The 56,521-nt window shown below is 64.9% G+C and carries 51 protein-coding genes (1 of these 51 cut by a window edge); 15 read left to right on the top strand and 36 right to left on the bottom strand.

Annotation, left to right across the window (positions count from 1 at the left end; genetic code table 11):
• On the top strand, positions 1–1,076 hold the 3' portion of the coding sequence (hpnO, locus tag ABIB80_RS13530) for an aminobacteriohopanetriol synthase HpnO (RefSeq protein WP_026233264.1). The gene continues 316 nt to the left of window position 1, outside the view; the window shows 1,076 of its 1,392 coding nt (coding positions 317–1,392); the start codon falls outside the window, past its left edge; it ends in the stop codon at positions 1,074–1,076.
• A 73-nt stretch (positions 1,077–1,149) separates the two neighbouring features.
• Here hpnO and ABIB80_RS13525 read toward each other — a convergent pair whose 3' ends face one another.
• The 6 genes from ABIB80_RS13525 to ABIB80_RS13500 all read right to left on the bottom strand — a co-directional run bounded on the left by ABIB80_RS13525 (position 1,150) and on the right by ABIB80_RS13500 (position 6,397).
• Positions 1,150–1,668 (bottom strand): hypothetical protein, encoded by a 519-nt coding sequence (locus tag ABIB80_RS13525; protein ID WP_354127648.1) that lies wholly within the window; start codon positions 1,666–1,668, stop codon positions 1,150–1,152.
• 161 nt (positions 1,669–1,829) lie between these two features.
• Entirely contained in the window at positions 1,830–2,597 is a 768-nt protein-coding gene (locus ABIB80_RS13520) for an anti-sigma factor family protein (protein ID WP_007593614.1), read from the bottom strand.
• A complete protein-coding gene (locus ABIB80_RS13515; RefSeq protein ID WP_007608103.1) occupies positions 2,594–3,142 on the bottom strand; it encodes a sigma-70 family RNA polymerase sigma factor in 549 nt (182 codons plus the stop codon). Before ABIB80_RS13515 ends, ABIB80_RS13520 begins: the two co-directional genes overlap by 4 nt.
• Before the next feature lie 157 nt (positions 3,143–3,299).
• Positions 3,300–3,623, bottom strand: coding sequence for a cupredoxin domain-containing protein (locus ABIB80_RS13510; protein WP_354127647.1), 324 nt, complete (start codon positions 3,621–3,623; stop codon positions 3,300–3,302).
• 23 nt (positions 3,624–3,646) lie between these two features.
• Positions 3,647–4,591 (bottom strand): metallophosphoesterase family protein, encoded by a 945-nt coding sequence (locus ABIB80_RS13505; RefSeq protein ID WP_007593611.1) that lies wholly within the window; start codon positions 4,589–4,591, stop codon positions 3,647–3,649.
• Between the two features lie 186 nt (positions 4,592–4,777).
• Entirely contained in the window at positions 4,778–6,397 is a 1,620-nt protein-coding gene (locus ABIB80_RS13500; protein WP_354127646.1) for a GMC family oxidoreductase, read from the bottom strand.
• 201 nt (positions 6,398–6,598) lie between these two features.
• On the opposite strand from ABIB80_RS13500, the gene ABIB80_RS13495 reads away from it, so the two are divergent.
• Together ABIB80_RS13495 and ABIB80_RS13490 are read left to right on the top strand one after the other, a co-directional pair.
• Complete coding sequence (locus ABIB80_RS13495) at positions 6,599–7,768, top strand: M20 aminoacylase family protein (protein ID WP_007593609.1); 1,170 nt, start codon at positions 6,599–6,601, stop codon at positions 7,766–7,768.
• Positions 7,769–7,995: 227 nt separating this feature from the next.
• Entirely contained in the window at positions 7,996–9,168 is a 1,173-nt protein-coding gene (locus ABIB80_RS13490) for a M20 aminoacylase family protein (protein ID WP_007593608.1), read from the top strand.
• 170 nt (positions 9,169–9,338) lie between these two features.
• On the opposite strand, the gene ABIB80_RS13485 is transcribed toward ABIB80_RS13490, so the two are convergent.
• The 3 genes from ABIB80_RS13485 to ABIB80_RS13475 form a co-directional block, all read right to left on the bottom strand.
• A complete protein-coding gene (locus tag ABIB80_RS13485) occupies positions 9,339–10,967 on the bottom strand; it encodes an inorganic phosphate transporter (protein WP_007593607.1) in 1,629 nt (542 codons plus the stop codon).
• Positions 10,968–11,065: 98 nt separating this feature from the next.
• Positions 11,066–12,508, bottom strand: a complete 1,443-nt coding sequence (locus tag ABIB80_RS13480; RefSeq protein ID WP_354127645.1) for a UdgX family uracil-DNA binding protein — start codon at positions 12,506–12,508, stop codon at positions 11,066–11,068.
• Entirely contained in the window at positions 12,508–13,740 is a 1,233-nt protein-coding gene (locus tag ABIB80_RS13475; protein WP_219684817.1) for a putative DNA modification/repair radical SAM protein, read from the bottom strand. The genes ABIB80_RS13480 and ABIB80_RS13475 overlap by 1 nt, the downstream gene beginning before the upstream one ends.
• Positions 13,741–13,902: 162 nt before the next feature.
• Between ABIB80_RS13475 and ABIB80_RS13470 the strand changes: the two genes are divergently transcribed.
• The 3 genes from ABIB80_RS13470 to ABIB80_RS13460 are packed head-to-tail and all read left to right on the top strand — an operon-like array spanning position 13,903 to position 19,545.
• On the top strand, positions 13,903–14,691 hold the full coding sequence (locus ABIB80_RS13470; RefSeq protein WP_354127644.1) for an ImuA family protein: 789 nt from the start codon (positions 13,903–13,905) through the stop codon (positions 14,689–14,691).
• Complete coding sequence (locus ABIB80_RS13465; RefSeq protein ID WP_354127643.1) at positions 14,588–16,180, top strand: Y-family DNA polymerase; 1,593 nt, start codon at positions 14,588–14,590, stop codon at positions 16,178–16,180. The genes ABIB80_RS13470 and ABIB80_RS13465 overlap by 104 nt, the downstream gene beginning before the upstream one ends.
• Positions 16,177–19,545: an error-prone DNA polymerase gene (locus ABIB80_RS13460; protein ID WP_354127642.1), complete on the top strand. Its 3,369-nt coding sequence runs from the start codon at positions 16,177–16,179 to the stop codon at positions 19,543–19,545. Before ABIB80_RS13465 ends, ABIB80_RS13460 begins: the two co-directional genes overlap by 4 nt.
• Before the next feature lie 252 nt (positions 19,546–19,797).
• Here the strand turns inward: ABIB80_RS13460 and ABIB80_RS13455 are convergent, their stop codons facing one another.
• Positions 19,798–20,568 carry an SDR family NAD(P)-dependent oxidoreductase gene (locus ABIB80_RS13455; protein ID WP_007593601.1) on the bottom strand — a complete coding sequence of 257 codons (771 nt, stop codon included), beginning with the start codon at positions 20,566–20,568 and terminating at the stop codon, positions 19,798–19,800.
• A gap of 228 nt (positions 20,569–20,796) precedes the next feature.
• Positions 20,797–21,084 carry a hypothetical protein gene (locus tag ABIB80_RS13450; protein ID WP_007593600.1) on the bottom strand — a complete coding sequence of 96 codons (288 nt, stop codon included), beginning with the start codon at positions 21,082–21,084 and terminating at the stop codon, positions 20,797–20,799.
• Between the two features lie 54 nt (positions 21,085–21,138).
• Between ABIB80_RS13450 and ABIB80_RS13445 the strand changes: the two genes are divergently transcribed.
• From ABIB80_RS13445 to ABIB80_RS13435, 3 genes are all read left to right on the top strand, one after another.
• The gene (locus ABIB80_RS13445; protein WP_354127641.1) at positions 21,139–22,551 is read left to right on the top strand and encodes a CoA transferase; all 1,413 of its coding nucleotides are present in this window, start codon (positions 21,139–21,141) and stop codon (positions 22,549–22,551) included.
• A 145-nt stretch (positions 22,552–22,696) separates the two neighbouring features.
• The gene (locus ABIB80_RS13440; RefSeq protein ID WP_219684889.1) at positions 22,697–23,941 is read left to right on the top strand and encodes an efflux RND transporter periplasmic adaptor subunit; all 1,245 of its coding nucleotides are present in this window, start codon (positions 22,697–22,699) and stop codon (positions 23,939–23,941) included.
• A 35-nt stretch (positions 23,942–23,976) separates the two neighbouring features.
• Positions 23,977–27,093, top strand: a complete 3,117-nt coding sequence (locus ABIB80_RS13435) for an efflux RND transporter permease subunit (RefSeq protein ID WP_007593597.1) — start codon at positions 23,977–23,979, stop codon at positions 27,091–27,093.
• 9 nt (positions 27,094–27,102) lie between these two features.
• Here ABIB80_RS13435 and ABIB80_RS13430 read toward each other — a convergent pair whose 3' ends face one another.
• The 8 genes from ABIB80_RS13430 to ABIB80_RS13395 all read right to left on the bottom strand — a co-directional run bounded on the left by ABIB80_RS13430 (position 27,103) and on the right by ABIB80_RS13395 (position 33,479).
• Complete coding sequence (locus ABIB80_RS13430) at positions 27,103–27,729, bottom strand: LysE family translocator (RefSeq protein WP_354127640.1); 627 nt, start codon at positions 27,727–27,729, stop codon at positions 27,103–27,105.
• A gap of 200 nt (positions 27,730–27,929) precedes the next feature.
• Positions 27,930–28,892, bottom strand: coding sequence for an amidohydrolase family protein (locus ABIB80_RS13425; RefSeq protein ID WP_354127639.1), 963 nt, complete (start codon positions 28,890–28,892; stop codon positions 27,930–27,932).
• Positions 28,893–28,943: 51 nt separating this feature from the next.
• On the bottom strand, positions 28,944–29,501 hold the full coding sequence (locus ABIB80_RS13420) for a P-loop NTPase family protein (RefSeq protein WP_354127638.1): 558 nt from the start codon (positions 29,499–29,501) through the stop codon (positions 28,944–28,946).
• 51 nt (positions 29,502–29,552) lie between these two features.
• On the bottom strand, positions 29,553–29,903 hold the full coding sequence (locus tag ABIB80_RS13415) for an addiction module antidote protein (protein WP_354127637.1): 351 nt from the start codon (positions 29,901–29,903) through the stop codon (positions 29,553–29,555).
• Positions 29,903–30,103: a type II toxin-antitoxin system RelE/ParE family toxin gene (locus ABIB80_RS13410; RefSeq protein ID WP_354127636.1), complete on the bottom strand. Its 201-nt coding sequence runs from the start codon at positions 30,101–30,103 to the stop codon at positions 29,903–29,905. The genes ABIB80_RS13415 and ABIB80_RS13410 overlap by 1 nt, the downstream gene beginning before the upstream one ends.
• Before the next feature lie 153 nt (positions 30,104–30,256).
• A complete protein-coding gene (locus ABIB80_RS13405) occupies positions 30,257–31,687 on the bottom strand; it encodes a TolC family outer membrane protein (protein ID WP_376707533.1) in 1,431 nt (476 codons plus the stop codon).
• A 184-nt stretch (positions 31,688–31,871) separates the two neighbouring features.
• The gene (locus ABIB80_RS13400; RefSeq protein WP_354127635.1) at positions 31,872–32,651 is read right to left on the bottom strand and encodes an enoyl-CoA hydratase; all 780 of its coding nucleotides are present in this window, start codon (positions 32,649–32,651) and stop codon (positions 31,872–31,874) included.
• A 162-nt stretch (positions 32,652–32,813) separates the two neighbouring features.
• Positions 32,814–33,479 (bottom strand): hypothetical protein, encoded by a 666-nt coding sequence (locus ABIB80_RS13395; RefSeq protein WP_219684885.1) that lies wholly within the window; start codon positions 33,477–33,479, stop codon positions 32,814–32,816.
• A gap of 288 nt (positions 33,480–33,767) precedes the next feature.
• Here ABIB80_RS13395 and ABIB80_RS13390 point away from each other — a divergent pair, with 288 nt between their 5' ends.
• Both ABIB80_RS13390 and ABIB80_RS13385 read left to right on the top strand, forming a co-directional pair.
• Positions 33,768–34,313 carry a sigma-70 family RNA polymerase sigma factor gene (locus ABIB80_RS13390; protein ID WP_007593589.1) on the top strand — a complete coding sequence of 182 codons (546 nt, stop codon included), beginning with the start codon at positions 33,768–33,770 and terminating at the stop codon, positions 34,311–34,313.
• Positions 34,314–34,315: 2 nt separating this feature from the next.
• A complete protein-coding gene (locus ABIB80_RS13385) occupies positions 34,316–34,954 on the top strand; it encodes an NrsF family protein (protein ID WP_007593588.1) in 639 nt (212 codons plus the stop codon).
• A gap of 10 nt (positions 34,955–34,964) precedes the next feature.
• On the opposite strand, the gene ABIB80_RS13380 is transcribed toward ABIB80_RS13385, so the two are convergent.
• Positions 34,965–36,068 (bottom strand): DUF2336 domain-containing protein, encoded by a 1,104-nt coding sequence (locus tag ABIB80_RS13380; RefSeq protein WP_354127634.1) that lies wholly within the window; start codon positions 36,066–36,068, stop codon positions 34,965–34,967.
• A 63-nt stretch (positions 36,069–36,131) separates the two neighbouring features.
• Complete coding sequence (locus ABIB80_RS13375; RefSeq protein WP_354127633.1) at positions 36,132–37,289, bottom strand: GGDEF domain-containing protein; 1,158 nt, start codon at positions 37,287–37,289, stop codon at positions 36,132–36,134.
• A gap of 434 nt (positions 37,290–37,723) precedes the next feature.
• Between ABIB80_RS13375 and ABIB80_RS13370 the strand changes: the two genes are divergently transcribed.
• The 4 genes from ABIB80_RS13370 (at position 37,724) to ABIB80_RS13355 (ending at position 41,858) form a co-directional block, all read left to right on the top strand.
• A complete protein-coding gene (locus ABIB80_RS13370; RefSeq protein ID WP_007593582.1) occupies positions 37,724–38,293 on the top strand; it encodes a sigma-70 family RNA polymerase sigma factor in 570 nt (189 codons plus the stop codon).
• Positions 38,290–38,985: a hypothetical protein gene (locus ABIB80_RS13365; RefSeq protein ID WP_007593580.1), complete on the top strand. Its 696-nt coding sequence runs from the start codon at positions 38,290–38,292 to the stop codon at positions 38,983–38,985. The genes ABIB80_RS13370 and ABIB80_RS13365 overlap by 4 nt, the downstream gene beginning before the upstream one ends.
• A 15-nt stretch (positions 38,986–39,000) precedes the next feature.
• The gene (locus tag ABIB80_RS13360) at positions 39,001–40,707 is read left to right on the top strand and encodes a S8 family serine peptidase (RefSeq protein WP_354127632.1); all 1,707 of its coding nucleotides are present in this window, start codon (positions 39,001–39,003) and stop codon (positions 40,705–40,707) included.
• A gap of 509 nt (positions 40,708–41,216) precedes the next feature.
• Positions 41,217–41,858: a TIGR03809 family protein gene (locus tag ABIB80_RS13355; RefSeq protein ID WP_354127784.1), complete on the top strand. Its 642-nt coding sequence runs from the start codon at positions 41,217–41,219 to the stop codon at positions 41,856–41,858.
• A gap of 31 nt (positions 41,859–41,889) precedes the next feature.
• Here the strand turns inward: ABIB80_RS13355 and ABIB80_RS13350 are convergent, their stop codons facing one another.
• From ABIB80_RS13350 to folP, 15 genes are all read right to left on the bottom strand, one after another.
• Positions 41,890–43,260 carry a TIGR03808 family TAT-translocated repetitive protein gene (locus tag ABIB80_RS13350; protein ID WP_354127631.1) on the bottom strand — a complete coding sequence of 457 codons (1,371 nt, stop codon included), beginning with the start codon at positions 43,258–43,260 and terminating at the stop codon, positions 41,890–41,892.
• Between the two features lie 200 nt (positions 43,261–43,460).
• The gene (locus tag ABIB80_RS13345) at positions 43,461–44,117 is read right to left on the bottom strand and encodes a pyroglutamyl-peptidase I (protein ID WP_007593573.1); all 657 of its coding nucleotides are present in this window, start codon (positions 44,115–44,117) and stop codon (positions 43,461–43,463) included.
• Entirely contained in the window at positions 44,114–45,100 is a 987-nt protein-coding gene (meaB, locus tag ABIB80_RS13340; RefSeq protein ID WP_007593571.1) for a methylmalonyl Co-A mutase-associated GTPase MeaB, read from the bottom strand. Before meaB ends, ABIB80_RS13345 begins: the two co-directional genes overlap by 4 nt.
• A gap of 21 nt (positions 45,101–45,121) precedes the next feature.
• The gene (locus ABIB80_RS13335) at positions 45,122–45,466 is read right to left on the bottom strand and encodes a HepT-like ribonuclease domain-containing protein (protein ID WP_007593569.1); all 345 of its coding nucleotides are present in this window, start codon (positions 45,464–45,466) and stop codon (positions 45,122–45,124) included.
• A complete protein-coding gene (locus ABIB80_RS13330) occupies positions 45,467–45,781 on the bottom strand; it encodes a nucleotidyltransferase family protein (protein ID WP_219684879.1) in 315 nt (104 codons plus the stop codon).
• 93 nt (positions 45,782–45,874) lie between these two features.
• Entirely contained in the window at positions 45,875–47,389 is a 1,515-nt protein-coding gene (locus ABIB80_RS13325; protein ID WP_219684878.1) for a tripartite tricarboxylate transporter permease, read from the bottom strand.
• A 4-nt stretch (positions 47,390–47,393) separates the two neighbouring features.
• Positions 47,394–47,888, bottom strand: coding sequence for a tripartite tricarboxylate transporter TctB family protein (locus ABIB80_RS13320; protein ID WP_007593565.1), 495 nt, complete (start codon positions 47,886–47,888; stop codon positions 47,394–47,396).
• 174 nt (positions 47,889–48,062) lie between these two features.
• A complete protein-coding gene (locus ABIB80_RS13315; protein ID WP_354127630.1) occupies positions 48,063–49,055 on the bottom strand; it encodes a tripartite tricarboxylate transporter substrate binding protein in 993 nt (330 codons plus the stop codon).
• A 131-nt stretch (positions 49,056–49,186) separates the two neighbouring features.
• Positions 49,187–49,957, bottom strand: a complete 771-nt coding sequence (locus ABIB80_RS13310) for an RsiV family protein (protein ID WP_354127783.1) — start codon at positions 49,955–49,957, stop codon at positions 49,187–49,189.
• A 53-nt stretch (positions 49,958–50,010) separates the two neighbouring features.
• A complete protein-coding gene (gene scpA, locus ABIB80_RS13305) occupies positions 50,011–52,167 on the bottom strand; it encodes a methylmalonyl-CoA mutase (protein WP_354127629.1) in 2,157 nt (718 codons plus the stop codon).
• A gap of 23 nt (positions 52,168–52,190) precedes the next feature.
• On the bottom strand, positions 52,191–52,655 hold the full coding sequence (locus ABIB80_RS13300; RefSeq protein ID WP_007593552.1) for a GFA family protein: 465 nt from the start codon (positions 52,653–52,655) through the stop codon (positions 52,191–52,193).
• Entirely contained in the window at positions 52,652–54,523 is a 1,872-nt protein-coding gene (locus tag ABIB80_RS13295; protein WP_354127628.1) for a methylmalonyl-CoA mutase family protein, read from the bottom strand. Before ABIB80_RS13295 ends, ABIB80_RS13300 begins: the two co-directional genes overlap by 4 nt.
• Positions 54,524–54,604: 81 nt before the next feature.
• Positions 54,605–55,096, bottom strand: a complete 492-nt coding sequence (gene folK / locus ABIB80_RS13290; RefSeq protein ID WP_007593548.1) for a 2-amino-4-hydroxy-6-hydroxymethyldihydropteridine diphosphokinase — start codon at positions 55,094–55,096, stop codon at positions 54,605–54,607.
• A gap of 1 nt (position 55,097) precedes the next feature.
• The gene (gene folB, locus ABIB80_RS13285; RefSeq protein WP_007593547.1) at positions 55,098–55,466 is read right to left on the bottom strand and encodes a dihydroneopterin aldolase; all 369 of its coding nucleotides are present in this window, start codon (positions 55,464–55,466) and stop codon (positions 55,098–55,100) included.
• Positions 55,463–56,323, bottom strand: a complete 861-nt coding sequence (folP, locus tag ABIB80_RS13280; protein ID WP_007593545.1) for a dihydropteroate synthase — start codon at positions 56,321–56,323, stop codon at positions 55,463–55,465. Before folP ends, folB begins: the two co-directional genes overlap by 4 nt.
• Positions 56,324–56,521 lie beyond the last annotated feature (198 nt).

Below are 56,521 nucleotides of genomic sequence, written 5' to 3'. Positions count from 1 at the left end.
TCGCTGAGCGGCTTTTGAAGTACGTCCCCTATCTCGACAAGGCCTTCTTCGCCAATTCCGGCGCCGAATGCGTCGAAGCCGCGATCAAGTTCGCCCGCGGCGCCACCGGCCGTCCGGGGATCGTCTATTGTGCCCACGGCTATCACGGCCTGACCTATGGCGCGCTGTCGCTGACCGGTGATTCGAACTTCCGCACCGGCTTCGAGCCGTTGCTGCCGGGCTGCACCTCGATCCCGTTCAACGATCTCGCCGCTCTTGAAAAGGCGCTGGCCTCGCGCGAGGTGGCGGCCTTCGTCGTCGAGCCGATCCAGGGCAAGGGCGTCAACATGCCCACCGACGAGTTCCTGCCGGGTGCGGCTGCGCTCTGCAAGAAATACGGGACGCTGTTCGTCGCCGACGAGATCCAGACCGGCATGGGCCGCACCGGCCGCTTCCTCGCGGTCGAGCACTGGAACGTCGAGCCCGACATGGTGCTGCTCTCGAAGTCGCTGTCCGGCGGCCACGTGCCGGTCGGCGCGGTGCTGACGCGCAAGAGCATCTTCGACAAGATCTTCAACCAGATGGACCGTGCAGTCGTGCACGGCTCAACTTTCTCCAAGAACGACCTGGCGATGGCTGCGGGCATCGCCACGCTTGACATCATGGAGTCCGAGAAGCTGATCGAGTCCGCCGCCAAGCGCGGTGCCGAGCTGCGCCTCGCGCTCACGCGCATGGTGCCCGGCTACGAGCTGTTGAAGGAAGTCCGCGGCAAGGGCCTGATGATCGGCGTCGAGTTCGGCCCGCCCAAATCGCTGCGGCTGCGGGCGTCCTGGAACGTGCTGGAGGCGGCCAATAAGGGCCTGTTCTGCCAGCTCATCACCGTGCCGCTGTTCAAGGACCACAAGATCCTCACGCAGGTCGCCGGCCATGGCAGCCACACCATCAAGCTTCTGCCGCCGCTCACCATCACCGAGGAAGATTGCGGCTGGATCGAGCGCGCTTTCGACGACGTCATCGCCGGCAGTCACAAGGTCCCCGGCGCGATCTGGTCGCTCGGCAAGACGCTGGTCGACAACGCGGTGCGGCGGTCGGCGTAAGGCCGAGGCGCTCAGGCGGCTTCAATCTTGTTCGCCACTTCGATGTGATCGAGGGCCGCGGGAGGTGCCCGCCTCAATGGGCAAACACCGTATTGAAGAGCGCCAGGACGTTGCCGTCCTTCTCGACCGCAAGAATGGCGCGGCGTTGCGTCGCGTAGACGATCGGGATGTCCATCCAGGCTCTACTTCGGATCAGAAGCGAATTGTTTGCCGCGTCCTGCGGCACAGCGGACAGGCCGATCAGGAAATGCGTGTCGTCGACCTTCACCGACAGCGCGGCAATGGGCGCTCCCTTGGCCTGCTCGTTGGCCTTCATCAGAAGGCCCATGACCTGTTTGATCCTGCCGGCGGCGAAGTCCGGGGCGAAATCGATCTGCACCGTGTGGGTGGCTGGTAGTGCGGGGTCGAAATTGCGCCGGATGGAGAGCGTCATCTGCAGGTTCCGCGAAGGCACCTCGACATTCCCGCGTATCGTAACATCGCCTGATGGTGCGGAGGCATCGGTCGTCGGTTCTATCCGCCAAGTGATCTTTCCTTCTGCGCGATCACCCTTCGGGTTGCTCACGTCTTCCTCGTAGAGGACGGCCCGCATCGTGGTGGCGAGTCCGTCGCGGGCTGCTGCCGGCCCGGAAGCGGCGATCGTCCAGGCAAGCGCTGCGGCAAGAAGGAGAGGGCGCATCATGGCGCTTGAATTAGCAGCGCTCTCCCGAGCTCGCAATCAAAAGTTGTGAGTCTGACTTGCGGGATGCGCCGCTATCCCTCCACATTGGCCTTCATCGCCGCCTCGAACTTCTCGACGAACTCGGCGAGCTCGTCGGCGCCGAGATCGCTGATGGCCCAGAAGTTCAGGCCGCGATTGCCCCAGCGCCGGCAGTTGAAGCCCTGCATGGTTTCGGTCTTGGGCGCGCGGTATTCCGCGTTCGATGTCTGCGACACGAACAGATTGACCACGTGCTGCCGGCGCTTGTAGACGACCGCGCCGATGGCACGGGCGTCGATATAGTCGAGCCTGCCGCCGACCAGCGTAAAACCTTGCGCGGTGAGGTCGATTACGGGCGGGGCGACGTCGAGCTTGCCGTTGAACCACGGCTTGACCGTGTGCTGGTCGGTGGAGACCACGTCGATGAGGTGGCCGGCCTGGAGCGAGCGCAGATGCGCGGAGACGACCTCCGACAGGATGCGCTGCTGGTCGTCCTGGCGCAGCACCAATGCGACGACGCCGGAGGCGGCGAGCGCGGAGACTGCCGAGCCCATCGCAAAGCCGCGCAGCACGGAGCGGCGGCTCGGCTGTTGACGCTGCGGCTGCGGCAGCGAAGCCTCGATACGCGCACGCAGGCTCGCCGGTGCGGTGTAGCGCAAATCGGCATCCGCAAGCACGCGCTGCATGTCGCGTTGGGCCGAAAACTCCGCAGCGCAGGCCGGGCAGCTGGCGATATGGGCTTCGACCTCGCGCGCGTGGCCGGCATCGAGCTCATTGTCGAGCAGCGCGTGAAGCAGGATTCTTGCTTCGTCGCAGGTCATCTTGCTTGCTCCTCATCCGCCGTCCAGGCCGCGCGCAGCATGGCGCGGGCGCGGGCGAGGCGGGACATCACGGTGCCGACGGGTGCACCGACGGCCTCTGCGATTTCACGATAAGACAGGTTGTTGATCTCCCGCAGCACGAATGTTTCCTTGAACGGTTCGGCGAGCGCGTCGATCAGCTTGCGGATCGCGCCCGCATCGCGGCTGCGCAGCACTTCGGTTTCCGGGCTTGCCTCGGTCTCTTGCCAGATCGGCGTCTGCTCGGCAGCGCCGGGGGTATCCTCGATCGCGCTGTGCCTGTGTGCGCGGCGTGCATATTCGGCATTGCAGACGTTACGCAGGATCGCGAACAGCCAGGGCTTCATCGCCGGCCCGCGATAGCTATCGAAATGCTTCAGAGCGCGCAGATAGCACTCCTGCACCGCGTCCTCGGCATCGGAGGCGTCACGCAAGAGATAGCGCGCGAGCGTGTAGACGTCGTCGAGATAGGGCAGCGCCGCCTCGCGGAAGCGTTGCGCCTTCTGCAAATCGTCGTTAGCGGGCATCGCTCCTCGCTTTGCCTCTTGTTCTGCGCGTTGAGTCGTGTCGTCGCTGTTCGTCTCGTCCCTGTTCGTTTTGTCTCTGTGTGTGACCGAAGGCACACGAGCCCGGCCGGCGTGGGACCACCGGCCGGGCAAGACGTTGATGCCTTGGTTCGAGATGTTACTCAACCTTGATCATCCCCGTCATGTGCGGGTGCAGAGAACAAAAATATTTGTAGTCGCCCGCATTGGTGAAGGTGAACGAGAACTTGTCGTCAGTGTCCAGGGTCTTGGACCTGAATTTGCCGGCCGACACCACGGTGTGCGGGATGTCGTCCCGGTTGGTCCAGGTCACGGTGGTGCCGACCTTGATCTTGAGCTCGGCCGGCTGGAAGACGAAATTGTCGATATGCACCTCCATGTCGTCGGCACGGGCGGTTGTGGCGGGTAACAGCATGGCCGCGGCCAAAGCGACACCGAAGTCGCGGCGATTGAGTGTCTTCATTGTCAGCTTCCGTTAGCCCTGCATCAACCCTGGAGCGGCGTGTCGATGATCGCGAGCCGCTGCTCGTTCTGCTTGAAGTTGATGCTGGCAACGCCGAGCATCGCGCGGAGCTTTGCGTCCTCGACCTTCATCGGTCCGGGCGAGGGGGCAGCCCCGGGTGCCGGCTGCGGGAAGGCGGTGGAGCGGGCGGTGTGAAAGGTGACGTTGCCCTCGACCTTCTGCATCACCTGGTGAATATGCCCGTTCAGCACGGTGACCGAACCGAAGCCTTTCACCTGTTCCAGCGCGCGGGCGCCGTCCTCGGTGCCCCAGCCCCATTCGGGGTAGACCGTCCAGAGCGGGATGTGGGCGAACAGCACGATCGGCGTCGATTTCGACTTGCCGCGCAGATCGTCCTCGAGCCAGGCGAGCTGCTCGGCGCCGAGATTGCCGAGGCCTCCGGCCTTGAGGTCGACGACATTGACGAGGCCGATGAAGTGCACGCCGCCAGCGTCGAACGAATACCAGCCTGCGCCCTTTGTGCCGCGGCCGTAGCGCTCGCGATAGAATTTCACCTCCTCGTCGAGGAAGTCATGCTCGCCGGGCACGTAATGCACGTCGAGCTTGCTCTGCGAGATGATGCGATCGGCATTGTCGAATTCGGCGGCCTTCGACAGATGCGTGATGTCGCCAGTGTGGATCATGAACGACGGCTTGACCGGCATCGCGTTGATCTTGTTGATGGCTTCCTCGAGCGTGCCGAGCGCGTTGGGATTGGCCGGCTTGTCGAAGCCGACATGGCTGTCGCTGATCTGGAGGAAGGTCATTCCGGGCGCGGCCGCGGTCGCAGCTTGCGCGGAATCGATGATGCCGAGCGAGCGCGGCACGCCCCCAGTGATGGTCCAGAGCACTCCGGTGCCGGCCCAGGTCATGCATTCCAACACCTTGCGGCGGCTTAAGCCGTCCTCGCCGTGATCGTGTCCGCTCATCGCGCAGCTCCACTCCGCCCGGAATTGGGCTTCGGGGAGGTGATTGGGGGAGCGGGGGTGTTATTCCCGGACGCGATGACGTTTTCGTGAGGTGGTTGGACGCGTAGCCCGTATGGAGCGCAGCGGAATACGGGACCAATCGAGCGTCCTCTCCCGGATTTCGCTACGCCCCGTCGGGCTACGCATTCACTTCGCATCCTCCAGGATCATCGTCGCGCCTTTCTCGGCGATCATCGCAGTCGGCGTGTTGGTGTTGCCCGACGTGATGGTCGGCATGATCGAGGCATCGACAATGCGAAGGCCGCCGAGACCGTAGAAGCGCACGCGTTCGTCGACCACCGCCATCGGATCGCTCACCGCGCCCATCTTCGCGGTGCCGACGGGATGGAAGATGGTGGTGCCGATGTCGCCGGCGGCCTTCGCGAGCGAGGCATCGTCGTCGCCGACGGAGGGGCCGGGCAGATATTCGCTCGGGCGGTATTTTGCCAGCGCTTTCTGCTGCATCAGGCGGCGGGTGGTGCGGATGGCATCGGCGCCGACCTGACGGTCGTCATCCGTTGAAAGATAATTCGGCGCGATGATCGGCTTCTCGTCCGGCGCCGCCGAACGCAGACGTACGGTGCCGCGCGATGTCGGCTGGAGATTGCAGGCGCTCACCGTGATCGCGGGGAAGCGGTGCAGAGGATCGCCGAACTTGTCGAGCGACAGCGGTTGGACGTGGAATTGGATGTTGGCGCGTGCGCGCGTCGCGTCGGAGCGGGTGAAGATGCCGAGCTGCGACGGCGCCATGGTCAGCGGCCCGCGGCGACGGAAGGCGTAGTCGAGGCCCATCAGGCCGCGTCGAAGCAGGTTGTAATAGGTCTCGTTCAGTGTGCGCACGCCCTCGACCTTGTAGATCGCGCGCTGCTGGAGATGATCCTGTAAATTGCGGCCGACGCCGGGCTTGTCCATCACGATGTCGATGCCGAGCGGCGACAGCCAGTCGGCCGGCCCGAGGCCGGAGCGATGCAGCACCTGCACTGAGCCGATCGCGCCTGCCGAGAGGATCACCTCGCGCCTCGCACGCGCCTCGACGATCTCGCCATTCTGGATGAAGCGCACGCCGACGGCGCGGCCCTGTTCGACGATCAGCCGATCAACCAGCACATGCTTTTCGAGCCGCAGATTGGGCCGGTTCAGGACCGGCTTGAGGAAGCCGCGCGCCGACGACCAGCGCCGGCCGCGCTTCTGATTGACGTGGAAATAGCTGGTGCCTTCGTTGTCGCCGGTATTGAAATCCGGGATGCGCTTGATGCCCATCTCCTCGGCCGCGTCGCCCACGGCATCGAGGATGTCCCAGGACAGCCGCGGCGCCTCGATGCGCCAGCCGCCGCCGGCGCCGTGGTGCTCGCTCGCGCCGAGGAAGTGATCCTCGAGCCGTTTGAACAGCGGCAGCACGTCGTCATAACCCCAGCCGGTCATGCCGAGCTGGCGCCAGTGATCGTAATCAGCGGCCTGCCCGCGCATCGAGATCATGGCGTTGATCGCCGAAGAGCCGCCGATCACCTTGCCACGAGGATAGGCGAGCGAGCGGCCGTTCAGGCCGGGCTCGGCCTCGGTCCTGAACATCCAGTCCGAGCTCGGATTGCCGATGGCGAAGAGATAGCCGACGGGAATGTGGAACCAGATCCAGTTGTCGTCGCCGCCGGCTTCGAGGACGAGGACGCGATTGCTGGAAACGGCCGACAGCCGGTTGGCGACGATGCAGCCCGCCGTGCCGGCCCCAACGACAATGTAGTCAAACTCACCTTCGAGCCGCCTTGGCATTCTTCTTCCACCCAACAGGAATCGTGCCCTGGCTTGTCCCAGGCATCCACGAGCTTTCCGTTCTAATAGTCAGACGTGGATGGCCGGGACAAGTCCGGCCATGCCTGTGAGTCAGGGCTACACCCCGATCCGCGCCAGTTGGGTGGACTGGTGCTTGCATGGTAGACAGGCCTGCATTTTCAACAAAGCTTGAGACCCTCCATGCCCATCGTGAACCGCGTCGCCGACCTTCAACCCGATATTCAGGCCTGGCGCCGGGACATCCACCAGCATCCGGAGCTGCTCTATGACGTCCACCGCACTGCAGCATTCGTCGCGGACCGCCTGCGCGAGTTCGGCTGCGATGAGGTCGTGACGGGCATCGGCCAGACCGGCGTGGTCGGCGTGATCAAGGGCAGCAAGCCGGCCGGCGAGGGCCTCAAGGCCATCGGCCTACGCGCCGATATGGATGCGCTCCCGGTCGAGGAGCAGACCAACCTGCCTTATGCTTCGAAGACTCCCGGCAAGATGCACGCCTGCGGCCATGACGGCCACACCGCGATGCTGCTCGGTGCTGCGCGTTATCTCGCCGAGACCCGCAACTTCGCCGGCGATGCGGTGGTGATCTTCCAGCCGGCCGAGGAGGGCGGCGCGGGTGGAGCGGCCATGGTCAAGGACGGCCTGATGGAGCGCTTCGGCATCGAGCAAGTCTATGGCATGCACAACGGTCCGGGCATTCCGGTGGGCTCGTTCGCGATCCGGCCGGGTCCGATCATGGCGGCGACCGACGAGGTCGATATCATGATCGAGGGTCTCGGCGGCCACGCCGCGCGGCCGCACAAATGTGTCGATTCCGTTCTGGTCGGCGCGCAAGTCATCACGGCGCTGCAGTCGATCGTCGCGCGCAGCGTCGATCCGCTGGAATCGGCCGTGATCTCGATCTGCGAGTTCCACGCGGGCAATGCCCGCAACGTGATTCCACAAACCGCGACACTGAGGGGCACCATCCGCACGCTGTCGCCGGAGGTGCGCAAGCTGGTCGAGAAGCGCGTACGCGAGGTCGTCGCGGGCGTGGCGCAGATCACCGGCGCCAAGATCGACCTGCGCTACCAGCGCAATTATCCGGTAGTGGTCAATCACGCCGCGGAGACCGAGGTGGCGAAGCGCATTGCCAAGCAAGTTGCGGGCGAAGCCAATGTGCTCGAGATGCCGCCGCTGATGGGCGGCGAGGATTTCGCCTATATGCTGGAAGCGCGCCCCGGCGCCTTCATCTTCTGCGGCAACGGCGACAGCGCCGGCCTGCATCACCCCGCCTACAATTTCGACGACGAGGCGATCGTCTTCGGCACGTCGTACTGGGTCAAGCTGGTGGAGGGCCAACTCGCGGCGTGAGGTCATTCCCGTCCATCCCTTCGTTGCCCGGGCTTGCCCCGGGCATTTTTCTTGATCCGTCACATCCATTTCAATTTTGACACTGTCAAGATTTGGCTTGACGATGCCCCTGTCCGACCCTTAGATATCTTTACGTTGTAAAGATATCCTTCTGGTGGGCCTGTCGAAATTGCCAGCCCTCTTGCCTGCTCAACCGAGGGAGGTGTCAGTCAGGATCCAGGAAAGCCATGCCCGTCGTGAACCGCGTCGTCGACTTTCGACCCGACATCCAGACCTGGCGGCGGGACATTCACCAGCATCCGGAGCTGCTGTACGACGTTCACCGGACCGCAGCCTTCGTGGCAGACTGCCTGCGCGACTTCCGCTGCGACGAGGTCGTGACCGGCATCGGCCAGACCGGCGTCGTCGGCGTGATCAAGGGCAAGCGGCCGGCGAGCGCTGATATCAGGGTGATCGGTCTGCGCGCCGACATGGACGCGCTGCCGATCGAGGAGCAGACCAGCCTGCCTTACGCCTCGAAGATTCCGGGCAAGATGCACGCCTGCGGCCACGACGGCCACACCGCGATGCTGCTGGGTGCAGCCCGTTACCTGGCCGAGACCCGCAACTTCGCCGGCGATGCGATCGTGATCTTTCAGCCCGCCGAGGAGGGCGGTGCCGGCGGCGCGGCCATGGTCAAGGATGGACTCATGGAGCGTTTCGCCATCGATCAGGTCTACGGCATGCACAACGCCCCCGGCATTCCGATCGGGGCGTTCGCGATCCGGCAGGGCCCGATCATGGCGGCGACCGATGCGGTCGACATTAGGATCGAGGGCCTCGGCGGCCACGCGGCGCGTCCGCACAAATGCGTCGATCCCGTTCTGGTCGGCGCGCAGGTGATCACGGCCCTGCAGTCGATCGTCGCGCGCAGCGTCGATCCGTTGGACGCGGCCGTCATCTCGATCTGCGAATTTCACGCCGGCAACACCCGCAACGTCATTCCGCAAACGGCGGAGTTGAAAGGCACGATCCGCGTGCTGACCGCGGAGGCGCGCAAGCTCGTGGAGAAGCGCGTGCGCGAAATCGTGGCCGGCGTGGCCCAGATCAGTGGCGCCAAGATCGACCTGCGCTACAACAACAGTTATCCCGTGACCAACAACCACGCGGCACCGACCGAGGTGGCGCGTCGGATCGCCAAACAGGTCGTCGGAGACGCCAAAGTGTACGAGATGCCGCCGCAAATGGCCGGCGAGGACTTCGCCTACATGCTGGAAGCGCGGCCCGGCGCCCTTATCTTCTGCGGCAATGGCGACAGCGCCGGCCTGCATCACCCCGCCTATGATTTCAACGACGAGGCGATCGTTTACGGTACGTCGTACTGGGTCAAGCTGGTCGAGGAAGCGCTCGCGGCATCGTAAGACTCTTACTTCACCTCGCCCGGCTTGCTGGGAGAGGTCGGAATTCAAGCGCAGCTTGAATTCCGGGTGAGGGGACTCTCCGCGAGTCCGTCTCTCACCGTGATCGCGGAAGCGGCCCCTCACCCGAACCCTCTCCCCGTAAGAACGGGGAGAGGGAGTGGAGAGATCTTTCAGAAGATCCGCGAGAAGATCACGTACAGTGTGCCCGACAGCAGGATGGCGACCGGCAGGGTCAGCACCCAGGCCATCACCATGTTCCTGATGGTGGCGACCTGGAGACCCGAACCGTTCGCGGCCATGGTGCCGGCGACGCCGGACGACAGCACGTGGGTGGTCGAGACCGGCAGGCCGAATACGTCGGCGGCGCCGATCGTGGCGGCGGCGACGAGCTCGGCGGAGGCACCCTGCGCGTAGGTCAGATGGGTCTTGCCGATCTTCTCACCGACGGTCACGACGATGCGCTTCCAGCCGATCATGGTGCCGAGGCCGAGCGCGATTGCGACCGCAACCTTCACCCAGGTCGGGATGAACTTGGTCGCGCTGTCGAGCCCGCCCTTGTAGGCGTTCAAGGTCGCGACCTCTTCCTTGCTAAGGTCGTTTTCCTTGTCCTTCATCAGGAAGCGGATCGCTTCCGAGGTCAGGTACATGTCGTTGCGGGTGTTGCCGACGACTTCCGCCGGCACCTTGTTCAGCGAACCGTATTTCGCGACCTGCTCGCCGACATCCTTCACCAGCACTGCCAGCGAAGGATAGGTGCCTTCGCTGATGTGATGGGAGGTGACGTACTGCGTCACCGCAGGACGGGGATCGCCGATGATCGCATGGCCGGCGCCCTTGGCCGCAATCACCTTGGAGGCGGCTTCCGAAATCTTCGCGAACTGGGCGACCTGCGACTCCGGCAATGCGCGATTGAGCGCATAGGCCGTGGGCACAGTGCCGATCAGGATCAGCATGATCAGGCCCATGCCTTTCTGGCCGTCGTTCGAACCGTGGGCGAAGCTGACGCCGGTGCAGGTCAGGATCAGCAGGCCGCGAATCCAGATCGGCGGGGCTTTGTTACCCTCAGGAGCGGCATAGAGCGCCGGGTTCTTGATCATCAGCTTGAGCAGCAGCAGCAGGCCGGCGGCGCAGACGAAGCCGACCAGCGGGGACAGCAGGAGCGCATAGCCGATCTCCGTGGCCTTGCCCCAGTCCACGCCCGAGGTGCCGTCGCGGCCGCGCATCAGCGCGTTCGCAACGCCGACGCCGATGATCGAGCCGATCAGCGTGTGCGAGGAGGAGGCCGGCAGGCCGAAATACCAGGTGCCGAGGTTCCAAAGGATCGCGGCGATCAGCAGCGCGAACACCATCGCGAAACCGGCGCTGGAGCCGACCTGCAGGATCAGCTCGACCGGCAGCAGCGAAACGATGCCGAAGGCGACGGCGCCGGACGAGAGCAGCACGCCGAGGAAGTTGAAGAAGCCCGACCACATCACCGCGACTTCGGCCGGCAGCGAGTGGGTGTAGATGACGGTCGCTACCGCGTTGGCGGTGTCGTGGAAACCGTTGACGAATTCGAAGCCGAGCGCGATCAGGAGCGCAACGATAAGGAGGATATAAGGCAGGTAGCTCGTGACCCTGGTGCCGGTCGCATCGACATCGGAATAGATGCTGTAGGCCACGTAGAGCAGGCCCGCGGCGAGGATGCCGAAGAACAGGATCAGTGTCAGCGGATTGAAGCCCTTGTCGAGATTTGGCCGCGAGGCCGGCTGGATCGGCGCGGGATCGGCTACCGCGCGGTCGAATGCAACATCGGTCATGTCTGGACGCCCCTTAACTTTCTGTAAGGGCTATTGTCCCCGATCGATTTGAAGGCTGGATGACAGGCGGCGCCTGAAAGCCGTTTTCCCGCCAGTATTCAGGCGGCGCGCGCGGCTTTCTTCTGTAAGCCGGCGGCGATCTTCAAATCTTCGACAAAGCGGTGATATTCCAGCAGTTTGGCCTCCGGATCGGGCAACCGCAGCAGATAGGACGGGTGCACCGTCACCAGCGCCTTGCGGCCGTCGGGCAGGTCTATGAGCCGGCCGCGGTTCTTTCCGATCGGGGTGATTTTGCCGAACACGCTCTGCGCCGCGGTCGCGCCCATCGCGACGATGAGATCGGGCTGGATAACGGAGACCTCCCGCTCATACCACTGTCGGCAGGCCTTTATCTCCGGCGTATTCGGCTTTTGATGCAGACGGATCTTGCCGCGCGGCACGAATTTGAAGTGCTTCACCGCGTTGGTGACATAGACCTTCTTGCGGTCGACGCCGGCCTCCTGCAGCGCCCGGTCGAGCATCTGGCCGGCCGGACCGACAAAGGGATGGCCGGCGAGGTCTTCCTTGTCGCCGGGCTGTTCGCCGACCAGCATGATATTGGCGGACTTCGGGCCTTCGCCGAACACGGTCTGGGTCGCGTCCTTGTAGAGATGGCAGGCGCGGCAATGGGCGGCCTCCTCGCGGAGCGCTTCGAGATCGTCGGTGGCGGTCTTGCGTTTCATCGGAGCCTCCGGCCGCTTTTGAGGCTTGTGCGGATCGGTTGCGGCATTGGCGATCATGGCGCCGGTCATGCGTTCGGCGTCCTCGATCAGGGGCTTAATGATCGAAGCCTCGGGCAGGTTCCTCCAATATTTCTTCGGCATCTCCGTTTGCATCGCCTTCACCTTCAGGCGGGCCGGATTGAAGATGCTGGCGTAGTAGCGCCGCCAGGTTTCCTCCAGCCGGTCTTCGCTCGGCGCCTCGCTCTTGCTGACGCCTGATGTGAAGGAGAGAGCGTGGCCATCCCAATGCGCGCACAAATCCGGCGTCAGGATCGACCAGGGCATGTCGGCAAAGCGCTTGGCGAAGAACGGCGCGGCGAGCTCGACGATGTGATGCTCCGGCTCGAACCACGCAACGTAGTGCGCTTCGCGTTCCCTGCCGATCTCGCGGAAGCGCACGAAGGCATGCATCTTGTGCTCGTCGCGGTAGACCGCCTTTGCCATGGCCGTGACTTGCGCGACATCGGGATTGGTCGCGACCTCGATGAGGTCGTGATTGTCCTTCAGCCGAAACAGCAGGCGATAGAGGATCGCGAAACGCTCAGGATCGCGATGCAGGATCGCGGCCTTGGCGAGCTCGACGAATCTTGCAGGCACGTTGAAGGTGCCATCGGCACCGGCCGGCTGCGGAGACGGCGAGGGCGGCGCGAACAGCTCCGCTTCGCCGCCCCGCACGGCCCAGGTGATGTCGCCCGGCTTCATTTGATGAAGCACGAGGCTACGCGCGGCTTTGCGCCAGCCATCGAAATCGGTTTCGTTTTCGAGGATGATGTACTGCATCAGAAGCCAAATCCCAGTTGTGTTGCCGGCTTGAACCGTTCGATCAGCCGTGCCTCGTCGAGGCGGTGCGGCGCGGGCCGGTGATCGCTGAGGACGATGAACGGCAGCGCCTTGTTGCGGGGCACGTGCAGCCGCGCGAGGTCGGCGACGCGGATCGTGGTCGTGCGGCGCGCCGCGATGATGCGCTCGACCGCCTTGGTGCCGAAGCCCGGCACGCGCAACAATTCCTCGCGGCTGGCGCGGTTGACATCGAGCGGGAAGCGGTCGCGGTGACGCAGCGCCCAGGCGAGCTTTGGATCGATGTCGAGCGGCAGCATCGCGCTGTCGTCGACGATCTCGCCGACGTCGAAGCCGTAGAACCGCATCAGCCAATCGGCCTGGTAGAGACGGTGCTCGCGCAGCAAGGGCGGCGCGCGCAGAGGCAGCGCGCGGCTGGCATCGGGGATGGGGCTGAACGCGGAATAATAGACGCGCCTCAGCCTGTATGAACCGTAGAGATTGGCACTGGTGTGGAGGATGGTGTGGTCGGAAGCCGCGTCGGCGCCGACGATCATCTGCGTGCTTTGGCCGGCCGGCGCGAAGCGTTGCGGCTTGGCTTTCGTCTTCGCGCTGCGGCTTTCCTCGGCCTCGTCCAGCTTCAGCCGCAGCCGGCCCATGGTACGGCGGATCGCGCGCACGTCCTTCTCGGGCGCGAATTGCTGCAGGCTCGTCTCCTGCGGCATCTCGATGTTGATGGAGAGACGGTCGGCATATTTGCCGGCCTCGGAGATCAATGCATCGTCGGCCTCGGGAATAGTCTTGAGATGGATGTAGCCACGGAAGTGATGCTCCTCGCGCAGTTTTCGCGCGACGCTCACCACCTGCTCCATGGTGTAGTCGGGGTTACGGATGATCCCGGAGGAGAGAAATAGTCCTTCGATGTAATTGCGCCGGTAGAAGTCGAGCGTCAGCTTGATCACTTCGTCGATGGTGAAGCGGGCACGTGGCACGTTGGAGGAGGCGCGGTTGACGCAATAGAGGCAGTCGTAATTGCAGGCGTTGGTCAGCAGCACCTTGAGCAGCGAGATACAGCGGCCGTCCGGCGCGTAGGAATGGCAGATACCCATGCCGGGCGCGGTCGAGCCCATGCCCTTGCCGTCGCTGGAATCCCGCCTCTCGGTGCCGCTGGAGGCGCAGGACGCGTCGTACTTGGCGGCGTCCGCCAGGATTTCCAGCTTGCGTTGCACGTCCATATTGGAATCCCTTTGATTCAGCTCACGAATCCCAAGGCCCGCCAATTCGATTGACTCCCGGGGCGTCGTTAGCTTTATATTAGAACATATCATGAACAAATGAGCTAGCCGCTGGTTCTCTTTTTGAGAGCCACCGGCAATCACCCTTGAGGAGCGGCGTATATGAGCGGCGCACGAACAAGCGCGCTTGCAGCCTTGCGCGGCCAGATCGAGCGCATCGAGACGGCGGAGGTCGTGCATCATCGCGACCGTGTCGCGCTCGGCCACCGCGAGGCCGACAGCGCGCTAAAGGGCGGGCTCGCGCGCGCGGCAATCCACGAGGTGTTTTGCGAGGGACGTCAGGGCGCGACCGCGACCGGCTTTGTCACGGGACTTGCGGGGCGCGTGACGGCACGCAAGCCGCTGCTGTGGGTGCGGCAGGATTTTTCGGAAATTGAAACCGGCGCGCTGTCGATGAGCGGGCTCGCCGAGATCGGTCTCGATCCGCGTCGCATGGTGATGGTGCGCGCCGCCGACGTGGAGAGCGCGCTGCGCACGTCGGCTGATGCACTCGCCTGCGACGCGCTGGGCGCCGTCGTGCTCGAGCTCTGGGGCGAGACGAGGCAGTTCGATCTCGTAGCGAGCCGCAAGCTGACATTGGCTGCGCAGTCTTCCGGTGTCACCGGCTTGCTGCTGCGGATGGCCGCGCAACCTTTGCCCTCGACCGCCGAGACCAGGTGGATGCTGCGCGCGGCGCATTCGCCGCCGGGCGCGATGTGGAGTGCCTGGGGTGCGCCGCGCTTCGATGCCGAGCTCCTGCGCAATCGTCATGGCCCGTGTGGCCGGTGGATCATGGAATGGAAATGTGATGAGTGCCAGTTCTCTGAATCGTCGGCGTATCCTCAGCCTGTGGCTGCCGCGCCTGCCCATCGACCGGATCCAGCGGTTCTTCGACGGCGTCGGGCTGGGTAGAACCAATGATCCGAGCATTGTCGTCATCAAGGACAGCAACGCGCTGGTGATCCATGCGCTGGACGAGGCGGCCGAGCGCCTCGGTCTGCATATCGGCCAGCCGCTGGCCAATGCCCGGGCGATGTGTCCTGATTTAAAGGTGTTCGACGCCGATGCCGTGGCCGATGCCAAGACGATCGGCGACATCGCCGACTGGTGCGACCGCTTCACGCCGCTGGTGGCGCTCGATCCGCCGCACGGGCTGTTCCTCGACATCACCGGCTGCGCGCATCTGTTCGGCGGCGAGGCTGCGCTGTTGCAAACCCTTGTCCGTGCCCTCGATCGCCAGGGCTTTGCCGTCAGCGCGGCGGTCGCCGGCACCTCGGTCTGCGCGCGCACGCTGACGCGGCAGGCATCCGGTAGCATCGTTGCCGATGACGGGGAGGCGGCGGCAATCAGCCGGTTTCCGGTGTCCGCGCTTGGTGCGGGTGAGGCCATCACCACCGGCCTGCGCCGCGCCGGCTTGAAGACCATCGGGGATGTGGCCTCGCGAACGCCGAGCGAAATCACGGCGCGGTTTGGTGCACGATTCTCCACACTGCTCGCGCATGCGCTGGGGCAGGGCGATGCGCCGATCAATCCACGAAAGCCGCTGCCCGATTACATCGTGGAGAAACGCTTTGCCGAGCCGATCGCGACCGACACCATGATCGCGATGACGCTGTCGCGCCTGGCGGACACGTTGATCGCGTCGATGGAGAAGCAGGGCAAGGGCGCGCGCCGGCTTGAGGCCACCTTCTTCCGTACCGACGGCGCAGTGCGTGCGATCATGGTCGAGACCGGACGTCCCGTGACGCAGAGCGCGGTCGTCGACCGGCTGTTCCGCGAGCGTCTCGATGCACTCGCCGATCCGCTCGATCCCGGCTTCGGCTTCGACATGGTGCGGCTGTCGGCAAGCCGCACCGAGATCGTGGTGCAGGAGCAGCGCGATCTCGATGCCCATGTCCACGACAATGACGAGCTTGCTGCGCTGATCGACCGCATCGCCGCGCGCATCGGCGGAAAGCGCGTCGTCGTGCACCTGCCTGAGGATACCCATATCCCCGAATGTGCGGTGCTGGCGGCGCCTGCCCAGCATCATCTCGCCGTGGCCATGCAGGCCGAATGGCCCGCGCGCACTGAAAGTGAGCCGCCGCTGCGTCCGTTGCGGCTGTTCGACAAGCCTGAGCCGATCAATGTGCCGTTCGCGACCGTGCCCGACGGCCCGCCGCATCAATTCACCTGGCGCCGCGCGCAGCATGCGGTGGTGCGGGTGGAAGGCCCCGAGCGCATCGCCATGGAATGGTGGCGGCAGGACGGCAAGCAACTGACGCGGGATTATTTCCGTATCGAGGATGCCGAAGGCCTGCGCTTCTGGATCTTTCGCGATGGTCTTTACGAGGGGGAGTGCTTCGACGGCGACGGCAAGCCCGTTCCTCCCGGTTGGTATGTGCACGGTCTCTTCGCATGACTACGCCAGCTTATGCCGAGATCGGCATCACCACGAATTTTTCCTTCCTGCGCGGCGGCTCGGATCCGCGCGCCTATGTGCATCAGGCCAGCAAACTCGGCATTCCCGTGATCGGCATCGCCGACCACAACACGCTCGCCGGCGTGGTGCGCGCCTACAAGGAGCTCGACAATGACGAGGTGCTGCACAAGCCAAAACTTCTGATCGGCGCGCGCATCGTCTTCATCGATGGTACGCCCGATATCCTGGTCTATCCGCGCGACCGCGCCGCCTACGGCCGGCTGTGCCAGCTCCTCACCAGGGGCAAGCGCGGCGACGACATCACTCGGATCGCGAAGGGCGAATGCCATCTCACCTTCGCTGATCTCCTTGCGTTTTCCGAAGGCCAGCTCCTGATCCTGACGCTGCCGCATCGCTTCGATGCAGCGCAAGCGCAGGACATCCTCGCCAAGCTGAAGGCAAGTCGGGCCGAGGGCGTGTGGCTGGCGGCGAGCCTGGTCTATCGCGGCGACGACCGCCGTCGCCTCGCGCAGCTCGATGATCTCGCCTCAAAAGCAAAAGTGCCGCTGCTTGCGACCAACGAGGTGCTCTATCACCACCCCGCGCGCCGTCCCCTCCAGGACGTGCTGACCTGCATCCGGGAAAAAACCACGATCGAGGCGGTCGGCCGCAAGCTGGAAGGCAATGCCGAGCGGTTTCTGAAGACGCCCAGGGAGATGGCGCGGCTATTCCGCGATTTCCCTGAGGCTGTCGCGGAGACCATTCGCTTTGCGGACAAGATCACCTTCTCGCTCGACCAGCTCAAATATCAGTATCCGGACGAGCCGGTGCCGCGGGGCAAGACCGCGCAAGGGCATCTGGAGGATCTGACCTGGGCCGGTGTCGACAAATATTTTGGCGGCAAGATCGACGACAAGCTGCGCGCCACCCTGAAGAAAGAACTCGCGCTGATCGCCGAACTGAAATACGCACATTACTTTCTCACCGTGCACGACATCGTGCATTACGCGCGCAGCCAGAACATTTTGTGCCAGGGGCGGGGATCGGCAGCGAATTCGGCGGTCTGCTACGTGCTCGGCATCACCTCGGTCGACCCGACCAAGGTCGATCTGCTGTTCGAGCGATTCATCTCCAAGGAACGGCTGGAGCCGCCCGACATCGACGTCGATTTCGAGCATTCGCGGCGCGAGGAGGTGATGCAATATGTCTATCGGCGTTACGGCCGCCATCGCGCCGCGATCATCGCCACCGTCATTCATTATCGCCCGCGCAGCGCCATCCGCGACGTCGGCAAGGCGCTGGGCCTAACCGAGGACGTCACCGCGGCCCTCGCCGATACGGTGTGGGGAAGCTGGGGCAAGGGCCTCAACGACATGCAGGTCAGGCAGGCCGGCCTCGATCCGCAAAATTCCATGATCAACCTCGCGGTCGAGCTCGCGACCGAGTTGATCGAATTCCCGCGTCATCTGTCCCAACATGTCGGCGGCTATGTGCTCACGCAAGACCGGCTCGACACCTATGTGCCGATCGGCAATGCGGCGATGGATGATCGCACCTTCATCGAATGGGACAAGGACGATGTCGACGCGCTCAGCATGATGAAGGTCGACGTGCTCGCGCTGGGCATGCTGACTTGCATCCGCAAGTGCTTTGATCTGATCGAGCAGCACAAGGGCGAACGCTGGATGCTGGCGAGCGTCCCGCAGGATGATTCCAAAGTCTACGACATGCTGTGCGATGGGGAGTCGCTCGGCGTGTTCCAGGTCGAGAGCCGCGCCCAGATGAACATGCTGCCGCGCCTGAAGCCGCGGACCTTCTACGATCTCGTCATTGAGGTCGCGATCGTGCGGCCGGGACCGATCCAGGGCGACATGGTGCATCCGTATTTGCGGCGGCGGAACGGCCTGGAAAAAGTGAGTTATCCGTCGCCGTCACCGGATCATGGCGACAAGGACGAACTTTACAATGTGCTGCACAAAACATTGGGCGTGCCGCTGTTCCAGGAGCAAGCGATGCGCATCGCGATCGAGGCGGCAAAATTCACCTCCGAGGAAGCCAACGGCCTGCGCCGCTCCATGGCGACCTTCCGCAATGTCGGCACCATCGGCCAATACGAGGAGAAGCTGATCGGCAACATGGTCGCGCGCGGCTACGATCCGAACTTCGCCAGGAGCTGCTTCGACCAGATCAAGGGCTTTGGCTCCTACGGTTTTCCGGAGAGCCATGCCGCAAGCTTCGCGCAACTCGTCTACATATCTTCATGGCTGAAATATCATCATCCCGATGCCTTCTGCTGTGGTCTGCTGAACTCGCAGCCGATGGGCTTCTACGCGCCGGCGCAGATCGTCGGCGATGCCCGCAAGAACGGCGTCGAGGTGCGCGAGATCGATGTGTCCTACAGTTTTGCGCAGAGCACGCTGGAGCAGGGAAATGGCGGGTATTGCGCGGTACGTCTCGGCTTCCGCCAGATCGACGGTTTCCACTGGCTGGACGAGGATGAGGAAAGGCTGAAAAGAGCCGCGTCCCGGAATGACCATGTGGAGAGAGCGCCCGACTGGGCCGACCGCATCGTCGCCGCCCGCAACCGCCGGCCCTTCACCTCGCTGGAAGACTTCGCCCGCGACACCGGCCTGCCCAAGCGCGCGTTGATCCTGCTCGCCGATGCCGACGCGTTCCGCTCGCTCGGGCTCGACCGCCGCGAGGCGCTGTGGCAGGTGCGGCGCCTGCCCGACGACGTGCCGCTGCCGCTGTTCGAGGTGGCTACCGCGCGCGAGCAGCCGGACGAGCACGCCAGGCCATTGCCGGTGATGCCGCGCGCCGAACAGGTGGTCGCGGACTACCAAACCATTCGCCTTTCGCTCAAAGGCCATCCGATGGAATTTTTGCGCGAGATGTTTACGCGCGAGCGCATCATCGCCTGCAAGGACATCAATCATGACAACGAGCGGCGCCGCGTTCGCTGTGCCGGCGTCGTTCTGGTACGACAGCGGCCGGGCAGCGCTAGCGGCGTCGTGTTCATGACACTGGAGGACGAAACCGGCATCGCCAATGTCGTTGTGTGGCCGAAGATCATGGAGCAGTACCGGAAAGAGGTAATGGGCGCGCGCCTCATCCTGGTCGAGGGCTACATCCAGAGCAGCCCAGAAAAGGTGACGCACCTTATCGCCCAGCGCATGATCGACCGTTCACACGACCTGATCGGGCTTGCCAACGATGCCTTGACCCGCAAGCATCCGGTGCCGGCAGGCGCCGATCTGATCGAACCGCTCAATGACGACCCCCGCGCCCACACGGATGCGCCCGCGCAAAAACTTCGCCACCCCCGCAACGTTCGCATCCTGCCGCCGTCGCGGGATTTTCATTGAGGAATGTAGCGCTATCTGCTGCCACACCGTCATTGCGAGCAAAGCGAAGCAATCCAGACTGTCACCGCGGAGAGATACTGGATTGCTTCGCTGCGCTCGCAATGACGAGTTTGTTGCGACGCGCGCGTGTCACACTCGCGGTGTCATACCCGGCGGAGGCGGGGTATCCAGTACGCCGCGGCTTCACGATTCAACTTCTGTCGCATCGGAATACTGGATCGCCCGGTCAAGTCGGGCGATGACAGCGTGGCCTCAAAAATTCACCCGGTTCGAGATCGCGCCGTCCACCACCAGATTCGAGCCCGTGGTGAACCCCGACACCGGGCTTGCCAGAAACACCGCTGCGCTTGCGATTTCCTGCGGCGTCGCCATGCGGCCGGTGGGGTTACGCTTCATCGCATCATTGTAGCGCTCGGGCATGTTCTGCTCGATCGTATTCCAGACGCCGCCCTTGAAGTAGACCGTGCCGGGCGAGACCACGTTGACGCGGATCTTCTTCTTCGCATATTGCCGCGCCAGTCCCTTGGCCATGTGGATCAATGCCGCCTTGATCGGGCCGTAGGAGCTCGCCGTGTCCGCTTGCGCCGCGGAGATCGATGAGATGATCACGAAGGCGGCGTCACCGCTGCTCGCACCGCTGGCCTCGAGGAACGGCCGCGCGGCGTCGAACGCATGCACGGCGCCGAGCAGGTCGAGCCGAAAATTCTGTTCCCACGACGCGGCATCATGGCCTTGCGCCATCGCGCCCGCGTTGGAGAACAGCATGTCGATGCCGCCAAGCTCTTTTGCCGCGCTCTCGATCCAGGATTTCAGCGCCGCGCCGTCGGTGACATCGACCGGGCCGCCGGTCGCGCGGATCCCGCTGGCCTTCAACTCCGTCACGGTGGCGGCAACCTGATCGGCGTTGCGCGCGCACACCGCGACATTGCTGCCTTCGCCGGCCAGCGTCGCCGCAATCGCCCGCCCGATGCCGCGCGTGCCGCCGAGTACGACGGCGTTCTTGCCTTTGAGACCGAGATCCATTGTTTGGTTTTCCTTGTTGTTGGTCGCGCGCTGTCGTTGCGAACAAAGCGGGGTGCCTCTCCAATGTCGTCCTGGCGAAAGCCAGGACCCATTACCACAAACCCTCGTTGCTGTGCGATGTTGTGGCCAACGCGCATTTCAACAACATTCGACCGGGGTAATGGGTCCTGGCTTTCGCCAGGACGACATCCTGCGTGCGTTTGATTGCGTCGTTCAAATCGATCACCCTCACTCCGGTGCCGCGCCCACCGGTGGGCCGCCGGGCGGGCGGTGCAGGAATGTCAGTGAGACGTAGGCGCCGGCCCAGGAGCCGATCGCCGCGAAAGCCACATAGAACGCATTTTCGGTGTAGCTGATCACGGCGTAGGAGGAGAGCATGTACCAGACCGCGCTCCAGTTCGCCGCGGGCACGCGCTTGCGCGCGATCACCGCCGAGGTGAACATGACATAGACCGCGTCGGTGGCTGCCGTTGCGATGAACACGGCGCCTGCGGTGAGGGGATCGATGGCGGCCATTGCATGTCCTTGTGTGCTAATGCGATGATCGCAAACTAAGGGGAGAGAAGGGTCATGCAAAGCCCCACCGAAATTCTCAGTGGCATCTGGACCTCCGCCGGCGGTGACGCCGCCGCGCTTGCCCACGTGCGGCTGACGGGCGAAGAGCCGCAAATCCCGTCCTCGTTTCGCGTCGCAATTGCCGGCCAAACGACGATCGCAGCCGCCGGCCTTGCTGCCGCCGAAATCTGGAGATTGCGCAGCGGCGAGGCGCAGGACGTTAGCGTCGACCTGCGCCATGCCGTCGCCGAATGCCGCTCCGAGCGCTACTTGCGCGTCGACGACAGGCCGCCGCCGCCGGCCTGGGACGCCATCGCCGGCGTCTACAGAACCGGCGACAACCGCTTCGTCCGCTGCCACACCAATTTTCCGCATCATCGCGACGCCGTCTGCAAGGTCCTCGGCTCCGAGCCCGAGCGCGAGAAGGTGCAGGCCGCATTGATGCAATGGAAAGGCGAAGATTTCGAGACCGCGGCCTACGCTGCGGGCGGCGTCGTTGCCCTGATGCGCTCCTACGACGAATGGTCGACGCTGCCGCAGGCCCGCGCGCTCGCTGAATTGCCGCTGGTTTCGATCGAGAAGATCGGCGAGGCCCCGCCAAAGCCGTGGCCGCAACGACCGCCAAAAGGCGATCGCCCGCTCGCAGGTCTGCGCGTGCTCGATCTCTCGCGCGTTATCGCGGGCCCCGTCGCCGGCCGCACGCTTGCCGCGCACGGCGCGGATGTGCTGCTCGTGTCAGGCCCCGCGCTGCCGGCCATTCCGTGGCTGACCATCGACACCGGCCGCGGCAAGCTCACAACCTTCATCGAGCTGAAGAGCGAGGCCGGCAGAGTGCAGATGCGCGCGCTGTTGAAGGACGCCGACATCTTCTCGCAAGGCTATCGGCCGCGCGCGCTCGCCGCTCTCGGCTTTACGCCGGAGGACGCGGCGAAAATCAATCCCGGCATCGTCTACGTGACGCTGTCGGCCTATGGCCATGCCGGTCCCTGGGCGGAACGGCGCGGCTTCGATTCGCTGGTGCAGACCACGATCGGCTTCAACCATGCCGAGGGACAGGCTGCCGGCATCGATGGACCGAAGGAATTGCCGGCGCAGATGCTCGACCACGCCACCGGTTATCTGATGGCGTTCGGCGCGATGATGGCCAAGGCCCGCCAGGCCCGCGAAGGCGGCAGCTGGCACGTGCGCGTGTCGCTGACGCAGACCGGGCGCTGGCTCTGGAATCTCGGACGGCTCGAAAATGGCCTGAACACCCCGGATATTACGGGCGAGGCCGTACATGCTGCATTCATCGAGAGCATGCCTTCTGGCTTCGGCATGTTGAAGGCGGTGCGCCATTCAGCGCTGCTGTCGAAGACGCCGGCGCGATGGAGCCGTCCGGCGATGCCGCTCGGCAGTCATCCGGCAGAGTGGCCGGTGACAAGCTGACGTGAAGCTGACGTGTCGCAAATTTTTAACGCAAACCGAAAGGCGCCCGGCGTTTTTTAGGTTGTTTGAAATCACAATTCGGCACTATTAGCGCGACCGATGAGGCGGGCATCCGCCGGTATCATCGCAGACATGACCGGGCCCCATGGTAGTTGAAAATACCAAGCGATTGCAGGTGCTTACAAAACAACGGGTGATTACATCCGTAGTTTTACTAGCTCTTGCCGGTGCCGGGGCCTACGGCTTCCTCTATGCGGGAGCCAAGGAGAAGAGCCACTCCGAGATCTCCAGCCAGTCGCGCAGGAGTGCGCAGAACTTCACGCCGACGCCGTCGGAATGGGCGACGCTGACGATCGAGCCGGTCAAGGCCAAGACCTTCCGCGCCGAGTATGTCACCGAGGGCAAGGTCGCAGTCGACGAGGACCGTTCGACGCCGGTGTTCTCGCCCTATGCGGGCCGGGTGACCAAGCTGCTCGCCAAGCCCGGCGAGGTGCTGAAGCAAGGTCAACCGCTGTTCACAATCGAGGCCGCCGACACCGTGCAGGCCCAGAACGATTTCATTGCGGCGATGAGCTCGCAGAACAAGGCGAAGTCGGCGATCGATCTTGCCGACATCCAGTTCAAGCGCGCCAAGGACCTCTACGAGGGCCATGCCATCCCCCTGAAGGATTATCAGCAGGCGGAAGCGACCCAGGTTCAGGCGCAGAACGACATGCGCTCCTCGGCGACCGCGCTGGAAGCCGCGCGCAACAAGCTGCGGATCCTCGGCTTCACCGACGAGACCATCAAGGCGTTCCAGGACAAGGGCGTCATCAATCCGGAAGTCACGATCTATTCGCCGATCGCGGGCACGGTCGTGCAGCGTAAGATCGGCCCTGGCCAGTACGTTAATTCGGGCGCCAGCGATCCGGTCTTCGTGGTCGGCGACCTCTCCTCGGTCTGGCTCACCGCCTTCGTGCGCGAGAGCGATGCGGCTGCCGTGTGCATCGGGCAGGACATCACCGTCAACGTGATGGCGCTGCCGGGCCGCCCCTTGACCGCCAAGGTCAACTATGTCGCCGCCGCGATCGATCCGAACACCCGCCGCCTGCTGGTCCGCGCCACCATCGACAACAAGGACGGTCTGCTGAAGCCGGAGATGTTCGCCAACGTCACGATCTATTCGTCCGGCGACCGCGCCGCGCCGGCGGTACCAAAGCAGGCCTTGATCTACGAAGCCGACAAGGTCCGCCTCTGGGTCGCACGCGAGGACAAGTCGGTCGAGCTGCGCGAGATCAAGATCGGTCTCATCAATGGCAATCTCGTCGAGGTCACCAGCAATCTGAAGCCCGGCGAGCAGGTGGTCACCAAAGGCAGCCTGTTCATCGACCGCGCCGCGTCCGGCAGCTGATTGACGGGCCGGAAAAAGACAAGCTGAAGACCTGAATGGATCGCCTCGTCGCCCTTGCCGTCAACCGGCGCTTCCTGATGGTCGGGATGTTCGTCGCCGTGCTCATCGGCGGCCTGATCGCGTTCAACCAGCTCAACATCGAGGCTTACCCCGATCCGACCCCGCCGATGGTCGACATCGTGACGCAGAGCCCGGGCCTGTCGGCGGAGGAGATCGAGCGCTACATCACGATTCCGATCGAGACCCAGGTCGCGGGTCTGAAGAACCTGACGACCATTCGCACCATCTCGCTCTACGGCCTCTCCGACGTCAAACTGCAGTTCTCCTTCGCCTACACTTATGACGAGGCGTTGCAGCAGGTCTTGAACCGCCTGGCGCAGCTCGCTCCACTGCCCGGCAACGTGCAGCCGCAGATCTCGCCGCTCAGCCCGATTGGCGAGATCTTCCGCTACCGTCTCGTCGGTCCGCCGAACTACAGCGTGCTCGACCTCAAGACCATCCAGGACTGGATCCTCCAGCGGCGCTTCCGTGCCGTGCCCGGCGTGATCGACGTCACCGGGTGGGGCGGCAAGAGCAAGACCTACGAGCTCCAGGTCGACTTCAACAAGCTGGTCGCCAACGGCCTGACGCTGCCGCAATTGCTCCAGGCGGTCGGCAATTCCAACGTCAATGTCGGCGGCAACACCGTCAATATCGGTCAGCAATCGGCGGTGGTGCGCGGCGTCGGCCTGATCCGCTCGATCGACGACCTCGCCAACACGATGGTCTCGCAGACCAACGGCAATCCGGTGCTGGTCAAGGACGTCGCCACCGTCACCGTCGGGCAGAAGCCCCGTCTCGGCATTGCCGGCCTCGACGAGGCCGACGACATCGTGCAAGGCATCGTCCTGATGCGCCGTGGCGAGCAGAGCTCGCCAACCATCAAGCGCGTCCACCAGCTCGTTCAAACCATCAACGAGTCCAGCATCCTGCCGCCCGGCGTGCGCATCGAGCGCATCTACGACCGCGGTGACCTGATTGAGCTCACCACCCACACCGTGCTGCACAACATGGTGGTCGGCATCTTGCTGATCGTGCTGTTGCAGTGGATCTTCCTCGGCGATCTCCGCAGTGCGCTGATCGTCGGCGCCACCATCCCGTTCGCGCTGTTCTTCGCGGTGATCATCCTGGTGCTGCGCGGGGAATCGGCGAACCTGCTGTCGGTCGGTGCGATCGATTTCGGCCTGATCGTCGATGCCACCGTCATCATGGTGGAAGCGATCTTCCGGCGCCTGACGCAGACGACGCCGATGTCGGAATCCGAGCAGATGTCGTCCGAGACGCTGTTCGGCATGAAAAGCCACGCCATCCTCAGCGCAGCGGCCGATGTTTCCCGTTCGATCTTCTTCGCCGCGGCGATCATCATCGCGGCCTTCCTGCCGCTGTTCACGCTCTCCGGCGTCGAGGGCAACATCTTCGGGCCGATGGCGCGCACCTATGCTTATGCGCTGGCCGGCGGCCTGCTTGCGACCTTCACCGTCACTCCGGCGCTGTCCGCGATCATCCTGCCCGCGCATGTCCATGAGACCGAGACCAGGGTGATGCTGATCCTGCATCGGATCTACATGCCGGTGCTGCATTGGGCGGTCGCCAACCGCGGCATCATGCTCGGTGGCGCGTTCGGCCTCGTGCTGATGACGGTTGCGCTCAGCCGCTTGCTTGGCCTCGAATTCCTGCCGAAGCTGGAGGAGGGCAATCTCTGGATCCGCGCCACGCTGCCGCCGACCATCTCGCTCCAGGAAGGCAACTCCTACGTCAACGAGATGCGCAAGGTGATCCGCGCGCGGCCTGAAGTGGAATCCGTGGTGTCGCAGCACGGCCGCCCCGATGACGGCACTGACGCCGCCGGCTTCTTCAACGCCGAGTTCTTCGCGCCGCTCAAGCCCGCGAGCCAATGGCCCGGCACCCGCGACAAGGAAGAGCTGACCGCGCAACTGCTCAAGCAGCTCGACGATCGCTTCCCCGGCGTCGAGTTCAACTTCTCGCAATATCTCCAGGACAACGTCTCCGAAGCCGTCTCCGGCGTGAAGGGCGAGAACTCGATCAAGCTGTTCGGCAGCGACCTCCAGGCGCTGACCGACACCGCCAACAAGATCAAGTCGGTGCTGGCAACCGTGCAGGGCGTCACCGATCTTGCGGTGTTCACCTCACTCGGGCAGCCGACCATCCAGATCGACATCAACCGCGCCAAGGCCGCGCGCTACGGCCTCGCGCCGGGCGACATCAATGCCACCATCAAGGTCGCGATCGGCGGCGACACCGCCGGCGACATCTACGAGGCGGGAAGCGACCGCCACTTCCCGATCATCGTTCGTCTCGCGCCGGAATTCCGCAGGAGCGCCGAGGCGATCCAGAATTTGCGGATCGGCGCGCCCGGACCGAACGGCACCGTCACGCAGATCCCCCTGAGCGAGGTCGCCACCATCAGCCTCGTCTCGGGTGCGGCCTACATTTATCGCGAGCAGCAGGAACGCTATCTGCCCATCAAGTTCTCGGTGCGTGAACGCGACCTCGGCAGCGCCATCCGCGAGGCGCAGCAGAAGATCGCCGATCAGGTGCAGCTGCCGCCCGGCGCGCACATGGACTGGGTCGGCGAATTCGGCAATCTCCAGGACGCGATCCGGCGATTGTCGATCGTGGTGCCGATCTCGCTGGCGCTGATCGGCGTCCTGCTCTGGTTCAATTTCGGCTCGATGACCGACACGCTGCTCGCCATGAGCGTGATCCCGATGGCGATCTTCGGCGGCGTGCTCGGTCTCTTGATCACCGGCACCGCCTTCAGTGTCTCGGCGGCGATCGGCTTCATCGCGCTGTTCGGCATTGCCGTGATGGACGGCATCATCATCCTGTCGCAGTTCAACCAGCTCATCGAAGAGGGCATGGACCGCATGAGCGCGGTGATACGCACCGGCGAATTGCAGCTTCGGCCGGTGCTGATGACCTGCGTCGTCGCGGGCATCGGTCTGTTGCCGGCCGCGCTGTCGGAAGGCATCGGCTCGCAGGTGCAGAAGCCGCTCGCGGTGGTCGTAGTGACAGGCATGATGCTCGCGCCGATCGTGATCCTGGTGACGCTGCCGGTGCTGATCTCCTTCTTCTCCCGCCGCGCACGCTGACGCTGCCAATCACAGCATTCGCTGCGCGATCCGCACCAGCATCATGGTGCCTAGGCCCAGCAGCATCAGGCTGGCCAACCGGCTGCTCATCGACAGCATGCGCGGCGTCAGCCGTGATCGCGCCGTTGCCACGATCGTGCTGAGCACGGTCCACCAGATCGCGGAACCGACGAAGACACCGGCGATCAGCGGGGCTGCCGCGGCTTGCATTGAAAAGGCGTGCAGCGCAGCCAGAAACAGGATGACGGTCAGCGGATTGGCGAACCCAAGCGCGATGGCGCTGAGATAGGCGCGCGCCAGACGTACGCTGTCGACGTCGTCGGTCGTCTGGAGCGCGACCGAGCCGCGATGGGTCCGGATCGCGAACCACAGCAGCGTGAGCGCCGAGACGATGCCGAAGCCGGCGGCATTGGCCTCGACCCAGGGCTGTGCCAGTGAGCCCAGTCCCAAAACCGCGAGGGCGCTGTAGGTGAGATGCACGGTCGCCGCGCCGAAGCCGGTTGCGAGGCCCGTGGCCATGCCTGATGCCAATGTGCGCTGAATGCACAGCATACCCATCGGGCCGATGGGGGCGGCGACGGTGAAACCAATTCCAATGCCGGAAAAAAGCGCGGCAAGATAATGCGATAAAGACATGCACCCGCACGAACAAATGAAATCTGTGCGTGTGCGTAGCCCCGAAAATGAATCGCCGCCTCAACCAGAAGGGTGAGAAACGAGCGAGAGCACAAACACGTTCGTGTGAGTCCAACGGGTTTGTGCCTTCGCGACAACAGTTCCACGCCTCACTGTGGAAACGTGTCGCGGTCGTTGAACCGAATTGCGCTTGGCGCGACTCAGAACCCGTAGAGTTGCGCCGGGTTGTCGACCAGGATCTTCTTGCGCACATCCGCATCCGGCGCCCATACCGGAAGCTGGTTGAGCAGGCGGCCGTCGTCGATCTGGTAGAGCGGTGCGATGTCGGTGGCTTTGCGTCCCTCGACACGGCTCGAATCCGGGTGCGGCCAGTCCGTACCCCAGACGACGCGGTCCGCATTCGCTGCGATCAGTGCGCGCGCATAGGGCGCCATGTCCTGATAGTCGGGCGCGAGCTTCGAGGAGCGATAGGCGCCGGAAATCTTGACATGGGCCTTGCCGGATTTCACCAGCGCGACCAGGTCGGCAAATCCCGGCTGCTCGAGCCCAAGCGAAGCCTCGAGGCCGCCGAAATGGTCGAATACAATGGGTACCGGCGCCGTCTCGACGAGGTCCTTGATCGCCGAGATCATGGGCAGCGTGGTGTAGAGCTGCACGTGCCAGCCGCGCGCCTTCATGCGCTCGACGGCGGCGGTGAAGCGCGGCCGGCCGACATTGGGATCATTGACGCCGCCGGTCGCGAGATTGAGGCGGACACCGCGAAAGCCGTCTGCATGCATCGTGTCAAGCTGGGCCTCGGTCGTTTTGTCGTCGATCACGGCCACCCCGCGCGCGGCCGCGCCACGCGCCTTCATGCCGAACAGCGTCGAGGAATTATCGGTGCCGTAGACACTCGGCGTCACGATCACAACGCGCTCGATATGCAGCGCCTTGTGCAGCGCAGCCATTTCCTCCGGCGAAGCCGGCTCTGGCGTGTAAACGCGGCCGGCAAAAAATGGAAACTTCTCGACGTCGCCATGGATGTGGGTGTGACAGTCGCAGGCATGGGTCGGGACGTCGAAATTGACCGCCGTCGCGGGCTGCGCCGCACGGGCGTGGGCTTTGCTGGTCATGGCTACTCCGGCGGCAAGAGAGGCAAGCAGAGCGCTGCGTCGATTGAGCATGGTTTCTCCCCCTATTTTATTATTTGGCAGTGGCGTCGTGACAGTATCACATCAGCCCGGCAGCCGCTGCGCTTCGCTGCATAGCTGCTCGACGAGGTCCGCAAGCGGGCGTGAGCCGTCGACGCGCACGACCGGGCAGGGCAGCTTCGCGAGCCACGCTTCATCTTTTGGGAGACTACGGCCGTCGCGATCGCCGGCTTCGTAGTGCGAGGCCCAGTCAACGAACGACTCCGCCTCCTCATGACGCCAGCCGCCCTGTGCGACGGCGTCCGCTCCGAAATGCGTAGCCTCGCGGTCACGCAGGCGCTGCAAGCGGAGCTCGCGCGGCGTCGTCACAAAGACGACGAGATCGAAGAATGGGACGAGCTCGTCGCCCCAACCGGTGACGGTTCCGCTCAGCACCCAATCGAGCCGCGGCAAGAACATCTCGCGCATCAGTCGCAAACGTTCGGCGGCAGGGCGCGTGGTCTGGTAGGGCGGCGCGGTCGGGAGCCAGAAATAATCATCGCTGTCGTGATGCGGCAGCGCAAGCCGGCCGGCGAGCGCACGGCCGAGCGTCGTCACGCCGGAGCCTGAAGCTCCCATCAGATGGATGCGGCGGCTTTTCATATTCACATCCTGAGACTGCCCGAACCGATTTCGCGGGTGCGGCGTGCTCCCTCACGCCGCTCGGCGGCGCTTCGACGTTCGCCCGCTTGTCGCGGGTTGGGCGGACAATGTCAGGCCTAACGCTCCGACAATGCGCATGACCGTGCCAAACTCAGGATTTCCGGTCTCTCCGAGCGCCTTGTACAGACTCTCGCGGTTCAACCCGGCTTTCTTCGCGATCGCGCTCATCCCGCGCGCGCGAGCGACAAGGCCGAGTGCGTCGCGCACGAAATCAGGATCGCCGGTCTCTAATGCGGCCGCAATATAGGCGGCCTGACGTTCTTCAGTGTTGAGATAGTCGGCAGCGTCGAAACGCGTCGTCCTGGATGCCGCCTTGACCGTCGTTTTCGCTGCTTTTGGCATCACATTGTCTCCGCCAGTTGCTGGGCTAGCTTGATGTCGTGTCGCTGCGTGCGCTTGTCCCCGCCACACAGCAGGATCACAATCTGCGTTCCGCGCTGCACATAGTAGATCCGATAGCCCGGTCCGTAGTCGATGCGCATTTCCCGGACGTTGCGACCGACGCTCTTGCTGTCGGCGAACGCGGGCAGTGATCCGGGCAACCGCGCTGGCGTCCTTGAGGCGTGTCAGCCACTCCGAAAAATGCTCGGTTTGCCTCACCTCGATCATGAGGTGCAAATGTAGCCCATGGGCTACAAAATGTCAAAGGAGGGTGGCGTGCCTGGGCGGTGGAGAGCCCAAAGGCGTTGCGGAAACTACTGCCCGGACGGCGTGCGCAGGCCGTGCCAGGCGTCACGGACCTGCTGGTAGTGCACCTCGGGCAGATAGTCCGGCGTGTTCAGGCTCAAGGTCTTGACGTCGAGATGGCCGACGGCGCTGAGCAGCGTATAGGACGCGATCACGCGGTCGCGGTTGGCGCCGATCAGGCGGGCCTTGGCCTGGATCAGATCGGCCTGCGAGTTCAGCACATCCACCGTCGTGCGCTGTCCGCCGGCGGCCTCGCGCTGCACGCCCTGGAGCGCGACGGTCGCCGCCTTCACTTCGGACTCCGAGGCCGAGACCGCGATCTTGGCGCCTTCATGGACAACCCACGCGCTGACCGCCGCCGTGCGCGCCTGGTTGCGCACCTGGTCGAGCACGAGCCGGCTCTGCGCCGTGATCTCCTTGGCCTGCCGGGTCTGTGCGGCGGCTTGGCCACCGTCGTAGATCGGCACGGTGACATTGGCGACGATCGAGGCCTGATCTTCGGCGAAGGTGCCGAGCGTCGGGTCGTTGTTACGGCTCTTGCTGGCGCTGCCCTGGACGCTGGCGCTCGGCAGCAGCGCGCCTTCGGCGACGCGGATGTTGGTGGAGGCGACATCGACGTCGAAGCCGGCGGCCATCACTGCCGGGTGCTGGCGGATCGCCATCGTCAACGCGTCTTCACGGCTCTTCGGCAGATAGCGGTCGACGACTTCGGCAGCGCGAAGCTGCGACGGTGCATTGCCGATCACCTGTGCGTATATCGCCTGGCTCACCGCGAGCGCGACTTCGGCGGCGTTGAGATCGGAGAGCCCGCGGTTGAGCCGCGCCTCGGCCTGGGCGCTGTCGGTCGGCGTGACGTCGCCGGCGTTGAGGCGCCGTTGAGTGACCGAGAGCGTTTCGCGCAGGAAGGCGACGTTGGAGCGCTGCGCCTCGACCAGCGATTGGTTGGCGAGCACGTTGGTGTAGGCGGTGACCGCGTCGAGCAGCACGCCCTGGCCGACGTTGCGCAGCGCCTCGCGGCCCGACTGCACCTGGAGTTCGGCGGCGCGCACGTTGTTGGCGGTGCGGAAGCCGTTGAACAGGGTCTGCGTCACGGTGACGCCGATGATCCACGGCTTCAGATTGGCGGTCTGGATGGTGTTGTCGGGCAGCAGGTTGCGCACCGATTGCAGCCCGGCGCTGAGGCTTGCCACGATCTGTGGCCGGTAGCCCGCGAGCGCCTGCGGCAGGTTCTCGTCAGTGGCGCGTTGCCGTGCGCGCTCGGCATTGAGCTGCGGATTGGTCTGGTAGGCCTTGGCGAGCGCCTCCGGCAGCGCTTCCGACCGTGCCGCGGAGGGCAGGGCGCAACAGAGCGCAAGCGTGGTCCATGTCGCGAGCACAGGAGCCACGCCCGATCGGTGCCGCGTCATCACGCGACCAGCTCTGGCGGCACGCCCAATCATGTAATCCGCAAATCCCGGCTGTCCGCCCCCGCCGACGGCGGCTCTCTTAACTGTTTAACCAGCCGAGGTCCCGCAGGCAAACTGCCGCGGGGGAAACCCCCATCTATTCCGTGCTTGTTGCAGGTACATCACAGGGATTCTGCGGGAACGGCATTGCCTTACACCAGCCTGACCGCGCGCCTCCTTACCGGTTCTTGTTCACCGGCTTCCGCTTCTCGATGAACGCCGCCATGCCCTCGGAGCGGTCCTCCAGCGCGAAGGTCGAGTGGAACAGGTTGCGCTCGACGCTCATGCCCTCGGCGAGCGTGGTCTCGAAGGCGCGGTTGACCGCTTCCTTGGCCATCGCGACCGCGGGCCGCGACATCGCGGCAACCTTCTCGGCCGCGCCCATCACCTCGTCCATCAGCTTGTCGGCCGGAACGATGCGGCTGACGAGGCCGCTGCGCTCGGCTTCGGCTGCATCCATCATGCGGCCGGTGAGGCAAAGGTCCATCGCCTTGGACTTGCCGATCGCACGGGTCAGGCGCTGGGTACCGCCGATGCCGGGGATGGTGCCGAGCGTGATTTCGGGTTGACCAAATTTGGCGGTGTCGGCGGCGATGATGAAGTCGCACATCATCGCGAGCTCGCAGCCGCCGCCGAGGGCATAGCCCGCGACCGCGGCGATCGTCGGCTTGCGGCAGCGCGCGACCCGATCGCCGCCGATCGCGGCAAAATCCTCCGAGAACATGTCGATGAAGCCTTTCGGCTGCATCTCCTTGATGTCGGCGCCGGCGGCAAATGCCTTCTCGCTGCCGGTCACGACGATGCAGCCGATGGCGTCATCGGCTTCGAGATCGTCGACGGCCGCGGCGATCTCGCGGAAGACGCCGAAGGAGAGTGCGTTGAGCAGCTTCGGCCGATTCAGCTTGATGATGCCGACCGCACCTTTGTTTTCGACGATGATGTGTTCGAACGTGCTCATGCTCCACCCACGCTTTTGGTTGAGCGGGCAATGTGCCCGCTGACGCGGTGGGCTTCAAGAGGCGCCAAAGCCACCGGAGCACGAACGGCCGGAACACGCGGCGAGATGCGCGTTCCGGACGAGGTCCCGCGGGTCGGCGATCAGGCCAAAATCAAGCCAAAGTCACGCCATGAACATGCGCGCGGCGGAGGCCAGCGTCAGCAGCGTGCCGACGCCGATGAAGATTTTTCCGATCAGGGAGCTCTGGTCCCAGGCCGAACTCTGTTGGCTGCTTGCCATCACCGGCGCCGGACGCGGCTGCGCGTCGGTTGCGGCGATCACCGCCTTCTGTGCCGGCGCGCTGTCCTGTTGCAGGGCGCGGTCGATGTCGTTGAGCTGATCGGGTGGGACGACCTGGCTCTCGGCGTTCGGGGCGGCGGTATTATCGGCCGCGGCCTGGACGTTGTCGTTGGCCCGGCCCGTCATTGCGGAGGCGGCCGCCGCGGTCGGCGTATCGGCGGCGGCGAGCTGCGCATTGGCGTTGGCGACTTCCGGCGGCATCTGGCTCGAGGCCGGCGCGTCACGGTTGTCGGCCTTCGCCTCGTCGGCCGTTGCCGTAGCGTCCTTCTTGTCGGCCTTGTCGTCGGATTTTTGCGCCGTCTTGGCGCTGTCGCGGTGGCGCGACGTGTGACGCCGCTGCTTGCTCGGCTTGACCTCGTCCGCCTGTTTGCCTGCGCTGTCCGACTTGCTGCTAGCGGCTGAACTCGGCGCCGCCTGTGCAACGCCCCCAAACAGCACGAAAAGCCCGGCCAGGAGAATCAGGGCCGCGCGCCCGCTGGCTTTCATCATGTTGACATCTCCCCAATTCCACCCGTCCCGGGAGCGAACAGAGACCCTGGGGCGTGACCACAGCGGGGCAGAAAATGGGAATCTTCGGGCCACACCGGGCAAAAGCGCGGCAAACCGTTGCGTTCGCGGCCGGCCACGGGTGCGGACGGGACCGATCGGTGTTATGAGCCGTCGCAGATTTTGACGGCCGTATCGGTCGCGCGGCCAAGCACGATCACGAATTCGTGATCGTGCCGCCGCCGGCGTAACAAACTGAAAGAACGGCCGAATTGCATGGTGAGGGCGCGCGTGCGCGGACGTGAGGACGAGTGGACCGGCCTGATGCGGTCGGCCATGGCAGGCGATGACGCAGCGTATCATCGCCTGTTGAAGGCGGTCACGCCTGTGCTGCGCGCTGCCGCGAGGCGCGGCCTGGCGCGGGCCGGGCAGCCTCCCGACCAGGCCGAGGATATCGTGCAGGAGATTCTGTTGGCGGTGCATCTGAAGCGGCACACTTGGGACAGCGAAGCCCCCTTCGCCCCGTGGCTGTTTGCGATCGGCCGCAACAAGCTGATCGACATGCTGCGGCGACGGGGGAGGCGGATCTTCGTCAACATCGACGATTTCGCCGAGACCCTGCCGGGCGAGGCGCCGCAGGAGACGGTCTCGGCCGGCGAAGTCGCCAGCCAGCTCAATACGCTGCCGCAACGCCAGCGCGACGTGTTGCAGTCGATCGCGGTCGACAGCACCTCGATCAAGGACACGGCGGCGAAATATTCGATGAGCGAGGGCGCGGTGCGGGTGGCGCTGCATCGCGGACTTGCGGCGCTGACAGCCAAACTGCGGAACCACTAGTCATGGATACCGATCAACTCATTCGCACGCTCGCGGCCGACAACGCCCATCGCCCGCCGCGCGTCGGCGCGGTGCTGACCATGGCGCTGCTGGTCGCCGCGCCCCTGTCGATTCTGATCTTCGCCACCTTCCTCGGTGTGCGTCACGACGTGATGAGCGCGATGCACAACCCGTTCTTCGACATGAAGTTCGCGGTCACGCTGTCGCTCGCGATACCCGCGATCATCGTCAGCCTGCATCTGTCGCGTCCCGAAGCCTTGCTGCGTGGCTGGGGCTGGCTGCTGCTGCTGCCCGTCGGGCTGCTCGCGGTGGCGATCGGCAGCGAGGCGATGATGGCGCCGGCCATGCCGATGACGATGCGATTGATGGGCAAGAATTCCAGGGTGTGCCTGTTGGCAATCCCTGCGATGTCGCTGCCGCTGCTTGCGGGGGCCCTGTTCGGCCTGCGCCACGGCGCGCCGTCCCACCCCGCGCTCGCCGGCGCGCTCGCCGGCCTGGTGTCGGCGGGCCTTGCCGCGACGCTGTACGCCTCGCACTGCACCGATGACTCGCCGCTGTTCGTCGCGACCTGGTACACGCTCGCGACCGCGTTGGTGACGGCAATTGGCGCGCTGGTGGGGGCGAAGGTCCTACGCTACTAGCTCGCCGGCTTCACGCCGCCGGCGTCGCGCCCTGCTGCATGCGGTGGAAGCGCAGCACCTGCTGCGCGGTCGAACTGCGCAGCGCCTCGTAAGCGTCGCGCAGCGTCACCATGTCGGTCTGCGAGCCGCCTGCGAGCTTCTCGCGCAGGGCGATGATGGCGCGGACGCTCGACCATTGCATGGCCGCGACCTTGGCGAGGATCATCACGCCCTCGACCCGGCTTTCGATCATCATGGTCTCGGCGGTCTCGACTGCGACGCCCGCAAGCGCGGCAAGCCCTGCGTTGGTTTCGTCGAACTTGCCCTGCTCCGCGAAGGTGGCGACCTGGAGCTCGGTGAGGCGGCCGTCCTCGTGCAGCGACTTCACCAGCGCGCGCGCCCTCTCGGTCTGCCTGGTCATGCTGGCGGCGCGGATTCGCTGCGCCGCTTCCTGGACCACGCTGGACACGTCGTCCGCGAGCTCCGGATGCGCGGCCTCCAGCTTCCTGCGCACGGCCAAGGAGGCCTTCGCGACCAGCTTCAAATAATGATGGCGGGGCAGGTCGGCCCGCAGGCCGATGGAGCTGGCGAGGTCGTCGTCACGTTCGGCGCGGGTCACGAGGTCGGCGAGACTTCCCTCCGACAGTTGCGCGCCCGGATTGTTGACGGTCGATTGCACCACGTCCTCGTCGCCGCGGGTCACCAGCACGTCGCTCAGCGCTTCCGACAGTACCCGCCGCAGCGAGATCGCCTTGAGATGGGCCTGGCCCCTGGTGCGCGCGATCTCGATCAGGGTCGCCTCGTCCAGCCGTTCGGATTTCGACAGCACCGGGCCGGAAACCTCGATCACCTCGTCGAGCGCGAGCGTGCGGATGATCTTCGGCGGCGCAGCCGCGATCGGTGCGAGGCGTTCTGCGAGCAGCGCCCTGGCGGACGTCTCGATCTGCTCGATCAGGCATTGGAACACGTCATCGAACACACGAACGTGGTCGTCGGAATAGTCCAAGGCGTTGCCCACGAAGAGATCGGTGACGCGGCGCAGTGTCTCGACCCGGTGCGCGACGGTGCCGTGCGAGAGCGCAGTTTGCAATTCCTCGAGCAGACTTTCGGATGATTTTACGGCTTTGGATCTCATTGCCCTGTCCTGGAGCGTTCGGCCCGGCCGCGGCTTCTGTCGCGCCGGGAGAAAATGGATTGGTCAGCTGGTTGCAATGCGGTTGCGCCCCTGTGCCTTGGCGGAATAGAGCGCGCTATCGGCGCGCACGAGAAACGTGTCGGCAGTATCGTTGTCGCGTAGCGTCACGACGCCCGCGGAAATGGTCACGCGCATGCCCGGGGAGAATGCGCTCCAGTCCAGATCGGCGACGATCCCGCGCAGGCGATCGAGCATGCGCGACGCCGCATCGCCGTCCATCCCAGGCAGCAGCAGCAAGAATTCCTCGCCGCCGTAGCGGCCGAAGCAGTCGGCGGGGCGGATATTGGCGAACATGGTGATCGCGAAGGTGCGCAGCACCTCGTCGCCGACGGGATGGCCGTAGGCGTCGTTGATGCGCTTGAACCAGTCGAGGTCGATCAGCGCGATCGCGCAAGGCCTCGATGTCTGCCGCGATTTTTCGATCTCGGCGTCGAGAAGTCGCATGATGCAGCGGCGGTTGTAGGAGCCGGTGAGCTCGTCGAGCTCCGCCAGCTCCTCGATGCGCTGATAGGCGGCCTTCAGCTCGATGCTGCGCCGGTACAGGATCTTGCGCAGCGTGGCGCCGAACAGGCCGAGGAAGGCGCACTGGCCGATCACCAGCACGAAGCACAGCATCGAGGCGGCCCGTTGCAGCTGGGTCGTCACCGGTAGTCCGATTGGCAAGTCCGAGGCGAGGAAAACCAAGGCGAGCCCGCACGTCGCAAGGCCCCAGGTGAGCATCGCCTGACTAGAGGTCATACGAAGCGTGCCGAAGGCGAAGATCAGGAACAGCACGGCAAGGAACGCAACTCCGACTGTCGGCACCGCGAGCAGGAACAGCAGCTGCAGCGTCATATGCGCCGAGATCTGGAAGACGGTGAGGTAATGATCCTCGAACCGGTCGCCGAAGCCCGCTTCCGACAGCACGGTGAAGGTCCCGATGATCAGAAGGCCGCCGAGCCAGAACAGTGACGGAACGCCCATGGAGATCACGCCGTCAAAAGCGTAGAGCAGCAGGACGGAGGCGCCGAGCGAGTAGCTCGCCACCTGGCCGACATACATCTGGCGCCGCTGCCGGATCCGGCGCGCGAGGACTTCGGGTGCCGCCGCTTCGGTGGTCAGGGCGAGATCCGCGGCCTCAGCGGCATTCCTCTCGGGAAAGGACGTCGCAGCCGTGCTCATGGTCCCGCCAATCGTGGATGTCAGCCCAAAAATCTACGTGGCAAGCCTTTAGGTTTGGTATCCTTCGAAACCGAATCCACGCTGTACAGCGCGGCAGCGCGGGACGTCGACCGCCCCAGGAATTTGCCGGCGATTAGGCATCGTGTGCGACGCGGTCGAGCCAAAGCAGGGCTTCGGAAGACATATGTCGTGCTAAGCTGCTAAGGTTCCATGCACGTCGGGCCGTCTAAGCTGGGACGGCATTGCTCAGGAAAGTGCTTCATTACTATGTTACCGTTCTTGAGCGAAGCGCCCAGCCGCGGGTGGCAACAGGAAATTTCGCGTCTGTGGGGTAGATCACACAGCTTCCCGTACGACTGCGGTAGGTTGAACAATTTTACCCCTCCCGTCGAACCGTCTGCCGCATCCACCCGACCAACCTTGCGAGACGGTCTTTGAGCGTGACACAAGCGGCTTCGGACGAGATCCTGATCGCCAGGATCGCTCAAGGCGACCGGCTCGCCATGCAGGTGCTGTACGGGCGGCACCATGTCAGGGTGTATCGGTTCGGCCTCCGGCTCGTGCGGGACGAGCAGGCGGCGGAAGACCTCATCAGTGAGGTATTTCTCGATGTCTGGCGTCAAGCCGGCAAGTTCGAGGGCCGATCCGCCGTTTCGACCTGGCTGCTGGCCATTACCCGATTCAAGGCCCTGTCTGCGCTCCGGCGCAGGAAGGATTTTGAGTTGGACGACGACGCCGCGAACGCGATCGAGGATACGTCCGACAATCCGGAAACGGCAGTGCAGAAGAAGGATACCAGTGAAGCGTTGCGGGAGTGTCTGACGGGTCTCTCGCCGGATCATCGGGAAATCGTCGATCTCGTCTACTACCACGAGAAATCCGTGGAAGAGGTGGCCGAAATCGTAGGCATCCCGGAGAACACTGTGAAGACGCGCTTGTTCTATGCGCGCAAGAAATTGGCCGAACTGCTGAAAGCAGCCGGCATTGAGCGAGGCTGGCCATGATGGCTTTGAGCAAGAAGATGCTGGAGCAAGAGCCCGGTGAAATTGAACTGCTGCTGCCGTGGCACGCCGCCGGCACGCTGAACCCGCGCGATGCGCGCCGCGTCGACGAGGCGCTGGCGCGCGATCCCGAGCTCGCGAAGCAATATGCCGCGATCCGCGGCGAGTATGAAGAGACCATCCATCTGAACGAGAGCCTGGGTGCTCCGTCGGCGCGCGCGATGCAGAAGCTGTTCGCCGCGATCGACGCCGAACCTGCGCGGGCGGCCGGTTCGCTGCCGCTGTCGGCGCGCATCGCCACCTTCTTTGCGAGCCTGTCGCCGCGCACGCTGGCTTGGTCGGCGAGCCTTGGCGCCATGGCGCTCGTGCTGCAAGCCGGAATCATCGGCGCGGTGTTGACGAAGACCCAGACTGCGACCTTCCAGACTGCTTCGCTCTCGACCAGCGCTCCGCTTACACGCGACCTCGGCACGACCGTCCCGCCGGCGCGCGCGCTGGTGCGCTTCACGCCCGAGGCGCGCGTCGCCGACATCACCGCATTGCTCGACGGCTACCAGGCTTCGATCATCGGTGATGCCAAGGGCGGCATGTTCCGCCTCCAGTTCGACAAGGCGATGAGCCAGGACGAACTCGCCTCGCTGCTCGGCAAGATGCAGCGCGAGAAGTTCGTCAACCTCGCCGTCGCGGCGCCGTAAGGCGCTTCCAAGCCGATGATGCGCAAGTCCGAAAGTGGAGTGAGAGCCGGGGCCTGCGCTTCGTCGGTCGGAGCCGCGCTTTTGCTCGCCGCCTGTCTCGGCGTCGAGGTTGCGCAGGCGCAGGCGATCATGCGCACGCCGACGATTAGCGTCCCCTCCCGAATGCCCACGATTTCTCCCGGCGTCGCCGCACGCGTCAGTCCCGGTGTTGCCGCCAGAGCGGTGGCCGTCGGCCGCGGTCCGGGTCCGACCGTGACGACCAGGATTTCGGCGCGGATGGGACCGACGCCGGTGCTGCCTTATGCGCGCTACTCCCCGAACCTCTATCCCGCCTGTACCGCGCCCGATCGCGACGCCGCCGGCGAATGCCTGGCGCAGCAGAACGCAGGCGGCGATGGCTCGGGCAAATCGGGCAAGAAGACCGCCGCAAAGGGGCGCGGCAACAACACGCCTGTCGCCGCGGATCTGCGCACCTTCGCCGGCGAATTCGTCGCCGAGATCGACGGCGGGCTGTCGTTGACCCAGGCCGACGAGCTTGCGCGTCGCCATGGGCTGACCCGCGTGTCTTCCGAGAACTTTCCGCTGATCGGGGCAACGTTCGGACTGTTCCGCATCACCGACGGCCGGCCCTCCGCGACGGTGCGGCGCGAATTCGCGGCCGACGGCAGCGTGCGCTCGGTCCAGCCGAACTTCCGCTACCTGCTCCAGGACCAGAAATCGTCGGTGCCGACCGAGGGAGATCCCGCGCAGTATGCGCTGGCCAAGCTCCGCCTGCCGCAAGCACATACGCTGGCGCATGGTGCCAATGTGACGGTAGCCGTGATCGACTCCGGCATCGACGCCCAGCATCCGGAACTTGCCAATTCCATTGCCGATAATTTCGATGCGCTCGGCAGCGCCGAGGGCCCGCACATTCACGGCACCGGCATTGCCGGCGCCATCGTGGCGCATGCCAAGCTGATGGGCAGCGCGCCCGAGGCGCGCCTCATCGCCATCCGCGCCTTCGGCGGCACCACCGGCGGGGCCGAGAGCTCGTCCTACATCATCCTGCGCTCTCTGAACTATGCCGCCGAGCACGGCGCGCAGATCGTCAACATGAGCTTTGCCGGTCCCAAAGACGCGGTGATCGAGCGGGCCATCGCGGCGACCGCCGCGCGTGGCCTGGTGCTGATCGCAGCCGCCGGCAATGCCGGCGCGAAGTCGCCGCCGCTCTATCCGGCCGCCAATCCCAACGTGATCGCGGTCAGCGCGACCGACCAGCAGGACAGGCTGTTCACCGCCTCCAATCGTGGCAACTACATCGCGGTCGCGGCCCCCGGCGTCGATATCTTCCTGCCGGCGCCTGACGGCAAATATCAGATGACGTCGGGCACCTCGTTCTCTGCCGCCTATGTCTCCGGCGTCGCGGCGCTGCTGCTCGAGCGCAACTACGCCTTGAAGCCGGAAGCACTGCGCACGACGCTGGCGAAGACGGCGCGCGACCTCGGTTCACCGGGCCGTGATGATCTGTTCGGCGACGGCGAGGCCGACGCGTTTGCCGCGGTCATGGCCGTTCCCGCCGCCGGCGCGAGGCCGGTCGCGGCCGCGTCCGGTACAACAAAACGTGAAGATATCGAGAAGCGTCGCGACGAGCCTGGCATCCGCGCATTAGAGCAACCTTCGTTGTCGAGCACTGAGGATAAAGCCACGGTTTCTCAGGCGGATAAGCCGACGACGCGATAGCGGCTGCGACAACTTTGCGCGCAGCGCGAAGGTCGAAAAATCAAACGCCGCATTGAACGTTCGGCCCGCTGCCACGACCAAATTATGTGGGAGCGGTTATCCCTCCCCATAAGTCATATTAGGCGCGAGCGCCCATCCACCCCAAGCGCCCATATGGCTCGACCCGTCCGGTTGTCCCCCCGGACGGGTCTTTTCTTTTTGGACGTCCCATTCCTCGAAGCCCTGCGCGAGATCAGCTTCCGGTTGGAGATCGTGGTTCACCCATCGCCACCGCTCCGCCGGCACGCCGCAAGCGCGCTATGCTTGTGCGAAGCTTGACTCCAAAACGCCTTGAATCTCCGCACGACTACGGAGTTTGGCGACGAAAACATCGTCGTTGCTGGACAAGTCAAAACTTTTCCACAAAATATTCACGTCGCGTCTAAATTGATTCGTGTGCGTTGCGTCGCGTCCGTATTTTTCTCCTGACGGGCTGATTTATGACACATCGCCAAGAGGCTATTCGCGACGTGGCTATTGGCCGCGACGTTGCGGCACGCTGGTGCGCTCTCGCCGAGCAGCGGCTGGTGCATCTCTCCGAGATGTTCGAGACCGGACGCTGGCGCCGCTATCACTCCGAGATCGCATTTCTCGAAAACATCCAGGAAGCCAAGCTCGCCGTCCAGACCTGGCGCGCGCTTGCCACCGGCGCCGACGTCGCCACGGCGGCCGCGAGCGTGTCGCCCGCATTCGGCTGGTCGCCGGCGACGATGCCCCGCATGTTTCCGCGCGAGCAGCAGGCGCAGACCGTGCAACCGAAGGCCGTGCACATCGCCCCGGAGAGCGCCGTGCCGGTCAGGCTTGATCCGAAGCCGGGCGTTCTCGCCGAAATCTCCGAAGCCCCGGCCGCGCAGGTCGCCGCGCCTGCCCCGATGGCACCGCTCAGAGTGCCGGCTGCCATGGCGCCGCCCACCGCGCCCGTCGCGATGACGGGGCCCAAGGTGCCGGCCGCGACGGCAGCGCCCAAGGCGCTGGCGGCGATGGCGGCGCTTCTGCCGCAGTTCTCTCCGCCGGCAGCCGAAATTGTCGCAGCCCCCGAGCGCCTGGTCGAGTTCACCTTCAGCCTCGACGGCCTCGAAGCGAAGTACCCGCTGCTGCGGAACGCGTTCTAGCTTTCGGAAGCCAGAGGCGAAGGAACGGCACCTACCGCCGCACCGCATTCCCGCCGACGAGCAATTGCGCAAACCGCTGGGCGCCGTCCGCCGACAGATCGGACGTCACGGCGCTCGCATGATCGAGCCCGACCACGGCGCCGCGCGGGGTTTCCGAGATCATGTTGTTGTTGACGAGCGCGGTGCCTGCGCCGGGCACGACGGACACCCCGACGCCGGCCAGTGCCTTGCGGATCACGTTGCCCGTGATCGCGACGTCGCGGAGATATTTGCCCCAGCCGGCGACGATGCCGTAGGACGGCGCATTCTCGATGACGTTGCCGATGACCGATGAATCCGCCTCGATGTAGATGCCGATGCCGGCATCGTCATCCGGTGCGGTGCCGATCGGCCGCTTCGGGATCAGATTGCGGATGATGTTGCCCTGGACCACGGCGATGCGGCCGCCTTCGTTGAAATTGCAGACGGAGACGCCGACGGCGGCGCCGTCCACAATATTATTGGCGATCACCGCGGCCTCGAACGCGAACTCCGAATACAGCGCGACCTCGCGCACGTCGCTGACGCTGTTGCCGGTGATGTGGATGTTCGAGGCCGAGTTGCCGCGCACGGCGGAGTAATCGCAGTTCTTGATGCGATTGCCGCGCACGATGACGTTGCCGGCGCGGAACGCGTTGATGGCGTTGCCGTACTGGCCGGAGCCGCCGGGGCCGGCCTTGATGTCCTCGATGCGGTTATCAGTGACTAGCGTGCCGTCATCGCCGATAGCCGTGCGCAGGATCTCGATGCCGTTGTCGTTGGTGCCGGTGATGGTGTTGTGGGAGACGCTGAGTCCCCTGGCGTCGAACGACACCACCGCCGTCACCGCGATGTTGGTAAAGATGTTGCCCGAGATGTCGCCGGAGACCTGCTCGAGCCAGATACCGCTGCCGCCGGAGCCCGTGATTTCGCAACCGGTGATGCGGACGTCGCGCCCGCCGAGTACGTGGATCAGCCCGCGCCGCGTCGGCAGCGGAATGCCGCCGCCATCAAAGGTGATGCCGGAAAGGCCGATTGCATCGGAGCCGTCGCTCTGGATCGCCGATGCCCCGCCGGTGAAGACGAATTTTGTCGCGCCGCGCACGCCGATCAGTTGCGCGCCATTTGGCAACCGCAACAGTCCGCTGCGATAGATGCCGGGTGGCAGCGCCAGCGGCATCTGCGCGCGCGCGGCCTCGTCGATCGCACGCTGGAGCGCGCGGGTCTGATCCTCGCTGCTACCGGGTCGCACGCCATATTGCGTGGCGTCGCGGCCGAGCAGCGACGTCAGCGGCGCCGCACGCGCGGCGTCGGCCGGTATCGCGAGCGCGCCGGCGATGCCTGCGGTCGAAGCTCCGATGAGATTGCGGCGATTGAGGTCCATGGATGCGTCCTCCGGCGGACGCGGGGGTCCGCAGCGGTTAGGTAGCGCAGGGCCGCTGGTTGCGTGAGGATTGTTCGCGGTAGGGTTAAATGTTTACCGGAGAGACGGTCCGTAGGGTGGGCAAAGCGGAAGCGTGCCCACCATTCAGCGGCAGATCGGAACAAGTTGGTGGGCACGGCGCAAGCGCGCCTTTGCCCACCCTACGAAGTCGGTGTGTTGCGCCCCTTCCGTGCCAACTGCACCATCTCCATCAGCATCGCTTCCCCGGCGTCCACCAATTCCTCGAGCGTGATCCGCGGCGCGCCCTTGCGGCGCACGGCGCCACTGCGCGCGAGCAGGGGAATATGGATGAACGCGGCGAGCTTTGGCCCGCCGGCCCTGACGTTTTCGATCGCGCGCCAGCTCAGGTAATTGCAGAGATAGGCGCCGGCGTCGCGCGAGGGGCGCGCGTCGATGCCGGTGAGGCGGGCGGCGCGCAGCAGCCTTGCGGTGTGCGGGCCGAAAATCATCGCGTCCGCATTGCCGGCGATGCCGCGCTTGCTCGAGCGGGTCTTGGCGGCATCAGGCCAGAGCATGGTGACGGCGTTGCGCGCGCGGCTCTCGATGCGCAGATAGGGCGTGCGTGCGGCGAGGCCGAACATCAGCAGCGCATCGGGCTTCTCTTTCGCAAGCACCTCCGGCAATTGCCGGTCCACCGCGGCATAGGTGACCGGGAAGATGTGGCTGGAGATCGCGGCATCGTCGAGTGCGGGACGGCGCAATTGCGCCAGCCGGGCGACCAGCGGCTGGGTCGGATTGTAGGGCGCGCCGGGAAACGGGCCGAAGCCGGTGAGGAGAATGCGGAGCTTGTCGCTCATTGCAGCAACTCCAGGATCTTTTCGGCGGCGAGCGCCGGCGTGAGATGGCCGTCGGCGACCTCAGTCTCGATCTTCCGGACCTTGGTCCGCACCGACGCCTCGCTGCGCAACCGCGCCAGCATGCGCTGCTCCAGCATCGACCACATCCATTTCACCTGCTGCTCGCGCCGCCGTGCGGCGAAGTCGCCGGATGCAATCATCGCCTTGCGGTGATCGAGGACTTTCTGCCAGATCTTCGCGATACCGTCACCAGTCAGCGCCGAATAGGTCTCGACCGGCGGATGCCAGTGCTCGGAGCGCGGCGTCAGGATATGCAGCGCGCCGCGATAATCGGCGGCAGTGATGTTGGCGCGCTTGAGATTGTCGCCGTCGGCCTTGTTGATCGCGATCATGTCGGCGAGCTCGACCAGGCCCTTCTTGATGCCCTGCAATTCGTCGCCGCCGCCCGGCAGCATCAGGGCCAGGAAGAAATCGGTCATGTCGCAGACCGCGGTTTCGGACTGGCCGATGCCGACGGTCTCGACCAGCACGACGTCGAAGCCGGCCGCCTCGCACAGCAGCATCGCCTCGCGTGTCTTGGCCGCGACGCCGCCGAGCGTGCCGGAGGACGGCGAGGGGCGGATGAAGGCGTCGTCAGAGGCCGCGAGCCGGGCCATCCGCGTCTTGTCGCCGAGGATCGAGCCGCCGCTACGCGCCGAGGACGGATCGACCGCGAGCACCGCGACCTTGTGGCCTTGCTCGATGAGATGCGTTCCGAGCGCGTCGATGGTGGTGGATTTGCCGACGCCGGGCGAGCCGGTGATACCGACGCGCACTGCCCTGCCGGTATCGGGCAAGAGCATCTGCACCAGCTCGCGCGCCAGCGCCTGATGGTCGCTGCGCCGGCTCTCGACCAGCGTGATGGCCCGCGCCAGCGCCGCGCGGCTGCCGGCGCGGAGGTCATGGGCGAGGGATTTGATGTCGATGGATTTGCTACTGGTCATGATTGTCTTCGCGTCCGGCCGCTACCGACCCGACCCGCGAATGTGTCGCTCAGCACAGGATTTTAGCGGTGGAAGATGGATTTGGATAATGTCCCAAACGATCTCGGCTTTCGTCATATGGTAGGCGTGGCGCAGCAGATTTCCGAAATCGATCATTTTGCGCCAGTCGATCCCTGGCTCGGCTCGCTTTACGTCATCTGGAATGGATCTCGAAGCCTCACATACGATCTCGAGAAGACGTTCGATTGCCAGGCGAGCGGTTTTTTCAGAGACGAATTGCTCAAATGTGGAGCCCTTCACGACACTTTCGATGTCGGTGATGGCTTCCAGGATATCTCGCAGTCGGTCTTCCACGGTCGGCGGCATTCAGAAGACCTCGATCAGATCATCTGCGATGCGTTCGGCGATGCGCGGCTTCAGCAGGTCCCGCATCGATATCTGGGCCTGAAGGCCAAGATGGTCTTCGATCAAGTGCAGGACCTTAAAGTAATCGAACCGTGGCGCTTCCTCACGCGAGGTCGTCTCGACCAGGACGTCGAGATCGCTGTCGGGGCGGGCGTCGCCTCGCGCGCGCGATCCAAACAAGTAAAGGTGCGTGATTCCGGCAGCTCTCAGATCGGGAGCGAGCTCCCTGAGCTTCCCTATGAGTGTCTGGACTGGAATATCTGCGACCTCGGTCATGACCAGATGTTAGCACAGAGCAGCCGCCCGTCCCAGTATCGGGCGGGTCGGCTCAGCCCTCGGTGGGGCAGGCGAGGGCCCGCCCGCCCGATATCACCGGGATGTCGCCGCCACCCCGGTCCGCACCGGTTTCACCTTGCGCCACGCCCAGACCAGCACCGGCCACAGCAGCGCCCCGATCGCCATGGCGGCGAGGATCGCGGCCACGGGGCGCTCGAAAAACGGCAGGATGCTGCCGTCCGACTTGATCAACGAGGTCACAAAAGCCTGCTCGACCATGGTGCCCATGACGATGCCGAGCACCATCGCGGCGACGGGATAGCCGTTGGCTTCCATGACATAGCCGATCACGCCGAAGGCGGCGACGGTGACGATGCCGAACATGTTGTTGCCGATCGCGAACGAGCCGACCGCGCAGCACAGCATGATGATCGGCATGATGGCGGAGCGCGGTGCCAGCAGGATGTAGGCGGCAACCCGGATCATGGCGATGCCGAGCGGGATCATCAGGATGTTCGCGATGATGAACATCAGATAGATCGCGTACATGCTCGACGCTTTCTCGGTGAACAGCGTCGGCCCGGGGTTCAGCCCCTTCATGTAGAGCACGCCGATCGCGATCGCGGCGATGGTGTCGCCGGGGATGCCGAACAGCAGCGACGGCACCCAGCCCGAGGCGATGCTGGCATTGTTGCTGGCGCCGGCCTCGACCAGGCCTTCGACATGGCCGGTGCCGAATTTCTCCGGTTCCTTGGAGAAGCGCTTCGACATTGCATAGGAAACCCAGGCGGCCATGTCGGCGCCGGCCCCGGGCAGCACGCCGATGATGATCCCGACGATGTTTCCGCGCGTCATCTGCCAATGGTATTTCTTGGTCAGCTTCCACTGGCCGGCCATGATGCTCCCGAATTTGCGCCGCGGCAGCGGCGGCGGCTCGGGAGTCAGCATCGCGCGCATGACCTGGGCCACTGCGAATACGCCGACCAGCGCGGGGATCGGCTCGATGCCGCCGAACAGATCGGTGAGGCCGAAGGTGAAGCGCGGCACGCCGCCGGGATTCTCGATGCCGACGCAGGAGACCAGCAGGCCGAGGAACATGCCGGCGATCGCCTTCACCGGCGAGGAGCGCGCCACCAGCGTCGCGCACATCAGGCCGAGCAGCGCCAGCCAGAAATACTCGAAGGTCGAGAACGACAGCGCGATCTCGGCCAGCGGCGGCGCCAGGATCATCAGCGACAGCACGCCGGCGATGCCGCCGACGGCCGAGAACCACACGCCGGCCCCGAGCGCCAGCTCGGCCTGTCCCTTGCGGGTCATGGCGTAAGCCTCGTCGGCATAGGCGGCGGACGCTGGCGTGCCGGGGATGCGCAGCAGCGCCCCGGGGATGTCGCCGGAGAAGATCGCCATCGAGGACGCGGCGACGATGGTCGCGATCGCCGCGATCGGCGAGAGATAGAAGGTGACGGGGACGAGCAAGGCGGTTGCCATCGTCGCCGACAAGCCCGGCAGCGAGCCGATCACGAGCCCGTACACCGAGGCTGCGAACATCGCGATGATGACCTCCCAGGTGGAGATCAGTGCGAACGCTTCAATCAGGGTTTTCAGCATGGGATCACCAGGGCGTCGGCAACAGGCCGGCGGGAAGCGGCACGCGCAGCAGCTTGCCGAAGATCAGGTGGATAGCGAACGGCGACAGCGCTGCGAGCGGCAGCGCCAGCTTCCACTTCGCCCCCAACGCGGTCGAGGTGACGTAGACCATGATCGCCGCGGTTATGATGAAGCCGAGCCGGTCGGCCGCCACCACGTAGAACAGCAGCAGCGCCGGCGGCAGCAGCGCGCGCAGGCCGTACAACTTTCCCTGCGGCGGCGGGGCAGCCGCTAGCTGGCCATCCTCGAGCGGGATCAGCTCTTCCGCGTCCTCGAAGGTGTGGCCGATCCCGAACACGATCGCGAGCCCGCACAGCGCCAGCCCAATGCCGATCACGAGCGGAAATACGTTGGGGCCGACCGGCTGCCCGGGCACCGGCGGCAGCAGCCAGCCGCCATAGGCGGCTGCTGTGCCGAGCACGACGAGAAACGATCCCGTGACGGAGTCGGGAAGGCGCATGGGAGAATCCTATGAGATTTCTTCTCCCTCGCCCCGTTCTTACGGGGAGAGGGGTGGGGTGAGGGGCTGCGTCCACGATGGAGGTGAAAGCCGGACTCGCGGAGCCGCGTCCTCACCCGAATTTGCGCTGCGCTCAAATCGACCTCTCCCCCGCAAGCGGGGAGAGGTGACAAATCACGCCTTGCTCAGACCCGCCGCCTTCATCGCTTCGCCCATCTGGGCGTCGCCCTTGTCCATGAAGCTTGCGAACTGGCCGGCATCGCCCCACACGGTGCCGAAGCCCCGATTGCCCATGAAGTCCTTGAACTCGGCGGAGTCATAAACCTTCTGCAGCGCCGCGGTGAGCTTCGTTGCGATCTCCGGCGGCAGGCTCTTCGGCGCGCCGATGCCGCGCCAGGCGCCGGTCGCGTAGTCGATGCCCATCGCCTCCTTCAGCGTCGGCACGTCCTTGAAGATTGGATTGCGCGCCGGCGCCATGATGGCAAGGCTCCTGGCCTTGCCGGCCTCGATGATGGCGCGGGCTTCCGGCACCGAGCAGGTGGTGAGGTCGAGGCCGCCGGCGGCGAGGTCCTGCATCGCGGGTGCGGCGCCGTTCGACGGAACCCAGGCGACCTGGTTGGCGGGCAGGCCCATCGCCTGCATCCAGCCGACCAGCGCGAGATGCCAGATGCCGCCCTGGCCGGTGCCGGAGGCCTTGAACTTGCCGGGAGGGGCCGCCTTGATGGCTTCCGCGAGTTCCTTCACCGTCTTGTAAGGCGAGGAGGAGGAGACCTGGATGCCCGGGGGATCTTCGTTCATCAGCGCGAGCGGGGTGTAGCTCTTCGGCGCCAGCTCGGTCAGCCCTTGCCAGTGCATCATCGAGATTTCGACCGTGAGCATGCCGATGGTGTAGCCGTCGGGCTGCGCGGTCGCGATCGCGGTATGGCCGACGACGCCGGAGCCGCCGGTGCGATTGACCACGTTGAAGGGCTGGCCGAAATCCTTCTCCAGCAGCGCTGCGACAATGCGCGCAGTCGCGTCGGTGCCGCCGCCCGCGCCCCAGGGCACGATCACGGTGACGGGCCGCGCCGGATAGGCTTGTGCAAGTGCGGGTGTGAGGCCGAATGCGGCGGATGCCGCAACCGCAGCGGAAGAGGCCGCAAAGGTGCGGCGCGTAATCTTGGACATCAATGCCTCCCAGCGGCGCCCATGACGTCAGGCGCTCTTGTCAATGGCGACATTCTAGTCGGCTTTGCAGCGCGGCTGCAAGGCAACGCGACCAGCGCTTAGAGAGCTACGCGGCGTTGCTCACGACGGGATCACTGCGGCTCGTCCGCGTCGCCCTTTGGCCGTGTGCCACCGAAGACGCGGGTGCCTTCCGCGCTGAGATAGGGCTTCAGCGTTTCCCACGGCACGAATGCGACATATTCGCCCTCGGCGTAAGGGCCGACTGCGTAGGGCGGGTAGTGGAAAGTGAGGCCGGAACTCTTGCCCGCGTCGGTTGAAGGCGCGAGCGTCACCGCGCCGATCTTGAGCAGGCTCGGCTCCACGCTCTTGAACCATTCGTCGGTCGCGGTCTCGCTGGTATCGCGCTTCTTCTTCTCGATCTTCAACGATGCGATCACCGCCTTCATCATTGCCTTCATGGCCGCGCCGTTGTCGGCGGTCTCGGCGAAGAACGGGCGGATGGAGATGCGCTTGTTCTCCGCCTTGTCCCACAGGACCGTGTTCACATCGGAATTGGGATGGGCACCGTGGGTGTCCATATAGTCGTTGCGCAGGATGCTGACATAGCGGTCGGCAACGACGGAGCGGACCGCATATTTGCGCTCGAAGTCCCAGCCGCCATCCCTGAAGAATTGCGGATCCTCTTTGCGCGAGGCGGCGGCTTCTGCCGCGTTCTTGTCGATCCACTTCTTGCCTTCAATCAGGCAGTCGGCCGCCAGCGCCGCATCGACCTTGACCTTGTCGTCGAGGAAGACGCGGGCTTCGATGCTCTTGGTATTGATGACCGCGTCGGGCTTGGGGTCGGCAGCATGGGCAGTAGCCAACAACGCGCTGCAGGCTGCGACCAAAGTTAGCGCGCGCATCAACGCTGGCGCGGAAAATATCACGCACTGTCCTTTCGAAGATCGATGGCGACCTACTCCGCCGCCTCGCTATGCCCGAGCCGGGCGTTCAGCTTGCGGATCAGCTCCTCGGCCGCGTCCGCGATCACCGTGCCCGGCGGGAAGATGGCTTCGGCGCCGGCCGCGTAGAGCGCGTCGTAATCCTGCGGCGGCACCACGCCGCCGACGATGATCATGATGTCGTCGCGGCCCTGCTTCTTCAGCGCGGCCTTCAATTCCGGTACGGCTGTGAGATGGGCAGCGGCGAGCGAGGAGACGCCGAGGATGTGGACGTCGTTCTCGACAGCTTGCCGCGCGGCTTCGTCGGCAGTCGCGAACAGCGGCCCGATGTCGACGTCGAAGCCGATATCGGCGAATGCCGACGCGATCACCTTCTGGCCGCGGTCGTGACCGTCCTGGCCGATCTTTGCGACCAGGATGCGCGGGCGGCGGCCTTCCGCCTCCTCGAAGGCGTCGATCAGCGCCTGAACCTTCTCGACCCGGTTACCCATGCTGGACGCCTCCCGCTTGTAGACGCCGGTGATGGATTTGATCTCGGCGCGGTGCCGGCCGAACACCTTCTCCATCGCGTCCGAGATCTCCCCGACGGTTGCCTTCGCGCGCGCGGCGTCGATCGCCAGCGCCAACAGATTGCCGTTGCCTTCGCCGGCCGAGCGCGTCAGCGCGGCGAGCGCGGCCTCGACGTCCTTCTGGTTGCGTTCGGATTTCAGCCGCGTCAGCTTGTCGATCTGGAGCCGGCGGACATTGGTATTGTCGACCTTGAGAATATCGATCGGAGCTTCGTCGGTCGGCTTGTATTTGTTGACCCCGATCACCGCCTGCTTGCCGGCATCGATGCGGGCCTGGGTCTTGGCCGAGGCTTCCTCGATGCGCAGCTTCGGTACGCCGGCCTCGATCGCCTTGGCCATGCCGCCGAGCTCCTCGACCTCCTGGATGTGGCTCCAGGCCTTGGCGGCGAGGTCGCGCGTGAGACGCTCGACGTAATACGAACCGCCCCAGGGATCGATGATGCGGGTGGTGCCGCTCTCCTGCTGCAGGAACAGCTGGGTGTTGCGGGCGATACGCGCGGAGAAATCGGTCGGCAGCGCCAGCGCCTCGTCGAGCGCGTTGGTGTGCAGCGACTGGGTGTGACCCTGCGTCGCCGCCATCGCTTCCACCGTCGTGCGCATCACGTTGTTGAAGACGTCCTGCGCGGTCAGCGACCAGCCGGATGTCTGGCAATGCGTGCGCAGTGACAGCGAGCGCGGATCCTTCGGATTGAAAGGCTTGAGCAGTTTCGCCCAGAGCAGCCGCGCGGCGCGCATCTTGGCCACTTCCATGAAGAAGTTCATCCCGGTCGCCCAGAAGAACGACAGCCGCGGCGCGAAGCGGTCGACATCGAGGCCCGCGGCAAGGCCGGCACGAAGATATTCGACGCCGTCAGCCAGCGTATAGGCGAGCTCGAGGTCCTGCGTCGCCCCGGCCTCCTGCATGTGATAGCCGGAGATCGAGATCGAATTGTATTTCGGCATTTTTTGCGAGGTGTACGCGAAAATGTCCGAGATGATCCGCATCGAAGGCGCGGGCGGATAGATGTAGGTATTGCGCACCATGAACTCTTTCAGAATGTCGTTCTGAATGGTCCCTGAGAGCTTCTCCGGCGGCACGCCCTGTTCCTCGGCGGCCGCAACGTAGAGCGCGAGGATCGGCAGCACCGCGCCGTTCATGGTCATGGACACGCTCATCTGGTCGAGCGGAATGCCCGCAAACAGCGTGCGCATGTCGTAGATGGAATCGATGGCAACGCCGGCCATACCGACGTCGCCGCCGACACGCGGATGGTCGCTGTCATAGCCGCGATGGGTGGCGAGATCGAACGCGACCGAGAGGCCCTTCTGTCCGGCAGCGAGATTGCGGCGGTAGAACGCGTTGGAATCCTCCGCGGTGGAGAAGCCGGCATATTGCCGCACAGTCCAGGGCTGGTTGACATACATGGTGGGGTAGGGGCCGCGCAGATAAGGCGCGATGCCCGGGTAGGTCTCGAGGAAATCGAGTCCGGCGAGATCGGCTTCACCATAGGCGGGCTTCACCAGAATGCCCTCAGGCGTCAGCCACGGCTCGGCGCTGCCGGTCGGGGCGCCGGTGGCGGCGCGCTCGAAGGCGACGTCGGCGAAATTGGGGATGCGGCTCATGCTTTCAACCATATCATAGGCGCTTAATCATGATCCGGATGCTGATGGCTGACGATGGTCGCCATCTTCTCCGGTCCGTAATTCTGCTGCGTGGTCTGGCTTGGTAGATTGGCGATCCCGACCACCCAGCCGAGACGGGACTCGGTGCCGAACTGCCGCGTCGGCACCACGTGGTCGGGGCGGTCGAACGCGCCGGTCATGATCTCAATGCGGTCGCCGTCGATGCGGCCAAAGCTCAGCGGCGTGCCGCAGGCGGCGCAAAAGCCGCGCTCGGCGATCGAGGAGGAGCGGAAGAACGAGGGCTGCCCCTTGGTCCAGGCAAAGTCAGTCTTGTTGACGTCGGCAAAAGAGGCGAACGGCGCGCCGCTGGCCTTCTGGCACATCCGGCAGTGGCAGATCGAAACCCTGTTCGGCGCCGTCATGACTCCGAAGCGCACTGCCCCGCATTGGCAGCCGCCGGTGAGAACGGGTTTGCCTGCTTCCGTCATGGCTGCTCCATCCGTCGATACGTGTCTTGCAGCGTCGCAAGCGCATCACCACCGGCAAAGACGAAGCCGGTGACGCCGGCTGCACGCAGCGCCGCCTCGGCATCGGTCGGGCGGCCTGCCAGATAGATAAGTCGGGCCCCGGCGGTTTGCAGGGCCTGCGCCGCGGCTTCGGCATGTTCCGCATACACCTTGTCACTGGAACAAAGGCAGGCGAGCCCGGCGCCGGAGGCCTTGAAGGCGGCAGCCAACTGGGCCGGATCGGCGAAGCCCTCGCTGTCGACGGCCTGGATGCCGCCGGTCTCGAACAAGCTCTTGGCAAAGGTCGCGCGAGCCGTGAAATCGGCGGGCGTGCCGAGATTGGCCAAGAACACTTTCGGCCGCGCGCCGCGGGCCTTCAAGGCCGCATCGGATTTGTCCCGCAGCGCCTCGAACGGTTCCGCAAGCCGGATCGGCGGCAGCGCGTCGAACTTGTATTTTTGCTCGCCATAAGGCACCAGCGCGATCGGGGTCGCCTTCAGCACCGTCGTCTCGTTCTCGTGCAGGTTCGGAAACTCGCTGGCGCCGGTCAGCACGTCGCGGCGTTTTGCGATGTTGGCGTCGCGGGCTTTTCGCGCGGCCGCGACCTTGCTCTGGAACAGGCCCTGCTGAAGCGCAGCGAAGGCGCCGCCGGCTTTCTCGGTCTCCTGGAATAGCGCCCAGGCCGCGTCGCAGAGCTGCGCGGTCAGCGTCTCGATGCCGCCTGCGCCTGCCGCGGGATCGCTGACCTTGGCGAGATTGCTCTCTTCCAGCAGCACGGCTTGCGTATTGCGCGCCACGCGCCGCGCGAACGGATCGGGCAGGCCGAGCGCCAGCGTATGCGGCAGCACGGTGATCGCGTTGGCGCCGGCGAGTCCGGCCGCAAACGTCGCCATGGTCGCGCGCAGCATGTTCACATAGGGATCGCGCTGCGTCAGCATGCGCCAAGCGGTATCGGCGACGATGAACAGCGGTTTTGGCGCGAGCCCGCACGCCGTCTCGATACGCGCCCACAGCAGTCGCAAGGCGCGGAATTTTGCCATGGTGAGGAACTGATCTGCATCCGCGGCAAGCCGCGCATAGACCATGCCCTGCGCCTGCTCCAGCGGAACGCCGGCGCCTTCGAACGCGCGCAAATAGGCGATGCCGCAGGCGAGCACGAAGGCGAGCTCCTGCGCCTCCGAGCCGCCGGCATCGTGGATCACGCGTCCGTCGGCCGAAGCGAACGGACCCTTGAAGCCGAGCGCGGCCAGGCCCTTGATGCCGCCGGTGACGGCCGGAACGATCTCATCCCAAGTATAGGGGCTGTGGCCCCACACCGCGGCGGCCGCGAGCGGGTCGAGGCCGAAGCGGATGTCGCAGGCGGCGGGATCGATGCCATTGCTCTTCACATATTCCGCGACGTGGATCGCCGCCATCCGCGATTGCGGACCGATCTCGAGCTCCAGCCCGATGCCGGCATCGAGATGGATATCCTTCAAGATCTTTGCGACTGCGTCCGCGGTCGGTTCCAGCCCGAAACCGTGAGCGGCATTGCCGCCGGCGAACACCAGCGCAAGCCCTGTCGCGCCATTTTCGAGATCGGTCAGTGCCTGCGCATTCGCCGCACTTGCATCGGGATGGTCGATCCGCTGCATGATCTGCCAGGGCGCCGCCGCCGGCCGCCCCACCACGGGCGCAACACCTTTGGCGCGCGGATAGAGCGGCTCGATCTTGAGTCCGTCATAGGTCTTGCCGACCAGCTTCTCGAACGGCGCGCCCTTCAGCACGCCATCGACCAGCTTGCGCCAGTCTTCGACGGTCGCCTTGGGAAAATCCGCCGCCAGCGGCAGGTCGTCAGTCGCGGAGGTCATGCGGCGAGGGGCTCCCGAAAATCTTGTTGTTCGCAGGCGAAATTGCCACGGCCGGCCGTCCCTGCAAACGGTTGTTTTTGGTTAACCGGTATCCGGAAGCCGCTCAATGCCTTGTGTCGAGACGCTGGCGAGACCGTCATGGACACGAATGCCTGCGATCACGCGGTCGGGCGCGATCTCGGCCAGCGGCACCAGCACAAAGGCGCGCTCGAACAGGCGCGGATGCGGCAGGGTCAGATCGGGTTTCTGCATCGAGACGTCGTCATACGCGATCATGTCGAGATCGAGCGTGCGCGGGCCCCAGCGCCGCTCCTTATCGCGCATGCGGCCGAATTTCTGCTCGACCTTCTGCATCACGAACAGCAGCGCATGCGGATCGAGATCGGTCTCGATCTCGACGCAGGCGTTGATGAAGGGAGCCTGGTCCTCGTCGCCCCAGGGCGGCGTCGCATAGTCCGACGAGCGCGCGATCAACGCCGCCTGCGCCATGCCGCAGATATGGGCGATCGCCTTCTGGAAGGTCGCGCGGACATCGCCGACATTGCCGCCGAGCGCGATCAGGACGCTTGCCATGTCAGGGGTGCCGCGAGCGCGTCAGCATGACGCCGACGTCGTCGAAGATCGCGGCGATCGGCGCATGCGGCTTGTGCACGGTGATCTTGACCGCACGGATGCGCGGAAAGTGCGACAGGATGGCGTCGGCGACCGCGCCGGCCGCGCGCTCCAGCAGCTTGTAGTTGGTGTTCTTGAAGGCCGCGGTGGTGGTCGCCACGACGTCGGCGTAGGACACGGTGTCGGCGAGCCGGTCGCTGCGGGAAGGCTCCGACAGGTCGGTATAGAGCTCGAGGTCGATGACGAAGCGCTGGCCGACTTCCGTTTCGTGCTCCATCACGCCGTGGCGGGCATGGATCGACAGACCGCTCACGAAGATCGTATCGGTCATGGCTTGCTCTCGATTGCGTGCGCCACTCGCAGGGCCTGCAAGGTCTCGGCGACGTCGTGGGTGCGGATGATTTTCGCGCCGCGCTGCGCGGCGATCAGATGCGCGGCGATCGAGCCGGCGAGCCGCTCTGTCGGCTCCGACGGCGACACCGAGGCGATGAAGCGTTTTCGCGAGGCACCAACGAGGATCGGCAGGCCGAACATGTCGAATTCACGCAGCCGCGCTAGCGCGGTCATGCTCTGTTCGGCCGTCTTGCCGAAGCCGATGCCGGGATCGAGCACGATCTTGTCGCGGGCGATGCCGGCTTGCGTCGCGATATCCAGCGAGCGCTGAAAGAACGCCTTCATATCCGCAATGATGTCGATGGCGGGATCGACGCTGTCGCGGTTGTGCATGACGATGACGGGGACGCCCTTCGCGGCCACCGTCGGCGCCATGCCGGCATCGCGCTGCAGGCCCCAGACGTCGTTGGCGATCGCCGCGCCCTGGGCGAGCGCGAAGGCCACGACTTCCGCCTTCATGCTGTCGATCGAGACCGGCACGCCGAGCGCCACGATGTCCGATAGCACCGGCCTCAGCCGCGCCAGTTCGTCTTCCGCCGTGACCGGCCGGGCGCCCTTGTAGGGCCGGGTGGACTCGGCACCGATATCGATGATGTCGACCCCGGCCTCGATCATCGCCCGTGCCCGCGCGAGCGCCTGCTCGGGCGCGATGAATTCGCCGCCGTCGGAGAATGAATCCGGGGTGACGTTGAGCACGCCCATCACCGCCGGGATCGGCCGCTCCAGCAGCGTCCGCAGCACGTCAGGCCCGACTGAACCGGCCGCCGGGACGGATGGGGAGGGCGAGGCATTCATGCGGCCCGCTTTAGCGGTCGGGGAGGGGGAGTCAAGACGGGAAGGCGTGGGTTGCCAGCGTTGGGCAGGGCGTTGCACACCCTCGCTGTCATTGCCCGCGAAGTGTTTAGACCGGACAGATCACTGACAGGTGTTCGGAGACATAGCTGACACATCAAAATGGGCTGGTCTGGTCGATTCGGGAGGCCGTCCATGCCC

The sequence above is a fragment of the Bradyrhizobium sp. i1.15.2 genome (assembly GCF_040548425.1).
In the GTDB taxonomy this organism is placed as follows: Bacteria; Pseudomonadota; Alphaproteobacteria; order Rhizobiales; family Xanthobacteraceae; genus Bradyrhizobium; species Bradyrhizobium canariense.
The sequence above is the reverse complement of the archived record's forward strand: the minus strand, read 5'-3'. Positions and strand labels throughout refer to the sequence as shown.

Bases quoted from the DNA above. Each gene is read 5' to 3' on its own strand.
- ABIB80_RS13350 (WP_354127631.1), bottom strand. From the start codon at position 43,260: ATGGACCTCAATCGCCGCAATCTCATCGGAGCTTCGACCGCAGGCATC.
- ABIB80_RS13325 (WP_219684878.1), bottom strand. From the start codon at position 47,389: ATGCTGAAAACCCTGATTGAAGCGTTCGCACTGATCTCCACCTGGGAG.
- ABIB80_RS13480 (WP_354127645.1), bottom strand. From the start codon at position 12,508: ATGCAGTACATCATCCTCGAAAACGAAACCGATTTCGATGGCTGGCGC.
- ABIB80_RS13345 (WP_007593573.1), bottom strand. From the start codon at position 44,117: ATGAGCGACAAGCTCCGCATTCTCCTCACCGGCTTCGGCCCGTTTCCC.
- ABIB80_RS13395 (WP_219684885.1), bottom strand. From the start codon at position 33,479: ATGATGAAAGCCAGCGGGCGCGCGGCCCTGATTCTCCTGGCCGGGCTT.
- ABIB80_RS13385 (WP_007593588.1), top strand. From the start codon at position 34,316: ATGGATACCGATCAACTCATTCGCACGCTCGCGGCCGACAACGCCCAT.
- ABIB80_RS13400 (WP_354127635.1), bottom strand. From the start codon at position 32,651: ATGAGCACGTTCGAACACATCATCGTCGAAAACAAAGGTGCGGTCGGC.
- ABIB80_RS13470 (WP_354127644.1), top strand. From the start codon at position 13,903: ATGAGCGGCGCACGAACAAGCGCGCTTGCAGCCTTGCGCGGCCAGATC.
- ABIB80_RS13405 (WP_376707533.1), bottom strand. From the start codon at position 31,687: ATGATTGGGCGTGCCGCCAGAGCTGGTCGCGTGATGACGCGGCACCGA.
- ABIB80_RS13500 (WP_354127646.1), bottom strand. From the start codon at position 6,397: ATGCCAAGGCGGCTCGAAGGTGAGTTTGACTACATTGTCGTTGGGGCC.
- ABIB80_RS13295 (WP_354127628.1), bottom strand. From the start codon at position 54,523: ATGACCTCCGCGACTGACGACCTGCCGCTGGCGGCGGATTTTCCCAAG.
- ABIB80_RS13495 (WP_007593609.1), top strand. From the start codon at position 6,599: ATGCCCATCGTGAACCGCGTCGCCGACCTTCAACCCGATATTCAGGCC.
- ABIB80_RS13475 (WP_219684817.1), bottom strand. From the start codon at position 13,740: ATGGACGTGCAACGCAAGCTGGAAATCCTGGCGGACGCCGCCAAGTAC.
- ABIB80_RS13425 (WP_354127639.1), bottom strand. From the start codon at position 28,892: ATGCTCAATCGACGCAGCGCTCTGCTTGCCTCTCTTGCCGCCGGAGTA.
- ABIB80_RS13415 (WP_354127637.1), bottom strand. From the start codon at position 29,903: ATGCCAAAAGCAGCGAAAACGACGGTCAAGGCGGCATCCAGGACGACG.
- ABIB80_RS13365 (WP_007593580.1), top strand. From the start codon at position 38,290: ATGATGGCTTTGAGCAAGAAGATGCTGGAGCAAGAGCCCGGTGAAATT.
- ABIB80_RS13435 (WP_007593597.1), top strand. From the start codon at position 23,977: ATGGATCGCCTCGTCGCCCTTGCCGTCAACCGGCGCTTCCTGATGGTC.
- scpA (WP_354127629.1), bottom strand. From the start codon at position 52,167: ATGAGCCGCATCCCCAATTTCGCCGACGTCGCCTTCGAGCGCGCCGCC.
- ABIB80_RS13450 (WP_007593600.1), bottom strand. From the start codon at position 21,084: ATGGCCGCCATCGATCCCCTCACCGCAGGCGCCGTGTTCATCGCAACG.
- ABIB80_RS13460 (WP_354127642.1), top strand. From the start codon at position 16,177: ATGACTACGCCAGCTTATGCCGAGATCGGCATCACCACGAATTTTTCC.
- ABIB80_RS13420 (WP_354127638.1), bottom strand. From the start codon at position 29,501: ATGAAAAGCCGCCGCATCCATCTGATGGGAGCTTCAGGCTCCGGCGTG.
- folK (WP_007593548.1), bottom strand. From the start codon at position 55,096: ATGGCAAGCGTCCTGATCGCGCTCGGCGGCAATGTCGGCGATGTCCGC.
- ABIB80_RS13335 (WP_007593569.1), bottom strand. From the start codon at position 45,466: ATGCCGCCGACCGTGGAAGACCGACTGCGAGATATCCTGGAAGCCATC.
- ABIB80_RS13360 (WP_354127632.1), top strand. From the start codon at position 39,001: ATGATGCGCAAGTCCGAAAGTGGAGTGAGAGCCGGGGCCTGCGCTTCG.
- ABIB80_RS13505 (WP_007593611.1), bottom strand. From the start codon at position 4,591: ATGAGCGGACACGATCACGGCGAGGACGGCTTAAGCCGCCGCAAGGTG.
- folP (WP_007593545.1), bottom strand. From the start codon at position 56,323: ATGAATGCCTCGCCCTCCCCATCCGTCCCGGCGGCCGGTTCAGTCGGG.
- ABIB80_RS13300 (WP_007593552.1), bottom strand. From the start codon at position 52,655: ATGACGGAAGCAGGCAAACCCGTTCTCACCGGCGGCTGCCAATGCGGG.
- ABIB80_RS13510 (WP_354127647.1), bottom strand. From the start codon at position 3,623: ATGAAGACACTCAATCGCCGCGACTTCGGTGTCGCTTTGGCCGCGGCC.
- ABIB80_RS13445 (WP_354127641.1), top strand. From the start codon at position 21,139: ATGCAAAGCCCCACCGAAATTCTCAGTGGCATCTGGACCTCCGCCGGC.
- ABIB80_RS13455 (WP_007593601.1), bottom strand. From the start codon at position 20,568: ATGGATCTCGGTCTCAAAGGCAAGAACGCCGTCGTACTCGGCGGCACG.
- ABIB80_RS13375 (WP_354127633.1), bottom strand. From the start codon at position 37,289: ATGAGCACGGCTGCGACGTCCTTTCCCGAGAGGAATGCCGCTGAGGCC.
- ABIB80_RS13320 (WP_007593565.1), bottom strand. From the start codon at position 47,888: ATGCGCCTTCCCGACTCCGTCACGGGATCGTTTCTCGTCGTGCTCGGC.
- ABIB80_RS13330 (WP_219684879.1), bottom strand. From the start codon at position 45,781: ATGACCGAGGTCGCAGATATTCCAGTCCAGACACTCATAGGGAAGCTC.
- ABIB80_RS13430 (WP_354127640.1), bottom strand. From the start codon at position 27,729: ATGTCTTTATCGCATTATCTTGCCGCGCTTTTTTCCGGCATTGGAATT.
- ABIB80_RS13525 (WP_354127648.1), bottom strand. From the start codon at position 1,668: ATGCGGGCCGTCCTCTACGAGGAAGACGTGAGCAACCCGAAGGGTGAT.
- ABIB80_RS13315 (WP_354127630.1), bottom strand. From the start codon at position 49,055: ATGTCCAAGATTACGCGCCGCACCTTTGCGGCCTCTTCCGCTGCGGTT.
- ABIB80_RS13490 (WP_007593608.1), top strand. From the start codon at position 7,996: ATGCCCGTCGTGAACCGCGTCGTCGACTTTCGACCCGACATCCAGACC.
- ABIB80_RS13520 (WP_007593614.1), bottom strand. From the start codon at position 2,597: ATGACCTGCGACGAAGCAAGAATCCTGCTTCACGCGCTGCTCGACAAT.
- ABIB80_RS13440 (WP_219684889.1), top strand. From the start codon at position 22,697: ATGGTAGTTGAAAATACCAAGCGATTGCAGGTGCTTACAAAACAACGG.
- ABIB80_RS13485 (WP_007593607.1), bottom strand. From the start codon at position 10,967: ATGACCGATGTTGCATTCGACCGCGCGGTAGCCGATCCCGCGCCGATC.
- meaB (WP_007593571.1), bottom strand. From the start codon at position 45,100: ATGACCAGTAGCAAATCCATCGACATCAAATCCCTCGCCCATGACCTC.
- ABIB80_RS13310 (WP_354127783.1), bottom strand. From the start codon at position 49,957: ATGCGCGCGCTAACTTTGGTCGCAGCCTGCAGCGCGTTGTTGGCTACT.
- ABIB80_RS13465 (WP_354127643.1), top strand. From the start codon at position 14,588: ATGAGTGCCAGTTCTCTGAATCGTCGGCGTATCCTCAGCCTGTGGCTG.
- ABIB80_RS13515 (WP_007608103.1), bottom strand. From the start codon at position 3,142: ATGCCCGCTAACGACGATTTGCAGAAGGCGCAACGCTTCCGCGAGGCG.
- folB (WP_007593547.1), bottom strand. From the start codon at position 55,466: ATGACCGATACGATCTTCGTGAGCGGTCTGTCGATCCATGCCCGCCAC.
- ABIB80_RS13380 (WP_354127634.1), bottom strand. From the start codon at position 36,068: ATGAGATCCAAAGCCGTAAAATCATCCGAAAGTCTGCTCGAGGAATTG.